We start from the raw sequence: 57671 nt of genomic DNA, 5'->3' as shown, positions 1-57671 counted from the left end.
GGTACTCGCCGGGACAGCAACACGCATACCGGCACGTTCGCGCGCGCTCGGCACCCGGCTTTGTCAGGGAGTGCACCAACGCTGCGGCGTGGCGCAGTGCAGGGTGAATACTCCGACACGGTCCGTGTTCACCTGAAAACACTCTCGAACCCGGGTAACCCTTCAAGAGGCATCCCGAACCTGGTCTGGATCAAAAAAGAAACAGTACCCACTCAGCCCAAAGCAGGAACGCTCATGGCCTCATCGTGCTCGAGTCCTCGAGCAGCCTGGGGATCCCGCTGCAGCCTTCTTCGCCGACTGATCGGTCACGCTGCCTCTCCTGCTCGGCAACGCGCCTGCAGCCCGCTCGGGATGTGCTCGAGCCGTTCTCACCGGCCGCCGGGAAACCGGTAGGACTGCATCCATCCAGCATGCTGAGCGGCTCTCACGCTTCGAGCGGCGTCAGAGCGAGGCGATCCAGTTCGGCCAAGACGTTAGCCATCTCGATCGCCACGAGCGCTGCTTCTGCTCCCTTGTTCCCCATCTTGGTTCCCGCACGCTCGACCGCCTGCTCGATGGTGTCGGTCGTCAGCACCCCGAAGACAACGGGGACATTGGTCTGCAACGCCACCTGCGCGATTCCCTTGGAAACCTCAGCCGCCACATAGTCGAAATGCGGCGTGGCTCCTCGGATGACGGCGCCCAAACAGATGACAGCATGATACCGGCGCGATTCGGCCAAACGCTTGGCGACGAGCGGAATCTCGAACGAACCGGGAACCCAGACGACCTCGATCGCTTGGGCCTCGACGTCATGACGCACCAGCGCATCGACCGCACCATGGAGCAATTGCCGCGAAATGAACTCGTTGAACCGACTGACGACGATGGCGAAACGTCGGCCGCGTCCGGTCAATTTCCCCTCGACCACACGGATCGCCTGACCATTGAGCGACATCATCGCGTGCCTCCTCCTGTTTCGTCTCCCACCGCCGCCAGTTCTTCCAGCAATACCAGGTGACCGAGCTTGTCGCGCTTGGTCCGCAAGTAGCGGTGATTGTGAACCGTCGGGGGCAGTTCCAGCGGTACTCGCTCGACGACTTCGAAACCGAGCTCCTCGAGTGCTGCGATTTTGCGGGGATTGTTCGTCAAAAGTCGCAAGCGTTCGATACCGAGATCGCGCAGGATGATCGCAGCCTCCCGATAATCGCGCAGATCGGCCGGGAAACCGAGGTGCAGGTTCGCCTCTACGGTATCCAATCCCATGTCCTGCAGGTGATACGCCCGCAACTTGTTGAGCAGACCGATTCCCCGCCCCTCTTGACGCAGATAGATGACGACGCCGCGTCCTGCTGCGGCGATGCGGGCCAGCGCTGCTTCCAACTGGGGACCACAATCGCAGCGCTCCGAACCGAAGACATCGCCGGTCAAACACTCCGAATGCAAGCGGACGAGCACCGGCTCGTCCCCACCGACATCCCCGTGCACGAGTGCCAGATCGATTTGGTCTCCGCCGAGTCGGCGATAAGCCCGTAGCTGGAACCGTCCGTAGCGCGTCGGCAGCGTCGTCTCAGCGACGCACTGCGCGGGACGCTCGTGAACCAGCCGATAGGCAATGAGATCAGCCACATGAACGAGCGGAATATCGTGTTCCGCAGCGAAACGCTCGAGTTCCGGCAAGCGCGCCATCGTCCCGTCGGCGCTCATGATCTCACAGACGACTGCGACTGGGTACAAACCTGCCAGTCGAGCCAAGTCGACCGACGCTTCGGTTTGACCGTCACGCTCGAGCACCCCTCCGGGCCGAGCACGCAGTGGGAACACATGGCCTGGCATCACGAAATCGGCCAGCGTCGCCGAAGGGTCAGCGAGCTTGCGGATCGTCACCGACCGATCGTATGCCGAGATGCCGGTTGCCACGCCCTCACGTGCCTCGACGGAGATCGTGAAGGCCGTTCCGAAGCGTGACCCGTTCGTTCCGGGCGGAACCATCAGGGGAAGACCCAAGCGATCCACCCACTCCGCTGCCATCGGCACGCAGATGAGTCCCCGCGCCTCGCGAGCCATGAAGTTGACCGCTTCCGGCGTACAGAACTGCGCTGCGATCGCGAGATCACCCTCGTTCTCCCGATCGGCATCGTCGACGATGATGACGAAACGTCCAGCACGAAAGGCCTCGATCGCCCTTTCGACTCGTGCGAAGCGTGTCACGACTCGACCTCCGTTCGCGGACTGACGAATCCAGCCCGGTGCAACGACTCGAGAGACAGAGCACCGCTCGCACCGCGCGCGAGAAACTGCTCGACATACTTGGCGACGATGTCCACCTCCAGATTGACCATCGCACCGGGTCGCTTCCGCGGCAACGTGATGTGCTCCTGCGTATAGGCAACCAGGGAAACCTCGAACTCGCTCGGGAACCGACGCTGCACGGTCAAACTCGCGCCATCGACCGCGATGAATCCTCGTTCGACGACGTACCGCATCGCCTCCGCTGGAGCAGCGATGCGGACGATGAGAGCCGAGCCATCCCGATACATGGTGACGATCCGGCCAACCGTGTCCACGTGACCTTGCACGTAATGTCCACCGAACCGACCACCGACCGGTAGCGCCCGCTCCAGATTGACGAGGTCACCGACCGCGATCCTGCCGAGCGTCGATCGGCGCACCGTCACCGGCTGCAACTCCACCTGGAAACTGTCCGGAGCGAGATCGGTCACGGTAAGACAGACGCCGTCGACCGCGATGCTGTCCCCGAGCCTGGTTCCCTCCACGACGGTGCAACAGCCGATACGCAAGCGAAGCCCACCACCGCTGACCGGTTGGATCGCGAGCACACGACCGATTTCCTCGACGATGCCGGTAAACATCATGCCCCCTCAGGCACCCAAATCGGACGCAATCGCCCCTCGATCACGAGATCGTCCCCCATCTGCCGGATACGAACGCCAATGAGTCGAGGAGCCTCTTCCATGCGTGCCACGCCCTCACCAGCAAACGGAACCGGTGCAGCGGCCCCACCGACCAACACTGGTGCGATGAACGCCACGACCGCATCGGCCAATCCCTGATCGAACAGACTGCCGAGGACTCGACCGCCCCCTTCGACGAGAACCCGGTTGATGCCTCGTTCCGCAAGTACCCGGAGTGCAGCAGCCAAATCGACGCGACCGCAACGGAGAGGAACGAACGCCAACTCGGCTCCTGACTTCCACAAAGCTGCGACCCGCTCCGGCGGTGCAGCCTCGGTGGTGATCACGAGCGTGCGTGCGGGCAGGCGACGGTCCAGCAAGCGAGCCGATGGTGGCGTTCGTGCTCGCGTATCGATCACCACCCGGAGCGGCGAGTGCGGTCCACCATCGCCGGCATCGCGCGGCTCGAGACGAGTCGTCAACTCCGGATCGTCAGCCAAGACCGTCTCGATCCCGACCAGAATGGCGTCGTGCCGATCCCGCAATTGGTGCGCGTAGCGGCGCGCCTCTGGACCGGTGATCCATTTCGAGTGACCGGTGCGGGTGGCGATGTGACCGTCGAGCGTCATCGCATACTTGAGCGTGACCTCTGGCAGCCCCTCGCGCAAGCGCTTCAGGTAGCCGGCATTCACCTCAGCTGCGGCTTCAGCCTCGATCCCGACCGTCACGTCGATCCCAGCCTGGCGCAGGATCGCGAACCCTCGTCCAGCCACTGCCGGGAAGGGGTCGAGAATAGCAGCGACGACACGCCGGATACCGGCGTGAACGATGGCATCGACACAGGGCGGCGTTCTTCCGTAGTGCGCACACGGCTCCAACGTGACGTAGAGCGTCGCCCCACGGGCTCGCTCCCCCGCTCGCTGGAGCGCCACGACTTCCGCATGCGGCCCTCCCGGCGGCTGAGTGCATCCCTCGCCGACCACTTCGCCGTCACGCACGATCACCGCACCCACTGCCGGGTTCGGAGCGACCCGCCCTTGCGCCCGTCGAGCGAGGGCGATCGCCCGCTGCATCCAGTACCGATCCGTGTCGAGTTCCCGCATCACCCTCGCCCATGACGAAGAACCCGGGTGGCAATGCCCCCGGGTTCAGGTTCGGTCGAAGCTCTTCGTTGACCGGTATCGACGACCGGAGCAACGACCTTCTCCCATCCGGACTATACCGTCGGCCCCGGAATTGGCGCTGTCGGCGCCTCACCGGATCCTGCGACCAATGGCCGCTCGCGGGCTTTACCGCCGGTCGGGAATTGGCGCTCCGTGCGCCTCACCCTGCCCCGAAGGTCTTGCACGAACCAGTCTACGCCATGCTCAGCTTGCTGTCAACTCAGCATTCACTGCACTTTTCGAGACCGGTCCTGCGCTGCCGGGCGAGAGCGATCCACGGTCCAAACGATCGAGCCACCGCTCAGCCCAACGAGCCGCCCAATAGCCGCACAGACCGTGAACGCCGCCCCCCGGTGGTGTCGCCGCACTGCACAAGAACACGGCTGGATCGGACGTCCGATACGGCGGCCACGGCCAAAAGGTCGGCCGTGTGAAGAGTTGATCGAGCGTCGGCCAACCGCCAGTCAGATCACCCCCGACCAGATTCGGGTTGGTGCGCTCGAGTTCGCGGGGCGTCCACGCTCGGCGAGCGACGATCCGCTCCCGAAAGCCCGGTGCGAAACGCTCCACTTGCTGTTCGATCGCCTGTGTCGCGTCACCCTCCCATGCCGGCGGCACGTGGCAGTACGCCCAAACGACGTCGAAATCTTGAGACACGCGACTCGGATCAGCGCGAGCGGGCTGCACGAGGATCGCGAACGGTTGCGGTGGCATGCGTCCACCGGCCACTGCCTCCAAAGCTGCCGCGATCTCCTCCCAGCGTCCACCGAGATGGACAGTGGCCGCGAGCGTACACTCTGGTGCGCGCCACGGGATTGTCCCGCGAATCACCCAGTCGATCTTGAACACACCCGGTCCCGGGCGGAAGCGCGCGAGTTGCCAGCGATAGGCTGAAGTGAAGCGTGCGCCGGCGATCCGGAGAACCATCCGCGGACTGACGTCCAGGATAAGGGCGCGAGACGGTGGGAGATCTTCGAGTCGCTCCACTGGCACACCATACCGTACCGAGCCACCGAGCTGTTCGAGTTCACGCACCAGCGCTTCCGCCAAACGCTCCGTACCCCCCGCGAGCAGCGGCCAGCCGACGAGGTGCCCGCACCCGGCGAGAATCGCCCCGAACGCCGCGGAGGGTGGTCGACCGAGTGGCAACGTGCTATGCGCCGCGAGACCAGCGAACAATGCCCGTGCTCGTTCCCCAGCGAAGTGCTCGATCACTGTCCGCGCCGAGCGTACTCCTTCCCGCGCGAAGCGCAGGATTTCCGCGAGCCGCAGACCAGTTCCCGGAAAACGCACCACACCTGGAAGGGGGGAGAGGAGTGCCGCGAGCAACGCCGATCCGCTCGCGAGCCACGGCCTCATCAGTGCTCGATATCTGGCCGCATCCGGACCCAACTGCGCAGCGGTCCGCTCGAGATCACGCCAGAGCAGTACCGCTGTTCCGTCATCGAACGGATGGGCCAGCGCAGCCGGTGACCAGCGCCAGGGGAGGCGGTCGATCACCCCAATGCTTCGAAAGAACGGCGATGCGTGCGCCAGCGGCAAGACGGACGCGCAATGGTCGTGGAGACAGCCGGGAACGATGCTCCGATCGGTACGTAGCCCCCAACCAGACCGTTGCGCCCGCTCTAGCACCAGAACGCGGCGACCATTCCGGGCCAAGGCCAGAGCCGCTCCCAATCCGTTCGGCCCGGCCCCAACGACGACTGCGTCCCAGGCTTCGCGCACGCTCGCTCGCTTTCCAGCCTCAGGCAGAGCTTTCCTCTTCCCCTTCAGCTTGGGCTCGCGCGACCGATTCCACCATCGCGACGAAAGCCGCCTCCGGTCGAGCTCCCTCGAATTCCAGCGACTCGTCGATCACGACCTTGGGAACAGCGAAGACACGATACCGCTGAGCGATGTGCGGAAACTCGCTCACCTCGATCACGTCCGCGGTCACCTTCTCGCTCTCGATCGCCATCATGTGCGCCAACCTGGCGACACCTGGGCAGTATGGACACGTAGGAGTCACGAAGACCTTGATGTGAACCGGCTGTGCGAGTTTGGCGAGTGTCTCCCGGCTCAATGGGGAGAGCTCGGTCGTTCCCCGCGAGACATCGATGATGTCCTCGATCAGCGTCGCGAACTCGTAGCCAGCCGGTACCCCGATGAAGCGGAGCGTCCCCTTGTTCTGCCCCTTCAGAATGATCGCCGGGATCTCTTCGACACCCGCCTCCCGTGCTTTCGCTGCTTCCTGCAAGAGGTCGTACATTTCCAGCGTGATCTTTTCGGACAGTGCAGCGACCTCTTCGAGGAGTTGGTTCGTCTCGCGGCAGGTCGCACACTCGTAGCCCGGAATACGGATCTGGGTCACGCGCTGCGTGAAAAGCTGGATAAGTACCGGGTCTCGCAGTCGTTCGGCGAAGACATTACGCAAGTACTCCTGATCGGCTGGCGAAAGAATCGGCATCGACTACCCCTTTCCAGTACGGAGTGACCCTGTGCGAAGCGTAACCGATGGTCACTGCTCGTGCCAGGCCGATGGATCAGGCGATGATCTGAGGCCATTCGCCAGCGCACCCCGCCCTCGTCCATGGACCATACGCGGTGCGCCTCGATGGTCCTCAGTCCCACGAGCCCGCTACACCTCGATGACTCGACCGCATCGGGAGACATCTCGTTTCTACGCTGGTTTAGGTATCGTTCCCCATCAACGACGAGCTCGAGGCCCGCTTCCGACCACCGAGGCATGAGGCTCTTCGCCGTACTCGGCTCGCGTCGTCGACCTTCGCCTCGCGGGAAGGCACAACGCTGAAACTGGGAGTTCGCTTCGAGCCCGACTCAGGGTGAAAACGACCGATTTCCGCGAGGACCATCGCTGCGCGGGAAGTCGAACGCGGCACAGGGAGAGGCCAGCAGGCAACTGGTCGCTATGCTAGCATGGCGTGTGGGAGACCAGTATGGGACGCTTGCTCATCGGAACCTCGTCCTGGACCGATCACGAAGGCTTCTATCCCGCAGGCATCGACCCCCGCGAGCGCCTGCGTTTCTACGCACGCTATTTCCCGATCGTCGAGGTGAACTCGACCTATTACGCGATTCCCTCGCGTCGCGTCGTCCAAGGTTGGGTCGAACGCACCCCACCCGGATTCGTCTTCGACGTCAAGCCACCTCGGCAGTTGACCGCTACTCCGGAGCAGCCGGGCGGAGAGGCACCGGTTCCCGACGCAGATATCGCGCACCGCTTTCTCGATGCCATCGAGCCGTTAATCACCGCGGGAAAACTCGGCGCGATCACTTTCCAGTTTCCTCCCTCCTATCGCAACACGGAAGAGCATCGCGAGTACCTACGGCTTCTTCCCGAACTCTTCCCGAAGCTCCCGCTGTCCGTTGAATTCCGCCGCCGCGATTGGTTGGACGCTCGCCATGCGCAAGCCACGCTCGAACTCCTCCGCGAGACGGGTCTCAGCTATACGATGGTCGACGAACCGCAAGTCGGGATCGGCTGTGTTCCCCCCATCTACGCGGTCACGAATCCTCGTCTCGCAGTGGTTCGCTTCCACGGGCGCAACGCGGAGACCTGGTACCGGTTCACCGGCAAGACCGGCGAGCGTTTCAACTGGGAGTACCGCCGGGAAGAACTCGAAGAGTGGCGTCCCAAGCTGCTCCGGGCTGCGGCCGAAGCACAGGAGGTTCACGTCTTTTTCAATACCAACTACGGAAACCAGGGACCACGCAACGCGGTACTCCTGATGGATCTCCTCGGCATCGAGCATCCGCCGCTGCCGGGGATCGGCTGAATGTCAGCGCACCTGCAGGCGATACTGCAGAAGGAAGTTCCAGAGCGCATCGGCAGCTGCGGAGGGCGTTCGGCCAGCCCGGCGCACCAGCGACCACCAGCGCCGAACCGGAAATCCCTGGACATCCAGCACGATGAGCCGCCCAGTTTCCACCTCGAGCCCGATCGCATCGCGTGGCATGACCGCGATACCGAGATCAGCTGCCACCGCTTGCTTGATCGCACCGTTGCTGCGCAGTTCCATCGCCACACGAAGGGAAAGTCCCGCTTCGGCGAAGATCCGTTCCATGTCCGCGCGCGTGCCCGACCCGATCTCGCGTACGAGAAACGGCTCGCGCGCGATCTCATCGAGCGGGATCTGGTGACGACGAGCGAGGTGATGGCGAGGAGAAGCGATCACGACCAGCTCGTTGGGCAGAAATTGCTCGATCTCCAGGTCTTGCGGGTCCTCGATGAGTCCCATGATAGCCACATCGGCATCGCCTGCCAACAAACGTTGCTGAACAGCGAACCGGTTGAGCACATCGAGCGAGAGCTCGACCCCGGGATAGGCCCGATGGAACGCACCGAGTGCCTTCGGCACCACATAGATGCCGGCGGTGGTACTAGCGGCGACCCGCACCTGCCCACGTTGCGCACAGCGTAGCTCGTGCACAGCCGCTAGCGCCTCGTCCAGAAGATCCAACAGTCGCTCGGCATAGGGGAGAAGCTGTCGCCCCGCTTCGGTCAGCTCCACACCGCGACCGGTGCGCTGAAACAAGGGAACGCCCAGCACCTGTTCGAGCGACTTGATCTGTGCAGAGACAGCCGGTTGACTGATGACCAGGTCTTCGGCAGCACGCGAAAAACTCCGATGCCGTGCCACGGATCGGAACACCTGGAGCTGCCGGAGACTCACATCCATATAGCTTCCTCCTATACCGCTCATCACAAAGTACTATTGGTAATTATATGCCAATATCGCTATGCTGTGAAGCAGGAGAGCCGAATCGTCGGCGAACGACCGATGCGGGAGGTACCTATGCCTCGGTTGTCGCGTCAGTGGGTCATGACTCGCCAGTACACCGCTCAGTCCCTCATCACGCTCGCAAAAGCTCCCCTCACCGTAGTATCGCGCTGATCCGCTCGGGCACAGCGAGACCCCGCGTGCGCGAGAACCACCACCCCTTCGCCCAGCGTGGATCGCTCGCGACACGCTCAGCATCGTCGGCTCGTCAGTCACGAGACCAGTGAAGGGAGGATTCATTATGTGGTCGCTACCGCAAACTGTGACTGATCCGAACGAACTCCGCGAAACGCCACTCCTTCCCCCTGGGTATCGCGTTCCCGCCTCGCGCTGGATGCACCCGAGCACGCGGCTACGTCAGCTCCTCGAAACCCTCCCTTACGTGTTCGCCCCTGGTGTCTATGACCCTCACGGCGCGCAACTCGTCATGTACTACGGGTTTCCAGCTGTCTACTTCAGCGGCTATTCCTTCGCGATCGGCCACCTGGGCACAACGGATATGGATCTGTATTCCAGCGTGGAGATCGCCGATGCTGCACGCCGCATCGTCGCCGGGCTCCGCAAGTTCCAGCTCACGATGGCCGTCGGCGATCCGGAGAAGGGCCTACCCCCGAAGCATCTCCATATTCCACCGGTCGTCGCTGACATGGACACCGGGTACGGCAATATCTTCAACGTCCAGCGCACCACCGAGCTCTATGTGACCGCGGGCGTCGCTGGCGCCCATATCGAGGATCAGGTGATGCCGAAGCGCTGCGGCCACATCGCCGGCAAGGCGCTTATCCCAGCACAAGAAATGGTCGGTAAGCTGAAGATGATGCGGGCAGTGGCCGACGATCTCGGGAATCCCGATTTCGTCATCATCGCGCGCACCGATGCCGTTTCCGCCGTCGATGCGCCGGAAGCCAAGCGCGGTCTGCCCTTAGCGATCGAGCGCGCCCTGCGCTACCTCGACAGTGGAGTCCCCGATCTGGTTTGGTGCGAGTTCCCGACCTCGGAGCGAGGGCCACTCGAGACGTTCGTCGAGGAAGTCCGCAAGCGCTTCCCGGATGCTCGGTTCGCCTTCAACTGGTCGAGCTCGTTCAAGTGGTTCACTGACCCGAATCCGATCAGCTTCCGCGAACTCGGTGAGATGGGCGTGCGGTTCATCTTCATCACGCTGGCGGCGCAACACGCGATGGGACTCGGCTTCAGCGAGCTGCTCCAGGATCTGGCAGCACGCCAGGAGCGAGCCTACATCGACCTGCAAAAGCGCGAGTGGGCCGAAGGCACCGACTTCCCCACCCGGAGCCACCACTTCTTCTCCGGTGTTCCCTACCACCACCTCTTGGGGCAGGTTTACGACGCGCCTCGGCTGGGAACGCAATTCGAAGAGGAGTTGCCGGAAGAAGCAGTCGTCTGAGTCGGTCTCCTGCCGGGATGCAGGGTTTCCTGACTCTGTATCCCGGCTTTTCTTCGTTACACTAGGGGCGACACTGTGGTGCCATCATCGGGTGAGGGAGGTCTTGCTATGAATGACGTGCGGATCGTGGGACGCATGACTGCGGAGTTCGCCGAGATCCTCACCGAACCAGCTCTCGAGTTCGTCGCCAGTCTCCATCGAGAGTTCAACGTCCGCCGCAAGCAGCTGCTCGAACGACGAGCCGAACGCCAACGGGCGATCGATGCCGGCCACTTTCCCGATTTTCTCCCCGAAACTGCTCACATTCGTCAAAGCGAGTGGCGGGTTGCGCCCGCTCCCCCTGATCTGGAGGATCGGCGCGTCGAGATTACCGGGCCAGTCGATCGCAAGATGATGATCAACGCCCTCAACTCCGGTGCGCGCGTCTTCATGGCGGACTTCGAAGATGCACTCTCGCCGACTTGGGAAAATGTGGTGCAAGGCCAGATCAATCTCCGCGATGCCGTCCGGCGAACCATCAGTTTCGAGAGCCCGGACGGCAGAGTCTATCGTCTCGCCGACAAGACGGCGACGCTCGTCGTCCGCCCACGCGGCTGGCATCTCGTCGAACGTCATGTCCTGGTCGATGGAGAGCCGATCTCGGCGAGTCTCTTCGACTTCGGTCTGTACTTTTTCCACAATGCTCAGGAGCTGCTCGCCAGGAACACTGGGCCATACTTCTACTTGCCCAAACTGGAGAGTCACCTGGAAGCGCGCCTCTGGAACGACGTCTTCAACTTCGCCCAGGATCGTCTCGGCATTCCGCGGGGAACGATTCGAGCGACCGTCCTCATCGAGACGATCTTAGCTGCCTTCGAGATGGATGAGATCCTCTGGGAATTGCGTGACCATGCTGCTGGACTCAATGCTGGCCGGTGGGACTACATCTTCAGTGTCATCAAGAAGTTCCGCCGGCACCGAGAGTTCCTCCTCCCTGATCGGGCACAGGTCACGATGACCGTGCCCTTCATGCGAGCGTACACCGAACTCTTGGTGCGGACGTGTCACCGCCGTGGTGCACACGCCATCGGCGGAATGGCTGCCTTCATCCCCAGCCGACGCGATCCCCAAGTCAACGAGATCGCCTTAGCGAAGGTTCGCGAGGACAAGGAACGGGAAGCCACCGACGGCTTCGACGGCACGTGGGTCGCGCACCCCGACCTCGTCCCCGTCGCGCTGGAAGTCTTCGATCGCGTCCTGGGCGAGCGGCCCCATCAGAAGCATCGCCTTCGCGAGGACGTGCAGGTGACGGCGCGCGACTTACTGGATGTGCGTGTCCCGGGAGGACGGATTACCGAGGGAGGACTCCGGAACAACGTCAGTGTCGCGCTGCAGTACCTCGACAGCTGGCTGCGTGGCCAAGGCGCCGCAGCCATCTTCAATCTGATGGAGGATACGGCGACTGCCGAAATCGCGCGCGCGCAGCTCTGGCAGTGGCGCGTCCATTGCGCTCAACTCGACGATGGTCGACCCGTCACGGCCGAGTTGTACGCCCAGATCCGTGACGAGGAACTCTCCAAGCTCGGCGGCGAGGGAACCGGTCGGCTCAAGGAAGCACGCGAGATCCTCGATCGACTGGTGCTCGAGGACGAGTTCACCGACTTTCTCACCTACCTGGCGTACGAGTACATCGATTGAACGGCAGTCACCCGAAACCGAAGGAGGGTGAGAGCGAAGGAGCTCGTTCGACGAACTCCTTCGCTCTCGTGCAGTGTCACGCTATCAGGAACTGCTGCGGGTCTCACCGCGCCGAGACTGGAACGCGCATGCCATCGGAATCGGACGGCAAAACGCGACGCTCCAGTCAGGAGTGGAAACCGATGCGGTCACTACCGGTCTCCGCTGCGCTCGTGTCACGCAACTCGAGCAGCTCGGTCGGGAACTCGCCCCTCACCTCGATCTGCTCGAGGAGCCTCAGGATTAGCCGCCAATACCGTTGCCGCCCGGGGACCAGATCGGCGAGCGATACGGCTTCCCCTGAACGAGTGGGTTCGACTCCCGATTCGCTCGACCACAGAACCAGTGCTTCCACGGATAGTCGCTCCTGCTCGAGTAATTCGAGTAGACCGCGAACCGAAACAGCGAGCAATGCTGCGACTTCACGTGGATCAGGTTCGACGGCCACGAGCGGCTCGTGACGGAGCCACAGATACAGGTACTGAACTTCCCGATCGCAGACGTTCGCCTGCGTCGCTTCTGACCAGCGTGTTCCGAGCCACTGGACACTGCTCGGTTCGAAGGCGCAGCCCAACTCCTCGCGCACCTCGCGCGCGATCGCGGCGAGCACGCTCGGAGCGAGGGGTCGACCAGGAACGAACTCGCCCGCCTGGAAATGACCACCGACGCTCACGTCGACACGCCCCGGCATGGTGTCCTTGGTGAGACTCCGACGCTGGAGGAGCACGCGGAGGCCATCCGGGGACGACCACGCGATCCAGAGGTGGAAAGCCGGATGCCAGAGCCCGTTTCGGTGAACCAGCCAGCGAGCCGCCGTTTCACCAGTCAGTTCTCCGTTCGAGGTCAGGATGTCGAAGATCTCGTTTTGCGGATCGGTCGTCTCTCGCCCGTACTGCATCGATGGCACACTCCAAGGCTGTATTCAGCCGCTGCGATGGTACTCTGTGCAGCGCGCGAAAGGAGGAACGATGGAAGCGAAGCCGCCGATCGATCTGACCGATTTCCAACGCGTCGATTTGCGCATCGGCCGAATCGTGGGCGTGGAGGACTTCCCGGAGGCGCGCAGACCATCGTATAAGCTCACGATCGATTTCGGACCGCTCGGGCTCAAACGTTCCTCGGCGGCCATCCGGCCTTGGTACGAGCCAGCTGACCTCATCGGTCGGCTCGTGGTCGCTGTCGTGAATCTCCCAGTCCGGCGGGTCGCGGGATTCCCCTCGGAAGTGCTGGTGCTGGGCGCTATCCAGCCGGACGGTCGCGTCATATTGCTCCAGCCGGACCATCCGACTGACCCAGGCAACCCGATCGCGTAGTTGATGACCGCCCCTCGCTCTCGAGGACTGCGCGTCCAGCCCGGCCCAGTGGGCGAGCGGGTAAAGGTCGTCGGAACGAGAACCCAGCTGGTGTGGTATAAATTAGAGCGATGGATTGAAACCATTGTTTGGCAAGTTCGGACAAGATTGGAGCGCTTTGATGAAGCAGGCACCACGCACACGTTGGCTCGGCCTCGCCTCGCTCGCCCTCGGTCTTGCCATGATCATCGTCGACGCTACCATCGTCAACGTCGCCATCCCCAGTATCATCGACGATCTGGGCATTCAGTTGACTGATGCCGAATGGGTCAATACTGTCTACTCGCTCGTCTTCGCAGCCCTCCTCGTAACGGTCGGTCGTTTCGGTGATCTTTTCGGACGCAAAAGGATCTACCTTGGCGGACTGGCCCTCTTCGTCGGCGCGAGTCTCCTGTGCGCGAGCGCCCCGACGGGAAGTCTCCTGATCGCTGCTCGCGCGCTGCAAGGTGTTGGCGCAGCCTGCATTCTCCCCTCGACGCTCTCGAGCGTCAACGCGATGTTCCGCGGTCGTGAGCGCGCGATCGCCTTCGGGATCTGGGGCTCAGTGATCGGCGGTATGGCAGCGCTCGGCCCGTTGGTGGGTGGCTGGTTGACCACCGACTTTTCGTGGCGTTGGGCATTTTACATCAACTTGCCGATCGGTCTTCTCGCGGGCACCGTTGCGTTCCTCACCGTGCCGGAGACGCGTGATCCCTCGGCCTCGCGGGGAATCGATCCGGTGGGGATCGTGACGAGTGCGATCGGCTTTGCAGCTCTCGTCTTCGGCCTGATCGAAGGCCAGCGTTACGGCTGGTGGCGCCCAACGGAGACCTTCCGGATCGGCTCATGGGAATGGCCTCTCGCCTCGCTGTCGCCCGTGCCGCTGGCGTTGGTCGTCGCAGCGGTTCTCCTCCCCTTCTTCGCTCTTTACGAACTGCGCCGCGTCGCAGCGAAACGTCCGGTCCTCCTCGACCTTCGCTTGTTTCGGTATCGCTCGTTCCGCTGGGGAAATGTCGCCGCCCTGATCGTGAGCCTCGGCGAGTTCGGGATCATCTTCGTTCTCCCGCTCTACCTTCAAGGCGTTCTCGGGTACACCGCTCTCCAGACCGGCCTGGTTCTTTTGGCCACGGCCATCGGCGCCTTCCTCGGTGGACCAGCGGCAGCCAACCTGGCCCAACGATTCGGCGCTCGCCAAGTTGTCCGCGCTGGCATGCTGCTCGAGGCAGCCGGTCTCGTGCTCCTCACCCCCTTCCTGACTCCTGACACGACTGGTTGGCGACTCGCTCCAGCACTGTTTCTCTACGGCCTTGGGGTCGGACTCGCGACTGCCCAACTCACGTCCGTCATTCTCGCCGAGATACCGACCGCACAGTCCGGGCAAGCGTCCGGAACACAAAGCACCACGCGCCAGGTCGGTGCGGCGCTGGGCATCGCTATCCTGGGTGCAGTTCTCGCAGCCGGCTTAGTCAATGGAACCGAAGCACGCCTCACCGAGCAGCTCGGCCTACCTGCACAGCAGGCAGCACAACTCGCGCGTGCCACCAAGCAGTCAGCCGGGCAGATCCTCGTGCAGTTGCGGGCACAACCCGGGAGTCAGGAGATCGTGCGGGCGATCGAGGACGCCTTCACCGACGCCGCCCGGCGCACCGCTTTCGTCGCTGCTGCGTTCATCGCGGTGGGGCTCGTGGCCAGCTGGCTCATCCCCGATATCCGCCCAGAGCGCGGACCGACTGCGGTGAGCGAGCCAGCAACTGCCGAGTCTCGCCCGACAGTTTGAGAGGCTCAGCGAGCGAATGAAACGAGAACCAAGAGCACGAGGCCCAGTGCAACGCGGTAAAGGATGAAGATCCCTGTACTGAACCGCTGCAGAAAGCGCAGCAGGAAAGCGATGGCGAGAAAGCCGGTGATCGCTGCGCTGATAACACCCGCAAAAAAGACGATTCGTTCTTCGGCAGGGAGACCAGTCCGCATGAGTTCCAGCATCTCGAGCAATCCTGCCCCAGCGATCGCCGGAATGCCCAGGATGAAGGAAAACCGCGCCGCTGCCGGGCGCGTGAAACCGAGAAAGAGGCTCGCGGTGATAGTACTGCCAGAGCGGGAAACACCTGGGAGGAGGGCCAACGCTTGGGCAAGGCCAACGACCACCCCATCCCGTAGGCCGAGTTCGTGGAGCGCCCGACGTCGACTCCCGGCGCGTTCAGCCAACCAGAGAAAAACGCCGAGCACGATCAGGAGAACACTCGTCAGCATAATCGCCGTATCGCCTCCGCCACCGGAATGAAAGTACCGATCGATGACATCATTGAGGAAGAAGCCTGCGACACCTGCTGGAACCGATCCGATGATCACAGCCCAGCCCAAGCGCGAGGCAGGTTCCTCGAGTAGACGGAGCCGGATGATCCCCGCGAGCCATCCTCGACCGATCTGGATCAAGTCACGCCAGAAGTAGGCCAGAACTCCCGACAGCGTCCCGAGGTGTAGCGCCACGTTGAAGGCCAGTCCCGGTTCAGGCCAATCGAAGAGCCATGGTACCACGATGAGGTGCGCGGAACTACTGATAGGGAGGAACTCGGTCATTCCTTGAACGATCCCGAGAACGATCGCCTGCCAAACGTTCATAAACGCGCTACTTCCTCCGATTCAGCTCGCCGAATCGCGACCCAATCCAGCTGGAGCTTCGACCAATAGAGCAAACCGAGCAGCGTAATGGGGAAATAGAGTGCGGCGTGCAACACGATCGCGTAGGAGAAGGCGATCGCTCGAGGGACGTCGGCTAAACCAGCGAGGACGAGCAGGACACCCGCCTCGAACGGTCCAACGTAGCCAGGCGACGAGGGGATCAAGGTGGCCAGGTTGGCGACTGCAGTGGTCAGAAGGACGAGCGCGACAGAGAGGTCGAGTCCGAATGCACGGGCGACCGCCGCATACATAGTAGCCTCAGCCACCCAAGCGAGAACGGAGAGCCCGGCTACACGTGTCAGCGCGGCACTGTTGCGGAACACGGCAACGCCCTGAAATCCCGATTCGACCAAACGCTCGGCCCGCTGGCGCACTCCTCGAGGTGCCAAACGCACGATCCAATACAGGAATCGGACTACTCTTCCCGAGCGAGCGCTCACCACCAATAGACCGAATGTCGGGACAAAGATCACTGTAGCGACGAACGCTACGTGACGCAGGGGCGAGTTCAGCGCTACCACCGATGTCGCCGCCAGGATGAACACGAGCATCGTCAGACCATCCAGCAGGCGCTCGAGTACGATCGTCGCTAACGTCGCTGTCTTGCTCACACCGAACTGACGGCTGACTGCATAGGCTCTCACCACCTCACCGGTCCGAAACGGCAGAACATTATTCGCCATGTAGCCGACGGCCACGGCCGGAAAGAGCTGCCGCCAAGTCAACCGCCGAACCGGCGCAAGCAGTGTGGCCCAACGGAATGCCCGTATCACCACACCGCAAAAATAGACTGCGATCGCCGGGAGAAGCCACCAGTAATCAGCGGCCCGGAGTGCTGCTCCGAGAGCCGGAAAATCTTGTCCCCGGAGGGCCAGGCCGAGAAAGACGAGACTGACGATGATGCCGAGTACGACTCGCCGCACGTTCGCGCCTTTTCTCTCACGGCGCCTGCGCGCCGGACGTGCAGTATAGCAGCCTTGCCTTTCGCCGATGACACCCGAGAGCACTGCACGCGAGGTTTTCCTCTCTCGCCTCGAAGACGAGCACTGCCAGGATGCCCCGAACCGGCATCTAAGACCAGAACGATTCGTTTCGAGCCAGGCGAAGCGAAAAATGGCCGAGCAACGAGCCCTGCTGGCGAGAGGAAGCACTCGCCTTGCCACGCTGTCGAAGGCCTGAGTCTCGACTTCACCCTCCGGCGGGACGATCCGATCCCCCAGCAGCCCAAGACCGCGCGACCAGTTCTCGCGCTACCCTTGCTCACTCTCCGATGGCGAAATACTTGAACGCCTCGGCCAACAGCATCTCCTCGCTGCCGGGCCAGCCGCGTCGCCGGGCCTCCGCCGCCGTGTCCTGCGCCCAGAGCCGCAGCATCGGCTCGGGATCCCAGTCTCCCAGCTGACTCCGGTGCGCTTTCAGGGCCGCGAGCTTCTGTTCGAAGAACGGCGTGATGTCCACGAAGACATCCGGTTCCCGTGCACCGGCCAAATAGACATGCGAGACGATGTGCGGCTCCAAACCTTCCGCGGCCAACTCCGGAAACGTCAGGCGATCACGCGCACTCGGATACACTGCCGCCAAGGTCGCTTCCCCGACCGCGATGTGATCCGGATGCTGAATGTACGACTGTCCAAAGTACCGTGTGGTCGGGTCTTGGCAGATGACCGCACTGGGACGGAACCGCCGGATCAGGCGAACGATGTCCCGGCGCAGCCCGAGATCGGGGATTACTTCGGCATCGCGGTAACGCAAAAATTCGACATGCTCCACCCCGAGAATCCGCGCTGCCTCACGCTGTTCCGCTTCACGGAGCGCAGCCAGGCGCTCCGGAGTCATGGTCGGATCGTTGCTTCCTTTGTCTCCGCTCGTCACCACGGCATAGATGATCTGGCTACCCTCGCTGGCCCAACGCGCCACGGTCCCAGCGCAGATGAACTCGGCGTCATCGGGATGCGCCATAACGACGAGTACGCTCTCGGGTCGCTCCGGTACCCGCACCACTCCGATCTCCCTTCACTGCTTCATCATGTCCGGGTATCGCTCCATCGGCCACAGCGGCCGAGCAGGTTCCTGCCCCTCCATCCCTGTCTCCAGCCACTCGAGGTATCGCCGCGCACTTTGCCGGAACGGTCCCCAATCCATCCCCAGACAGTCCGTTGGATACTGTTCCATCCGTGCGAGCCCGCGCGCCAACACTGCTCGTGCTCCGACTCGATTCCCACGCTGGGCATGATACAGTCCGACCACCACTTGAATGAGTCCCCGGTAGAACTCGCGCAGCGAGCCCTCGGTCGCCCGCCAGACATGCTCCAGCATCTCGTGACAGCCGAAGAGGTCTCCCGCTTGGTAGAGCTCGCCGGCGACTCGCCATGCGTCCGGTGACGGTCGGCGGCGGACGTTCTCGTCTGGTTCCGTCACGGACAGCCCTCACCTTCGTTCGAGCGGCATGACCGATCCTGCTGGAGCAGATACTCCCACGCAGCGAGGAGCTGCGTATCCGATCGAATTTGCTCGGCAGTCAATGTCTCGCCACGCCGAGGGACGATCGCGGCATCTTCGGAGCCAGGAACGACCGCGATATCCGGTTCGATGCCATTGCGCCAAATCACCCGACCATTCGGGGTCACCCACACTTGTTTTCCGATGAGCAGAGCCGATCCATCCTGGAGGCGGAAATTGACGAGCACGGTTCCCGTCCCGAAAGTCCGCTCGCCGACGATGGCCGCACGTCGATGATCCTGCAAAGCTGCAGCGACTATTTCGGCTGCGGAAGCCGTTTCCCGATCCACGAGGACGACGAGCGGCAGTGCCACGGGCCGTGCGTCCGGCTTCGTGCGGTAGACCGTTTCGTTCCCATTGCGATCGCGCGGGCGCAGCACGACTGTATCCGGTGGCAGGAAGAGGCCGGCCAAATCCACCGCTTGGTCGACCAAGCCACCCGGATTGCCCCGCAGGTCGAGAATCACCCCGCGTACACCGGCTGCTGTCAACTCGCTGAGTCCCTGCCGGGCATCTTCTGCGGTTCCGGCCGCGAAGGAACTCACCCGCAGGAGACCGACTCGTTCGGGAAGCACCGCCCAGCGAACGCCGGAGAAGCGCACCTTCGACCGTACGAGCCTGACTTCGATGGGAGAAGGCTCGCCAACCCGCTGCAGCACCAGCGTGACCACCGTGCCTTCCGGCCCGCGGACGTGTTGCACCACACCATTCAGACCGAGTTCGGAAACCGGGATTCCGTCGACTGCCAGCAACACGTCTCCCGGCTGGATTCCAGCGCGAGCAGCTGGTGAATTCGCGAAGACATCACGCACGACGATCGTGTTGTCTCGCTCGGTGATCTCGATCCCGACACCCGAATACTCGCCAGAGAGTCGTTCGCCGTGCTGAACCAGTTCCTCCGCCGTGAGATACCGCGTATGTCCATCGTCGCCGACCGCATCGGCCAGCCCACGCAAGGCACCGGCAAGCAAGCGCCGATCGTCGAGAGCCGCCGGATCGACGTAATGCTCGTGCAGGAGCGACCATGCCTCACTGAAAACCGCCACTGGAGTCGGAATCGCTGCCGCCGTTGCCGTCGGCGCGCCCGGTTGTTGCCACTCTTGCCCGATCGAAAATCCTGCCAAGAACAGCGCCAGCGAGAGGAGGACCCACGGCCCTTGCGAGACCCTACTGTTTTTCTTGTTTTTCTTGGGCGTCGTTTCCGTTCGCACCGTTCGCCTCCCGCTCGAGGGCACACTCGTCAGCGGTAAGCATAGTCCTCCCGAGTCACGCGGAGGCTGCCCACTCGTCAGTCGCGTTCGCGGCGTTCGGCTCGCAAGAGATCGAGCGTTTCCACGGCGTGTCGCAGATGCGGGATGACGATGCTCCCACCCACCATCAACGCGACTTGCATCGCATCGTAGAGTTCGGCATCCGACCAGCCGAGCGCGACACAGCGGTCGAGGTGATAATCGACGCAGTCGTTGCACCGCAGGACGAGCGAAGCGACCAGACCGAGGAGTTCCTTGGTCCGTGCATCCAACGCCCCGTCTCGGTAGGTCGCACTGTCCAGTGCGAAAAAGCGGCTGATTTCCCGATGGCCGATCTCGCTAATGCGCTCGTTCATCCGCGCCCGATAGGCGCGGAACTGTTCGAGGCGATTCTGCTCGGTCATCGTCCCGTCTCCTCTCTCAGCCCGCATCTTTCTTGGTGGCACGAGCGTACCAGCCGCGCGTGGACAACGATTTGAGGAGAAAACCCCACATCGCCACCGCAGGGGATCGATTGGCCTGTCCGGAAACAGGGTGTCGACGCGCATAGACTCTCATTGGAGGTACGTCCTCGGAAGAAGAGGCTCGACCCCGCGCCACAAGCGTGCACCCTCTTCCCTACTCTTGCTCTCGTGGCCGTATCGTTCATGTCGCATGTAGTCTCACCTACGATCCCGAACGATTCACCGTTCGGGTCGTCTCACGATGAGAACGAAGCATGCGGAGAACGCTCGCGCGGTCGACCGAGCGATCCACTTTTCTCGGCGCCAGCGCACGAGAACACTGAACCTGGACCGATCACGCTCACCAGCCAACGGAGCGAGGCGATGGCAATACTCTCATCGAGGCACGAATGCGAACATCGTGCCGAGCGCTCGCTTCTCGATCCAGCCAGGCGGAACAATTCACACGGTCTTCACTGCCTCCACCAACCGCTTCAGCGTCTCCTTCGCATCGCCGAAGAGCATGCGCGTCTGCGGCATGTGAAACAGCTCGTTCTCCACTCCAGCAAATCCTGGACGCATGCTCCGCTTGAGCACGATCACATTCTTGGCCTGATCGGCATTGAGGATCGGCATGCCGTAGAGCGGACTGGACGGATCGGTGCGAGCAGCCGGATTGACCACGTCGTTCGCCCCGACCACGAGCGCAACATCGGCTCGTTGGAACTCCTCGTTGATCTGCTCCATCTCGTACAACTTGTCGTAGGGGATATTCGCCTCCGCCAACAAGACGTTCATGTGACCAGGCATCCGACCAGCCACTGGATGGATGGCGAACTTGACCTCGACACCACGCTTCTCCAGCTCATTGGCAAGTTCCGCCAACTCGTGCTGCGCCTGCGCCACCGCGAGTCCGTAGCCGGGCACGATGATCACCAAATTGGCGTAGGCAAGCAGCACAGCGGTATCCTCGACCGTCGTCTCGCGGATCGGCTTCGCCTCGGCTACTGCAACACCGGCCGCTCGCGCCCGATAGGCACCGAACAGCACGTTGGCCAACGATCGGTTCATGGCACGGCTCATCAGGATGGTCAAAAGCGAGCCCGAGGCTCCGACCAATGCACCAGCAACCACGAGGATCTGGTTCTCTAGCACGAACCCAGCCGCCGCAGCCGCCAGACCGGTCAGCGAGTTCAAAACAGAGATGACGACGGGCATGTCGGCGCCACCGACCGGTAAGACCAGCAGGATGCCGAAGAGCAACGCCAGTCCGAACATGATCCACACACTGGCCGACGAACCGGCGAACCCCAGCAACCAGGTCCACATCGCCACGATTCCTGCGACGACAGCGATATTCAATGGAATTTGCAAGGGGAAGCGCACCGGGCGACCGGTCATCAATTCCTGCAACTTGAGAAAGGCGATCACACTTCCGGTAAAAGCCACCGAACCGACCGTCGTCCCGAAGGCGACCGACACACGCTCCCCCGCAGTGACCACTCCACTTGCGACGAAGCGATCGAACTCGGCGACGGCTACGAGTGCCGCAGTCGCGCCTCCCATTCCGTTGAAGAGCGCGACCATCTGCGGCATCGCCGTCATGGGAACGACGCGCGCCAGGTAGATCGACCCCGCAGCACCGACGACAGTCCCGATCAGCATGACGGCGATATTGGCCGGCCGCCAATGAATGTGCGGATCGAGCAGTGTGACAGCCACCGCCACGAGCAGCCCCACCGCAACGAATTGGTTACCGGAACGCGCCGTGCGCGGGGAACTCAGTCGCTTGAGACCGAGGATGATGACGACTGCACAGGCGAGATAGACCAGATCGATGACAGCATCACGCAGGTTCTCGATCACCGCTGCCCCACCACTTCCTTCTCAGGCGTCTTCGCCGTTAGTCGCTCCCCCGCCTGGTGAGTAGCTGGCTCCTTCTTCTTGAACATCTCCAGCATCCGGTCTGTCACGACGATGCCGCCGAACAAGTTTCCGGCACCGAAAAGACAACCGAGAAATCCCAGAAGCAAGGTCAACGGGTTGTCGGCTGTCCCAGCCACCAGAATCCCGCCGAGCAAGACGATTCCGTGAATCGCGTTCGTTCCGGACATGAGCGGTGTGTGCAGAAGCGTCGGAACCCGCGAGATCACCTCGAAACCGAGAAAGATGGTCAAGACGAGAACATAAACATAGAGCCCGAGCAGGAGTTCTTGGTTCACCGTACTTCCTCCTTGATCTCCTTCAGTCGCTCGAGCGTCGGACCGTGCAAGATCGTCCCGTCCTTCGTGAGAACGACACCGCGCGTGATCTCGTCCTCCAGATTCCAGACGAACTCGCCCTTCGGCGCAAGGTGCTCGAGCAACGTCGCCACATTGCGGGCGTACATTTGGCTGGCCGTATAGGCCATCTCGCTCGGGAGATTCAGTGGCCCCATGATCGTGACGCCATAGCGGACAACCGTCTCTCCCGGCACCGTGAGCTCACAATTCCCACCCATCTCAGCCGCGAGATCGACGATGACCGAGCGCGGTCGCATCTCGCGAACCGTCGTCTCTCGGATCAAAAGAGGAGCCCGCCGACCCGGGACGAGAGCAGTCGTGATGACGACATCAGCTTCCAAGCAATGGCGATGAATCAACTCCTGTTCCCGCCGCAGATGCTCCTCTGCAAGTTCCTTGGCGTAACCGCCGACTTCCTCGGTCGTGACATCCAGTTCGAGAAACTTGGCACCCAGGCTCTCGACTTGCTCCTTCACCACCGGTCGTGTATCGAAGGCCTCTACCAGCGCACCGAGCCGGCGTGCCGTCGCGATCGCCTGCAATCCCGCAACGCCAGCACCCAGCACCAGGACCTTGGCCGGACGGATCGTTCCCGCCGCCGTCATCATCAAAGGGAAAAACTTGGGAAGCTCATTCGCAGCCAAAAGCACGGCCTTGTATCCAGCGACCGTACTCATCGAAGACAACGCATCCATCGGCTGTGCCCGGGTAATCCGCGGAATCGTGTCCATGCTGACCGCAACCACGCCACGTTCCGCCAGAACCGCAACGAGTTCAGGCGCGATGAGCGGTTGCAGAAACGCGATGATCACGTGACCCGGTTGCAACAACTCGATCTCTTCCGGTAACGGACGCTGCACCTTGATGATGACCGAAGCGCGCCGGTAGAGATCGCCCGGCTCAGCAACGATCTCCGCTCCCGCCTGCCGATACTCCTCGTCCGGGAAGCCGGCAGCCAAGCCAGCTTCCTGCTCGACGATGACGCGGAAACCGCGTTTCCGGTACCGTGCAACTGTCTCCGGAGTCGCCGCTACCCGTCGCTCGCGGGGCGCACGCTCACGGGGAACACCGATTACCAGTTCGGAACCGCTCGCTGCCTGCTGCACCACCGCCGCCCTTTCATGGAGCATGCTCTGCTCGTTCCGCCACCGTTTGCTATCCGCCGACTTTCACTCCGAGAGCCCAACGTCGATCGGCGTGTCACCGTAACTCTAGTCATGGGCTTCACGAGCAGTCAAGCAATTCTCGGACGAACACTCGCGACGCCTTGGCGTCGCGCAACGGATCCGCCCTGATACGACAGGGCCGATGCGCATGCCATGCCGCAGTCATGTACCAGTACCAGCGTCGATTGACTCGAAACGGGATCGCATTGCTTTCACCGCTTGCGCATCCACCGGTCCAGCACGCATACTCCGGTCCGCCTCGGAAACCGACACGTCTGGCACGAGTGGCGCGAACGAAAGGAGAACCGTGGGGATGAGCGAGTGGGTCTGGGCACTCGTCCGCTGGGTTCATCTCGTGGCCATGGCCTTGTGGCTCGGGGGACAACTTTTCCTCTTCCTCGTTGTGCGCCCAGTGTTGCGGTCACAGCTCGATCGTCCGACGCAGACCCAACTCACCGCTGCCTTCGGTCGACGCTATTCTCCGCTCGCATGGATCAGCTTGATCGTCGCGATCCTGACCGGCTTTGCGATCGGCGAGCATCGCGGCGTAGCCTGGAGCGCTCTCCTGTCGTTCCGCAGCACGTATGGGACACTTCTCACGACGAAAATGACGCTCGTCGGACTGATTCTCCTGTTGACCCTTTTTCATGGGCGATCGATCGGTCCGCGGCTCACCGAACTCGCCGGCTCAGCTGACCTCCGTGATCGTCAACGCTACCGCCAACTGCTCGCTCTTTCTGTCCTGATCTCGGCCGCGAATCTCCTGCTCACGCTTCTGGTCGTTTTGCTCTCAGCGCGCCTAGTCGCTTAGCCCCACGGTGCAGGGACGATGCGCAGCATCATCCCGTCGAAGTATCCCCAGGACCGCAGGAACTCCTCCCATCCGAAGGAGCGATATTGACCATCGCCCGGATCGACGACGTAGACCCGCTCTTGGTCGTAGCCGTAGACGACGACGGCATGTTCCTGCGGAACCAGGACGAACTGTTCGCCCTCGAACTCGCCGATCGAGCGAGGCTGGACCGATGCCAGATTGGTCATCCACACGACTACCGGACGCCCCAAGGAGAGTTCCTCCTGAAGAACACGGGCATCTCCACGTGCGTACACCGCCTGCGCTCGGAAGCCGTATCGTTCCAGAATGGGGACGAACGGCTCCGCATAGACCCCATAGTCATCGGTGCCCCCGAAGGTACCGCTCATGTTCCCTCGAAAGCCCCGATGGGGGTTCGGGTGCGAGGGAAGGTTTTCGATGAAAACCCTTTCGGAAACGGGCTTGCCCCAATAGGCCGTGACCATGCTCACCGCGGCTGCTTCGCAGCTCAGCGGCAACGACTGCCGGTAGGCAGGCACACCCGCGAGACGTACTCCATCACCTCGTTCGCGCGGTGGGATCACCAATGTCTGCCCCGCCAGGAGACGATCCGGGTCGGTGATGCCGTTCGCTTTCACGAGCGTCGACAGTGGTACACCGAAGCGCACCGCGAGCGCACTGAGCGTGTCTCCCGGCTGAACGATGTATCGTCGCGCGATGCTGGACACAGTGGTATCCGTGGCCGTCTCAGGCATCCTCGGAATGACGAGTATCTGCCCGACCAAGATGCGATTCGGATCCGGGAGCCGGTTCGCTTGCCTGATCGACTCGACCGAAATGCCGTAACGTTGCGCGATGCTCGTCAGTGTCTCTCCCGGCCCCACGCGATGAACGCGCTCGCTGACCGACAGGGTCACCGGAATGCGCAGCACCGCCCCTGCGAGAATACGATCTGGATTCGACAGTTCGTTCGCGCGTACGAGCTCCGGTACCGATACGCCATAGCGAGCGGCGATCTGGCTCAGCGTCTCGCCAGGTTGAACGACGTGCAGGGTCGTTGCTCCGACCCGCTCCGCGGCGAGCGCGGCGAGGATCCCGAGTCCAGCCAGCCAGCGCCCACGCCCTGTCCAGGCTCGTGGCGGAGCGGAACGCCCGAACCGCACGAGCGGCTCAGGATCCTCGGCAGGAGCCAGTTCGAGTTGTAATCGGCGCCGCCACCTCTCGCGTTCTACATAACGCTCCACCAGGCCCACGGTCACCGCTCTCCCCTTTCCGCGACGGTGAACGGACACTGTGTACGTACACTATAGCGCAGGGCGCGCGAGGGAGCAAGAGAGACCTCCTGGTCCCCACGCAGCAAAAGCTGCGGCATCGTGCGGCTCGACATCGGATGAGACTGGTTTTCGGAAGATCCGGCCGCATCGCGGCCCGCAGCAGAACAGCGAGACGAGCCGGCTGTTCCGCGTCCCCCAAGTCAGCACGTGACGGTCATGCCCTGTCGCACGCACTGCAAACTGGGGCTCCCGTTGGGTCGATCGTGCCGACCTCATTTGAGGAGCCGCGATCGCCTCGGACCAGGAGAGCCGGAACGCTGCCCCGCCGCAGTCGGTGAACCCAGAAAATCTCCTGCTCGCCGCCGCACCGCGATGAACGGCGGTCCCGCAACCGCACTCGTTCATCTTTTGGGAGTCTCGCTCACCGTTCGCGAGCGCTCGAGCAGGCGAATGCCGGCCTCGCTGCCGACGACGACGAGATCCGCCATGTCCAAAAACAGTCCGTGGTCGACGACACCTGGGAGCATCTTGACCGTTCGGTCGAGCCACGCTGGATCGGCGATCGCACCGAACGCGACATCGAGAATGAGATTCCCGTTGTCGGAGCGAAACGGATGCCCCGTCGGACGGCAGCGCAGTGTCGGTTGACCCCCCAAATCCTCGAGCCACCGAGCGCACCAACGCCAGCCGAAGGGCACCACCTCGACCGGGAGCGGGCAACGCGCGCCCAGAGCTGCGACGAGCTTCGAGTCATCGACGACGATCACCAGGCGGCGAGCCAGGCGGGCGACCAACTTCTCGCGAACGAGCGCTCCGCCTCGCCCCTTGAGGAGACCGAGCGAGCGTTCCTCGACCTCGTCAGCACCGTCGATCGCCAGATCGATGCGATCGACCGAATCCGGATCGCGGAGTTCGATGCCTACCCGGCGAGCCAGGGCTGCCGTCCGTCGCGAGGTCGCGACCCCGATCAGCCGAAGCCCATCCTGCAGTCGCTCGCCGAGCGCACGCACCGCCAGCTCTGCAGTGGAACCGGAGCCGAGACCGACGATCATGCCGTCCTCGACGAGCGAGGCCGCAAAGCGTGCCGCTCGCTCTTTGGCGCGCTCGGTTCTCACGGTCAGATCCGTTCGGTGAGTTCGAGGGCAGCGGCCACGATGCGCTCGCTCGTCAACCCGTAGGCCCGCAACAAGTCGTCCGGGGCACCCGATTCGGCATAGCGATCATCCAGATCCACGAATCGCATCGGACACGGTTGAATCTGACCGACCACCATGGCGACGACGCTCCCCAGTCCCCCATAGTGCAGGTGCTCCTCGGCAACCACGATGCCGCGCGTCTCGCGCGCAGCGGCGATGACCGCATCGACATCGAGCGGGCGCACCGTAGCCATGTCGAGGACGCGCGCCTGTACACCGCGCGCAGCGAGTTCCTCCGCCGCATCGAGCGCGATCGCCACCATGAGCCCATTGGCGACGATCGTCACGTCGTTTCCTTCGCGCAGACGGAAGGCACGACCGATCACGAAGTCGACTGGTGGCTCGTAGATGACCGGCACGGGCGGTCGGCCCAAGCGCAGGTAGGTCGGCCCCTCCCATTCCAGCATCGCCCGCGTCGCAGCGCGCGTCGCATGCTCGTCAGCTGGCACCAAGACGGCCACGCCCGGCAGGGAGAGCGCCAGCGCGACATCTTCGATCCCCATCTGCGATGGCCCGTCCTCACCGATGCTGATACCCGCGTGACTTCCGACGAGCTTGACGTTGAGGCGTGGAAAGGCAACTCCCATGCGGATTTGATCGAACGCATTGCACAAGAGGAAACACGCGAAGCTCGCCGCGACCACGCGCTTTCCGCTGGCAGCCAGCCCAGAGGCCACCCCGATCAAGTTCGATTCCGCAATGCCGACATTGAAGAACCGCTCGGGAAACGCCTGGGCGAAATACTCGGTTCTCGTCGAGTTGCTCACATCACCGTCGACCACGACGAGATCAGGATAGACGCTCCCGAGATCACGCAGAGCTTCTCCAAAGGCATCCCGGGTCGCCTTTCCCATGCGTAAGCCAGCCCGCGTCCCGATGTTCATGCCAGTTCCTCCAGTGCTCGCTCCAGACGATCACGCGGTACTGCACGCCCATGCCAGGTAAAGTCCCGCTCGAGGAACGACACACCCTTCCCCTTCACGGTGTGCGCGATGACGCAAACCGGACCGTCTCGATAGGCGCGGGCGAACCGCAACACCTCGTGCACTGCTTCGAGATCGTGCCCGTTTACCTCTTCGACATGCCAGCCGAAGGCTCGCCATTTCATCGCATATTGGCGGGGGTCCGTGACCGCGGCCACCGGTCCAGTCTGTTGATAACCGTTGTGATCGACGATCGCCACCAGGTTCGAGACGCGCCAGTGGGCGGCCGCCATCGCTGCTTCCCAGACTTGGCCCTCTTCGATTTCCCCATCGCCGAGGAGCACGAACACGTGGTAGTCCCGACCATCCAGTCGTGCCGCCAGTGCATGCCCGAGTCCGATCGAAAGCCCCTGACCCAAACTGCCCGTCGAGGCCTCTACTCCCGGTAGGCGGCGCATGTTGGGATGCCCTTCCAGCGGGCTTCCCAGCTGGCGCAGGGTCCTCAAAAGATCCTTTGCGAAATAACCAGCTTCGGCGAGGACCGCGTACAGGATCGGCGCGGCATGCCCCTTGGAGAGAATGAAGCGGTCACGATCGGGCCAATCGGGCCGAGCTGGATCGTAACGCAGCAGACCACCGAAATAGAGAGCCACCATGATCTCGACGGCCGAAAGCGAGCTCGTCGGGTGCCCCGAACCCGCCTCGGTCGTCATGATCAAGACGGTACGGCGGAGTTGGTGTGCCAAACTCTCCAGCTGCTCGAGTCGTTCGGGCGTCAGTCGCATCTCGATTGCTGTCACTGTCTACCCCCTGCTCCCCGCAACCCGACACGGTCACGATTGTAGCCCGAACAGTCCATGGCGAATCCCGACCGAGCCCCCTGTCTCTGCTTGCTTCGCGTATGCTCGAGAACGCAGCGAATACTGAAGGCTCGTCCTTGGGTCCGCTGTTTGACATGCATAACGCCGAGACAGCGACAAAACGCCGCCACACGACCGATCCTCATCAGTCGGGAGTCACTTCCGTGACTTCCTCCCTCGTCCCGCTTGCCAGTCGTTTACGCATTTGCTAGAGTGGGCCTGACGCGAGTGATTGCGTCCGGACGCGGAGGCTCTGAAAATGCGCGAACGAACGCGACCCCTGCTCTGTTTCCTGTGCGCAGTGCTCCTCCTGACCCTTCTCCCCATGCCATCGGTGCGTGCCGCGAGCACGCTGACTGTCGGTGAGCCCGCCACGGTGATGGGAACACACGGTGACGGTCTCAACCTCCGCGAAGGGCCTGGCTACGACTTTCGGGTGATCGTCGTGATGCCGGAGGGCGCCACTGTTCGCGTGATCGGTGGGCCGCAGCGCGACGCTCGCGGCAATCTATGGTGGAACGTCCAGTGGGGTGAGAGATACGGGTGGGCGTTAGCGGATTACCTCGCACCAGCCGCTGACTGGAAGCTCCCGCCGAGCAGTCTCCAGCAGCAAGCCACGTTCCGCATCTACGCCCATAGCCTCGGCTTAGTGGGAGAGCGCACGGCGAACGGGCACATTATCCAACCCAATGACTTTTTCGTCACGCTTCCCTGTACCTGTGCACTCAGCTCGCGTGGTGGGCACGAGTTCCAGGTCCTCGTCGAATACAAGGGGCGGAGCTTGGTGCTCCCGGTGTGGGACGTCGGCCCATGGAACGTGGATGACGACTTCTGGAACCCACCCGATGTACGCCGTTGGAAAGGCCTGCCACAAGGCATCCCCGCTGCTCAGGCCGCGTATTTCCACGGGTACAACGGCGGCAAAGACGGTTGGGGTCGCACCGTCAGGAGCCCGGCCGCGATGGATATCGCCGACGGCGCCTTTGCCGCCCTCGGCATGACCCAATCCGACTGGGTCACCGTCACGTTCCTCTGGCTGGTCGAGGATCCGCCGTCGCCCCTCCCTGCTCCGCCACAAGGTTACGAGGAGATCGTCACCGTTCGCCCCGGTGAGCGCCCGCCGATCGATCCTGCAGATCCTGGTGACCCGTCTCGCTACGTCTACATGCCGGAAACGGGACACAACATCCCCGTCTTTCTCTACGCGGCCTGGCAGCAGGGAGGAGGCTGGCAGCGCTACGGGTTACCGATCAGCGAGTTCTTCCGCGAGGTCGGCATCGATGGTACCGTCCGATTCGTCCAGTATTTCGAACGCGCTGTGCTTCACTACCACCCAGCCTCGGGCGACGTGAGCGAACTTCCGGTCGGTTATTACGCCTCTGCGCCCTTCCATGCTTGGCAGCCGGTCGACCCGTTCCCCGACTCGACGGAACGGCTCTACTTTCGAGAAACGCGTCACTCGTTGAGCAACGGCTTCAAAGCGTATTGGTCTGCCAACGGGGGACGAGCGGTCTTCGGTCTGCCGATCACTGAAGAATTCCGGGTAGATCTTCCTGATGGTCGCTGGTATATCGCCCAACTGTTCGAGCGAGCGCGGCTGGAGTGGTGGCCGGACCGTGTCGGCCAACCAGACGAGATCACGCGTGGACGGATCGTTGCCGAAATCATCGCGACCCAGTGGCCCTAGCCGGGCGAAACGAGCACGGTGACGCGCAGCTCTTGCTCGCTTCCGTGCACGTCAGATATGCTGTCTGTCGAGTCTCGCGTCCCGGGCACTGTGACGATCGTCGATTGAGCCGAATCGACTCTTGAGGGCCCGGGCGGACGACGCCGGACCAAACGGCGTCGCCCGGGCTCGTTCGTTCATCATCGGCGGGGGCACGATGCGCCGAGGAGTACTTCTCCTCGTCATCGCGGGAGCAGTCAGCTTCATCGCCTGGTCCTTGCGGGATCCGGAGGTGATTGCTGGCACCCTCGAGCGCTTGTCTCCCCGTGTAGTGCTGGCTCTCTTGCTTCTGCTCAGCGCGAACGAGGCGATCAAAGCCGTTCGTTGGGCCTGGTATCTCCGGGTAGCGCAGCTTCCCCTTCGCTTCCGCGATAGCATCACCAGCTATCTGGCTGCTCAAACCGCGAGCGCCCTTCCTGGTGGTTCGATCCTCTCCGCCCGCCTCGCCGAAGAGCACGCAGAGGGTCGTATCGGCTTACGTCATACTGCTCCCCCACTCATTGCACAGGGTCTCGGAGACGTCTTCGCTGTCGCTCTCCTGGCGCTCGTCGGGATCGCTGCTTCCCCCCAGCCGAACGCGCAGCTCGTGGCACCGGTTGCAGCACTGACCCTCGCGTTCCTCCTGGTCGCGACCGCCCGCTCCGAGCGAGCTGGCACCGCCCTCGTCGACGTACTGCAACGCTGGCGCCTCACGCGACGACTCGTTCCACTCGAGGAAGACGCTCGTCGCACACTGGTCACCCTGCTGAATGGTCGTGCCCTCATTCCAGGAACCGTGACCAGTATCGCCTCCTCGCTATGTGCGGTCGCGATCCTGATCATGCTGGCCAATGCGTTGACGGTGCGTGGACTCGCACCGCTGGAGGGACTCTACGTGCACGGGATGTCGATGCTCGCGCACCTTCTCCTACCCGTTCCGAACGGCTTCGGCACGACGGAGATCAGTCTGGTCGGTCTCCTCAACTGGATCGGCATCGGATTCGGACGGGCGACTGCGATCGCCATCACCTATCGCGCTCTCGGGATCGGGTTCCGCACGTCGATCGGACTGGCCGTCCTGCTGCTTCGCTACCATCATCTCGTCCAACTGCGCTCACCGGCACGACCGGTCCCGACGACGCTACTCGACGTCGCATCGGAAGCCAGTGACTAGCACCCTTGTCTCGACGGTGGACAAACGGCGATCCGGTTGACGCTTTCCGTTGAGTGGCCCGCTGCGATGGGTTCATCGGAAGCGAGGCCGAATCCGTCCAACTGGTCACGCTTGTCGCCGCACATGGCAAGCGCATACAGTTGCGCCCGAAGTGTGGACAACGAGCGGAGCGAAACCGATGCGCCCCCTGCTCGTCGTGCTTCATGACCGCCCGCTGCAAAGTCTGCGTGCAGCCGCACGTTTCTGGGAGATCGCTCCCACCGAGAGCGCCGCGGAACTCACTGGTCTCCTCTATCCCATCCTTACAGACGCATGGCAGGTGGCGTTGGCACTGGAACGGCTGGGCGAACTCGCCGACGCTGCCGGTCGCATCCTCGCGGAGCGACGTCTTGCGCTCACCCCCAACGAGATCGCGCGAGCGCTCGGCCGAGACGAGGGAGCGACGATCGCGGTCCTCCGCCAACTCTACGTGGCCGGTCTACTGGCCAGCGAGCCATCCGGTGAGGGACCCCGCGTGTTCCTGCCCAACGAGGTCGCTCGCGTGATTCAGCGGCTGGAGCACGAGCGATCCGATCCGATCGGGCCGGATAGCCCCCTCCCCGCACTCTTCGCTCAGCTCACCGACCATGAGTTGCTCGAACTGGCTGAGCGATACGGCCTGGCGGTCATCCCCTCCGTCACCAGTCGAGATCAGGCTGTCGGGTACCTCGTCTCCCGGCTCGCCGACCCAACGGTTCTCCAACGTGTCTGCCGCGGGCTTTCGCCGCGTGCTCAGCAGCTGCTGACCCATCTCGAGAGTCGGCGTGCACCACTCCCCCTGAGTGAGCTCGTGCGCGATCGTCGCTGGACATTCGGCGAACTCCGTCGCGCCGTCATCGAACTTGCCCGCTGCGGACTGATTTGGCGGACAGGCGAGGGCAGTACGCGCTGTCTCATGGTTCTCCCGGCGTTGATCCTCGGTACGTCCTCCACACCGACTCTACAGCCGATCGACGCTGTCTCGGTCACCACTCAGGCTCCCTCCCACGCAGCGGTCCTCGACCTCCTGCTTCTCTTCGCGTGCTTGTTGCGCTCCGGAACAGCATGGCCGCGCGACAGCCGCCCCTCCCGGCCACTCGCAGCGGCGATCGCACACCAGCACTGGTTCTGGGAGGATGCACGCGACCCGCTCGTCTACTTGACCTTCCTTCGCCGATGTGCAGGATCGCTCGGCTTGCTCACGCCGCGAGGGGAACTCGCGCGTCCCCGTCTTGCAGCGTGGCTCGGTGCCTCGTTCGCGGAGCAACAGCGACGACTGTTTCGAGTCTGGAGCGCGACGGTCGACCCACGCGATCGGGAATTGCTGACCGCTTTGATCCGGCAACTCCGTTCCCTCCGGGTCGGTGCGTGGTACGAATGGAACGAAGTGGTTCGCGAAAGTCTCGCCGGCAGCACGGCATTCGAGCGAGAGGAAACGCACCTGCAAGAGTTGGAGTGGTTCGGCATCGTGCAGCGTGGGCGGACGCCTGCCGGCAGCCGAGCGATCCGCCTCACGCCCTGGGGAAGCTGGACACTGGGGATCCTGCGTTCCGCTCCCCACATCGACACACGCGCGCTCTTAGAGACCGAGAATGGTCTCAAACTCGAGCTCTCCACTCTCACCCCCCAAATCACATGGATCGCCTCGCTTCTGGGTACGCTCCAATCTTCTCGTCCTGTCCCGACGTGGCTTCTTGCAGCGCGCACGCTCCAGGACTTCGTCCGAATGGAACTCCGTTCAGGATGGTTCGCGCTCTCCCTCGCTGATCTTCCCGCCGCAGTCATCCAGCTCCTGGAACGCGCGCTCGGATCACCGCTCCCTGCCAGCTGGCGAGAGACCTTCCGCGCTTGGCTCGCGCACAGCAGACCGGCAATCGTTCGCCCGGCACTCGCGGTGCGCTTCACGAGCACGAGCGATCGTGACCAGGCCCGCGCGCTTCTCGAGAAAGTCGTCGAGTCGATCGACCCTCTCGACGACTTGACACTTCTCGTTTGGCTTCCCGAACCGAGGGCTCGCAGTGCCATCGAGACAGTGCTCCGAAAAGGCGGCTTCCTCGTCGAATTGCAGGATCCTGCCGGTACCAATCGTCCCACAAAGCGCTGAGCACCCCCGACACGCCACTTCATGACTGAGGGATTCCCGATGCACGCTCCTGCGCTGCACGCTCGGCTCTGATGAAGACGAGTGCTTGTGCAACTGCAGCGCTCGCATCACCAGCGACCACGTTGGCGAGCGAGCGTCCCTGCTCGTCGAACGCGACACAGGCGAATTCTCCACTCGAATAATCGATCACGAAGGACGCGCATTCCTTCGCCAGCTCCGCAAGAAGCCGCTCCAGGCTCGGAACCAGTATCTGTTCCTCGCCAGCAGCACGCTGCAGGCTCGTCACGAGTGTCACCGCGTGCGGATGCCCCTCCCGGTTCACGAGCCAGTCTCCGGGCTCCGGTTGGAGCCGTTTGCCGAGCCAGCGCGCGTACCGGACACAGATCGCAACGTACGCCTCGGATGGTCTCGTCATGCCACTAGCCTCCTCTCGAAACACAACAACCGTCGATGACTCCAAACTTCACCCTTGACACAGGATGCCGCGGCGAGCATCCTACGAGTGGGTTGTGAAGGCGCTCACAGACGGAGCGCCTTCGGTGCGAGTCCGCTGAGGCACCCTCGTCGCCTAGCGGTGCACGGGAAGGAATGGACCGAGAGCCTTGCTCGGGAAAGCGGAGGAGGCGAGATGACCCCAGCCGTCGTGACAGCGGAACAATGGCAACAGATTCAACAAACCCTCATATGGTTCTGGACCTTTCTCGGCTGCATCGTCGTGTTCGCTGCCAACCTGCTCGTCGCGTATGCGATCATTCCCTCCCTCGTCTCGACACGCGATCTCCCCGCGAAGGTAGCAGCGATTCGTCCTGTCCTCTTTGCGCTCGCCGCGATCTTTCTCGTTGCTGCTCTCTTCGCCTTCGTGAACATCGTCAACGGAATTCAAGTCCTCTACGAGATTTGGCCACAGCGCTGGATTTGAGCCCAGGCAGAACCGGCCTGGTCGACCGCGAGTCGAGCTCGAGTCGAGCTGAAGAATGGAGTCAGTGAGATGCGGTACTTCCGGTTGATCTTGTTCGTCTTGATCGTGCTCGTGGTCATGGCTATTCCGCTTGCTCTCGTGCTCGCGCGGAGTTACTTCCTCGCCCCCACCGCACAGCCAGTCAAGGCTCAGCCGATCCAGTTCCCGCATACGGTACATGTCCAAGCGCTCGGCATGGAGTGCACGTACTGTCACCAGCATGCGACGACGTCCGCCCACGCGGGGCTGCCCGCCCTCGAGCTCTGTATGCAATGCCACAAAATTATCCCGGCCCAGGGCCGTCCAGAGCTGGAAAAACTCGTTGCCGCCTTCCAACAGAACCAGCCGATTCTCTGGAACAAGGTCCACCAACTCCCCGACCACTCGCACTTCGTTCACTCGGTCCACTTGAGCTTCGGCTTCCAGTGTTCGACCTGCCACGGTGATGTCGGCGCCATGGGCAAGCCCGGAGTGAAGCAGGTCCGGGATCTCCGCATGGGTGACTGCATTACCTGCCATCAGCAGAACGGCGCACGGATCGACTGCTCCGTGTGCCACTACTGATGCGAACAGACGGCTCGACGACGATGTGGGGAGGCTGACGTTGGAGAAGAGCATGCGGCGAAGAGATTTCCTCAAGGTGGCCGCAACCTCAGCAACCGGTGCTGTCTTGTTCGCGGGATGCGGTCGCATCGGTGACGGGGTACCAGAGAGCGAGTTCAAGATCGCCCAGCCTGTCTTCCACCCCAACGACTGGCTCCACCGAGACGCCTGGTTTGCCACCGCTGCGCCGCCGGAGCAAGGCGGCTACGGGCTCATCGTCCGCGTTTTCGAGGGGCGGGCCAAGAAAGTCGATGGGAACCCAGAATTCCCTGGCATCCATGGCAAGAGCGACGCCCGTGCCCAAGCGCTGGTCCAGGAGCTTTACCACCCCGACCGTCTCAGCGGTGCCCGCCGAGCCACCGCTCGCGGAAGCGGCCAATTCGAGGCTATCCCCTGGGATTCGGCTCTCCAAGAAGTGGCGCAGATTCTCCGCGAGTCGGGTGGCGAGCGTGCCGTCCTCATCACCGGTCGGCTGAGCGCATCGCAAGCCGCGATTGTCGCAGCTTTCCGGAAAGTCACTGGAATTCGTCACGCCGTTCTGGAACCGGACGAGTTCGTGGTACTTCGCACCGCCATTCGGCAGCTCTTCGGACTACGTACGCTGCCGATTCCTGACCTGGCCAACGCACGCTTCCTGCTCAACTTCAGCGCTGACTTCTTGCACGGCTGGATCGCCCCCGTCGCGATGGCGCACGCCTATGGCGAGTTTCGGCAAGGTAGACTCGGCCAACGTGGCCTGTATTATCACGTCGGTCCCCGTCTCTCGGCGACAGCCGCGAATGCTGACCGGTGGTTCCCCATCATTCCGGGCGCAGAGGGGCTGGTTGCACTCGCGATCGCTCAGGTCCTCTTGACCGAGGGGAAAGTCCCACAAGATCGCTTCGGTCCCTACTTGACTGCGCTCGGTCTCGACGCGACCCGACTCGCTTCTGACTACGCTCCCGATCAAGTCGCCCCGGCCACTGGTCTTGCAGCCGAACAGATCCGCGAACTCGCCCACACACTCGTCGACCACCAGCCGGCCGTGGTCATCGCTGGAACGAGTGCCGCGGCCGCCACCAATGGGCTTTTCAACCTGGTAGCGACGTTCGGCCTCAATTGGGTCGTGGGCTCCGTGAATCAGCCCGGCGGCCTCATCCTCAATCCTGAGCCACCACTCTTAGACCTGCGCGTGCCCGACGATGCCGTCCTTTCGCTTCGCCAGTGGACCGAACTCTTCGAGCAGATTCGCGCCGGCTCGATCAGCACCGTCCTTCTCTACCGCGCCAATCCAGTGTATTCCTTACCCGGTAGCAGTGGCGCGCACGAGGCTCTCCAGGCTGCCAAGCATGTCGTCAGCTTCTCGCCGTTCCTCGACGAGTCGACGACTCTTGCGGACCTGGTGTTGCCCGACCAGGCCTGGCTCGAGCAATGGGGCTTGACCGTGCCGGATCCTGGCCCCGGCTTCGCAGCCGTTGCCATCCAACAGCCGGTCGTTACTCCCTTCCTGGACGCGCGGGCATTCGGTGATGTTCTCCTCGAACTGCTGCGCCTGCTGGGTCAAGAGGCACCGTGGAGGACGCAGGAAGAAACCACGAAGGCGCTTGCTGTCCAACTCCGAACATTCGCGCCCGGTGGCATCCCGGCAACCAACGACAAGGAGTTTTTGGTCGCCTTGCAAGCGCGCGGTGGTTGGTGGGACGAGCAGAGTCGGGGGACGAGCAGTGCACCGTCGGTGGCCGCAGTGCAGCCCCGCCAGCCGGTTTTCGTCGGTGACGAGAACCAGTTCCCCTACGTCCTGCACCCTTACCCATTGCCGTCGCTCGGCTACGGAGAACTCGCCCACCTACCCTGGCTGCAGGGACTGCCGGAACCGATCAGCACCAACGTTTGGCAGACGTGGATCGAAGTGAGTCAAGCGACGGCGGACGAGCTCGATCTCCGTACCGGTGATGTCGTGCGCGTGCTCACACCCCAAGGAGATGTGGAATTACCGGTCTATGTCAACCCGGCATCACAGCCTGGCGTGATCGCTATTCCCTTCGGTCAGGGACACACGGCGTACACGCGGTACGCGGTGGCACGCGGAGTCAATCCGGTGACACTCGTCGCGCCGGAAACCGATGCGGATGTCGGCACCTTCGCCTGGGCAGCCACGCGCTGCCGCATCGAGAAGACCGGGCGCCGGGCTCGCCTGGCTCGCTTCGAGGGTATGGTGCCAGCCTTCCAGCTGGAGGAGTTCCCGATCGTCCGCGTGATGGCACCCAAGGCCTGAGCCGGAGGGATCAGGGAGAGGAAAAGGACGGGACGCATGCCACGTTGGGGAATGGTGATCGATCTTGACCGCTGTATCGGGTGCGGCGCTTGCGTCGTCGCGTGCCAAGCGGAGAACAACGTTCCGATCAATACCGAGGACGTCTATCATCAGCGCCGCGCCATCGCCTGGATTCGACTCGAGCGGTATTGGGAGGGCGAGTACCCGAACATCAAGGCACGCTACATTCCGGTACCATGCATGCAGTGCACTTATGCCCCTTGTGAACCGGTCTGTCCGGTGTATGCGACCTACCACACGAACGAAGGCATCAATATGCAGGTCTACAATCGCTGTATCGGCACTCGCTATTGTGCGGTCAACTGCCACTGGCACGTCCGCTTCTTCAACTTCTGGGAGCCGAAGTGGCCCGACTCGCTCAAGAACCAGCTCAATCCAGACGTCACGGTCCGCAGTCGTGGCGTCATGGAAAAGTGCAACTTCTGCGTCCATCGCATCGTCAAGGCTGAGCAGAAGGCGAAGACCGAAAAGCGGTCCCTGCGCACCGACGAGGTCACGACTGCGTGTGCTCAGGCGTGTCCGACCAACGCCATCGTTTTCGGCGATCTGGACGATCCCAACAGCGCGGTAAGCAAGGTGCTCGCCCAGGCTGAACAGGAAGGACGCGTCTACCGATTGTTGGAAGATCTCGGTACCGATCCCATGGTCTATTACCTGAAGAAGATCGATCTCGAAGCTGCTGCTGAGCACGCAGCAACGCACTGAGCGCTGTTGAGCGAACGGGGTGAGGGGATATGGCGACACACGGTCACGCACACGGTCATGAACTCCAACGCACCTGGGAACTCGCACCGGCGGACGTACTCGGATCGGCGCTGCGCTGGCTGCGCAGTACCGCTGCAGTTCTGAGGCGACCACTCGTCATCGCAGCGCTACTCTTCGCGATCGGTATCGTGGCGATCGTCGCCTTCCCGCTACGCCAAGGCTTTGCCGATCGTCAGGCCTGGACATACGTGGCAGCCGCCTTCCTCTACCTCATGTCCACAGCCGCAGCCGCCCCCGCTCTCTCAACCGCCCTGCGCGTGGCACGCAGCCATTGGCGTCGACCGGTCAATCGTGCAGCGGAAATCTGGGCGGTCACACTGGTCATCCCCTTCCTGCTCTACCTCTTGCTCCTGCCAACCTTTCCTGGCACCGAAGACCGCTTGTCGATCTGGTTCGGCTGGCCGCTCTCGCCCTGGCTGTGGGGGGCGATTCTCCTCCTGACCCTGACGGGAGCCGGCTATCTTTTCGCCTGGTTCAGTAGCTTGCCGGATCTCGCGATCGTCCGGGAGCACGGTGAACCAGCGCAACGCGGCTTAGCGGCTCGGCTGAGCCGTGGGTGGATCGGCTCCCATCGTCAGTGGCGCATCTACGAGAAGGTCGTGAACAACATCGGTGTCCTCTACGTCCTCATCTATGTCCCAGTGATGACCGTCCTGTCATCGGACTTCATCATCGCGCTGATTCCCGGTTACTTCACTGCTGTGTTTCCTGCCTATTTCACGATCACATCGTTCCAAGCGGGGATCGCACTGACCATCGTGACCATGGCCGTTCTCCGTCGCTGGGGTGGACAAGCTGACTACCTCGGCCGCGAGCAGTTCTGGGCGCTCGGCAAGATGCTCCTCGCCTTCTCCTTGCTCTGGTTCTATTTCTGGTGGTCGGAGTTCATCATCTTCTGGTACGGGCGCACGCCCCGTGAAATCGACATTCTCCGGTTGCTGATGTTCGAGACCTATCTGTGGCCGTTCGCTCTCTCCTTTGCGATGAATTTTGCGCTGCCCCTCCTCATCTTGATGTGGAACCCGGTTCGCCGCAGCATCGCGGGGCCAACTGTCGTTGCCGCGATCGTTCTCATCGGCAATCTCATCGATCGTATTCGCCTCACCTCCGCAGCCTTCTCCCAACCGGACAGCGCTCTCCTCGGACACGCTCACGAACTTCACGAGGTTCCCGCAGCATATATCCCGGGCATCGGTGACATCCTCATCCTCATCGGTATGCTCGCTGGTGCGCTCGCACTCGTTCTGTGGGCCGCACGCTATCTGCCCTTCCCGTCGGTCGCTGAAGTCGTCGGCGGACTGTGGCTGCGTGTCCACCAGCCGTTCAAGCACGCGCGACTTATCGTGATCGGGAAGACGGAGTGAGACGGATCGGTCGATCGGACACGGAAACGAGGCTGGAGGAGAGCGATGCAAGAACGACATCGGCTCGGTGAAGAGGAAATCACGCGGGAACTCTTGCGTCCGCTCGTGACGACGCCGCCCATGATGTGGGTCGGGTTCATCGGACTGGGCGCCGTTCTCGCCATCTTCGTGTTCGCGGTGAGCTGGATGCTCTACTGGGGTCTCGGCGTCACCGGACTGCAGCGCCTCAACATGTGGGGCTTCATGATCGTCAACTTCGTCTTCTGGATCGGTATCAGTCACGCCGGCGTCATGATCTCCGCAATCCTCCGCCTCACCCAGGCCGAGTGGCGGCGCCCGGTTACACGCGCGGCGGAGGTGATGACCATCTTCAGCCTCATGACCGCCATGTTGCATCCAGTCATCCACACCGGCCGCCCGTGGCGCACGCTTTACTGGGTCTTCCCCTACGACTTTTGGCGCAACCTCTGGCCGGACGTCCGCGGTCCACTCGTCTGGGACCCCAGCGCGATTCTCACCTACCTCACGGGGAGCACCCTCTTCCTGTACACGACGATGATTCCGGACATGGCGCTGGCGCGCGACCGCACGACCGGCTGGCGACGTGTCCTTTACACGATTCTCGCGCTCGGCTGGCGCGGGAACGAGCGGCAGTGGAAGATGCAAACCATTGCTGGTTTCCTCCTCTCCGGCCTGATCCTCCCTGTCTTCGTCTCGGTCCACTCGATCGTTTCCTGGGACTTCGCAGTGTCACTCGTTCCGACCTGGCACGCGACTGTCTTCGCACCGTACTTCGTGATCGGAGCCATCCACTCCGGTGTCTCGGCAGTGGTGACGCTCATGGCCCTGATGCGCTGGCTCTTCCGCTTCGAGAACTACATTCGACTCGAGCACTTCGACGCGATCGGTCGACTCCTGATCGCCGTCGGCACTGGATGGCTCTGGTTCTTCCTGCTCGATATCTTCTTCGCTATCTACCCGCAGGAAGCGCGTGAGCTCGAAATCATGCAGTTCCGTCTCTTCGAGTGGCCCTTCAACGTCTTGACAGCACTGATTTTCATCTTCGGGTATTTCATCCCGGTCCCGATCTGGGTGTTCCAACGTTTCCGCCGCAACGTCAAGATCATGTTCTGGACTTCGATCTTGGTGAACGTGGGCATGTGGGCCGAGCGCTACTGGCTCGTCAAGCCAGGACTCATGCGCAAGTACGAGTGGACGTTCGATTGGAACTGGTACCGGCCGTCCATCGTGGAAATCAGCATCGTCCTCGGTTCCTTCGCGCTCGTCGGTTTCCTCCTGTTGGTCTTCTCCAAGATCTTCCCGCCGATTTCCGTCTGGGAGGAGAAGGAGGGCCAGCACTTCGCTCAGCAGCTACGAGTCGGTAAGCGTGTCGTCAACGCGATCGTGCGGGAGTTTTAGTCGGGCAGGTAGGCAAGGGAAGGCGAGGCGACGATGGCGATCCGTGAAGTTCTCGGACTCTACCGCGATCTCGACTCGGCTGTTGCTGCAGCTGATGCGCTGCGCGATGCAGGTTTCAGCCGTAACGAGTTCGAAGTACTCTCCAATGCGCCGTATCCCGAAGGGACCTTCGGCGAAGAATCGGGAATTCACCGGCTCTTCGTCTTCCCCCTGATCGGGGCTGCCTGTGGCTTCGCTGCTGGCCTCCTCATCACTGGCGGCACGCAGCTTTCCTACCCGCTCCTCACCGGAGGCAAGCCACTGCTTTCGATACCGCCGATGATCATCATCATGTACGAGGGCACCATGCTGGGTGCTCTGATCTTCACCGTACTCGGCGTCCTCTTCGAGTCTCGGCTTCCCTGGATCGGTCGCGCGCTCTACGACCCACGCATCACCCAGGGCTACATCGGCATTCTCGTTCGCACAGCACCGGAACGCGAAGCCCGCGCGATCGAAGCGCTCCGCACAGCGAATCCCGAAGACATTCTGACCGAGAGCGGGAACGCCGGACGTCAACCGGCGCGGAGCTAGCGGAGACGAAGGGGATGCGGAGAATGGCACGAAGTTCTATCCGCTCGACAACTGCACGTCGCCTCGTGCTCGGTTTCCTCGCCGGCACAGCGCTGGCGTTGCTCGGAGGCGCATGCGTCTCGTCGAACACCTACCCGATCGACTTCTTCAGCGAAATGCACTACCAGAAGTCGTTCCGTGCGCAGGAGCCTCCGCGCCTGGATGTTCCAGCTGGCGTCGTCCCCATCACAGGAGGCGAACCACAGTACACGCTCGAAGAAGCGCGCAACCTTCGAAATCCCCTGGCCAACGATCCACAGGCTGCGGCAAGCGGGCAGCAACTCTACGCAGCCAACTGTGTCTCCTGCCACGGTCCCCAGGGTGAAGGCAACGGCCCCATGTCGGCGTATTGGCGGGCCGTACAAGGCAGCGTTCCGCCGACCAATCTTAAGGATCCCGCTGTCGTCGCTCGTACCGATGGAGAACTCTTCTGGATCTTGACCTACGGCTATACGTCGCCCGAAAACCAGGTGCAGTACCCACATAACATCACCAATATGCCCGCGTTCGGTAAGCTCCTCACCCCAGAGCAACGGTGGGCGCTCGTGAGCTACATTCGCGAACTCCAGAAGCAGTAGTCGCGTCGTCTTTGCGCAGTACGCCGAGCACCTGGCCGTTGGCCGGGTGCTCTTTTCGCTGGCAGATAGTCGTGATCGTCTCTCGACAGCGGATTGATACCTGTCGTGTGCTTCTCTCCGCATGTCGAGTGGGAGAGTATTCGCCGACAGGCAACGGACAGCCGCACTGAGCAACTCGTCGTCACGAAAGCCCATCCGCGCTGACACCGCGCTGCGCTGCACGACCCTGTATGCTTCGTGGCACCTCCGTGTCCTTCGCTCGATCGACGGCGAATCTGGGCTTGCACATCTTCGCACGATGCGTCACGATGGTTTTAGGCGGGATGGATCGTGCGAGATACCGAGGAGGCATCATGGCAGGACCTCAGTACGATGCGATCGTCATCGGATCCGGGCACAACGGTCTGATCGCAGCCGGCTACCTGGCCAAAGCTGGTAAGCGGGTGCTCGTTCTCGAACGACGTCCGATCATCGGTGGAGCGACCGTCACCGAGGAACATTTCCCTGGTTACCGTCTATCCACTTGCTCCTATGTATGCAGCCTGCTTCTTCCCGAAGTAGTCCGCGACCTGGAGATGCCGAAGTACGGTTACGAGGTCCGTCCCTTCGATCCACAATATTTCGTTCCTTTCCCGGATGGGCGTTACCTCATGGTCTTTCTCGACGAACGACGGACCCACGAAGAATTAGCCAAGTTCTCTCGACGCGATGCGGAACGATGGCATGACTACTGGGCCATGTGGAACCGCATGATCGCTCGCTTCCGGCCATTCATTCTGCGTCCAGCACCGACGCTCACCGAACTCGAACGAGCATTCGACGGGCCGGACGGGCTGGAGGATCTCCGCACACTGCTCCTCAAGAGCATCGCTGAAGTGTTGGACACGTTTTTCGAGAGCGAGGAAATCAAGGCTCCCCTCTGTACTGGTGGTGTGATCGGTGTGAACCTCGGCCCCAAGTCACCTGGCAGTGCCTATGTGAAGTTTCATCATCTCTTGGGGAATCTCAACGGTCACCAAGGTGCGTGGGGCTTCGTCCGCGGCGGGATGGGCAGCATCGCCGAAGCGCTCGCCGGCTTCTGCCGCGATCACGGCGTGACGATCCTCACGAATGCTGAAGTCGCTGAGATCGACGTCAGCGACGGAGCGGCCCGTGGTGCCCGGCTTTCCGACGGACGACGCTTCTCAGCGCGCGTCATCCTCTCCAATGCCGACCCCCAGCGAACCTTCCTCCGAATGGTCCCAGCGAACGCTCTGCCGGCTTCCTTCCGCGACGCGATCGCACGCATGAAAGTCAAAGGCTCGGTCGTCAAGGTACTCCTGGGATTGAACCAGCTGCCGAACTTCCGCTGTTTGCCCGGAACCGAGATCGGCCCCCAGCACACCGGTGGGATCGTCATCAACCCCTCGATCGACTACCTCGAACGAGCTTGGGAAGACTGCAAGCACGGCCGACCATCTGCTCGACCGTTCATGGACTGCTACATCCAGTCAGCGACCGAGGACGGTCTCGCCCCGCCCGGCAAGCACGTCATGTCCCTGTACGTCCAATACGCACCGTACGACCTGGCTGAAGGCACCTGGGAGGAACGCAAAGACGAGATCGGTCGCACCATCATCGATACGCTCGCCGAATATGCGCCCAACATCTGGGATGCGATCGAGTACATGAGCGTCCTCGGCCCGCGCGATATCGAAGATGTCATCGGCATCACCGGCGGAAACATCTTTCATGGCGAGATCACGCCTGATCAGATGTTCGTCTTCCGCCCGGCCCCCGGCTTCTCCGGTTACGAATCTCCTATCGAGCGACTCTACCTCTGTGGCTCGGGAGCCTGGCCAGGTGGAGCAGTTTTCGGAGCCCCCGGACGCAACTGTGCACTGCAAGTCTTGACCGATCTGGAGCGTCGTGGAGATTGAGCACCTCTACGAGGCTCAGCCGATTTCGGGTGGTGTGGGGGCAATCCCCACACCACCTGTCACGCTGCATCCGCCACAGCGGGCACGACTTCACGGGCGAACAGTGCCAGTGCTTCGGTATCATCGAGGTCGAACGTCTGCAGCATGATCCGCTGCACGCCGATACGCGCCCGCGTTCGGATCTGTTCGACCACTTCTTCCGGTGATCCCACCAGCCAGTTGCGTCGTCGCGCTTCCGCGAGGATCGCCTCTGGCGGCCGATCGCTCCACTGCGGGAACCAGACCGCGAGCCTACGTGCCCGCTCCAAAAGTTCCGTCTGATCGCGCCCGATGATGTGCGCCACCATCCACGAACAGACGATCGAGTCAGGATCGCGACCCTGTTCGCGACAATATTCCCGCAAGAGCTCGATCTTCCGCTGGTGATCGACGAGATCGACGTTGGTGACATTCCACTCGTTCGCATACCGCGCTGCCAGCCGAAGCGTCCGGTGCTCACCCCGACCACCGATCACGATCGGCACGCGATTCCCTTGTCGGGGTCGTGGACGAAGCTGGGCACGCTCCAACCGGAAATACTGCCCCTCGTACGAAACCTCTTCGCCGGTCCAGAGAAGCTGGATCACTTGCAACGCTTCCGCCAAGCGATCCAAGCGCTCGCGGACCGACAAGAGCGGGAAGCCGAACCCCTGATGTTCACGCTCGTACCATCCTGCTCCGAGACCCAGAACGTATCGCCCGCCGGACACATGATCGAGCGCGACCGCATGCTGAGCGAGTTCGACCGGATGACGAAAGCTCACCGGTGAGACCAACTGCCCGAAGGTGATCCGCTGGCTCCGCAGTGCGACCACCGTCAGCGATGGCCATAAGGCCAGTGTCTCCCGCTCGGGAACACCCAGCACGGAAAAGAGATGGTCCGATCGCCAGAGCGACTCGAAGCCCAGTCGCTCGGCCAGTTCGATCAGCCGCAGCCAACGCTGCCACGTGACGTCTTCCTGTCCCTCGATCATCAGTCCGATCTGCATCGAACCCCTCACAGCCCCGGGAACGGTAACCCGAGTCCGCCCGCCAGCGCACCCATCTTGGTCGTCACGGCCTCCTCCACGCGTCGCAGCGCATCGTTGACTGCCGCGGCAACGAGGTCCTCCAACATCTCGGTATCCCCGGCCTCGACCAGCGTCGGATCGATCGAGACCCGTCGCACGTGACGCAACCCGTCCAGCTCGACGCGCACCGCACCACCCCCAGCCGAGCCTTCGACGACCAACTCCGCAAGTTCTGCCTGCATTTTCGCCAACTGCTCTTGGACTTGCTTCAAGAGACGCATGTTCGGCTGCACCACTTTCCTCCTAACTTCACGCACTCTCGCTGATTCGCTCGCGCGTCATGTCCCAGCACCTGCCCCAGCCAGTTGCAGCTTTCGACGCCCCAGCCGTTCCAACATCGCGCGCGCGTTCGCCAGCGACTCCGGGGTAACCGGTATTCCATCGAGCATCGCGGCCAATTCCTCGAGGCGCGCTTCCCCTTCCAACTCATGCACCGCCGTCTCCGTCAGCCCGTTCACCACAGTCTTCGTGATCTTGTAATGCCGATCGGCGAACGCTGCGATCTGCGGCAGGTGACTGATCACGATGACCTGATGCGCTCGGGAGAGCTGCCAAAGTCGCTCCCCGACGACCTGCGCACTCCGACTCCCGATCCCGACATCGACCTCGTCGAACACGAGGGTCGGAGTCTCATCGACCTCCGAAAGGATCGACTTCAGTGCGAGCATCAGGCGAGCCATTTCCCCACCGGAGGCGACCCGCGCCAGCGGCCGCAATTCCTGGCCCGGATTGGGGGCGATCAAGAACTCGATCCGATCCCATCCTGTCTCGCCACAGCCTGCGGCGCGCTCTTGCTCGTTGCCAGTTTCGTCGGGCTGATCGAACGCGACCGCGAAGGAACCTTGTCCCAACCGGAGATCCCGCATCGCTGCACTCATCGCCTGCTCGAGCACCCGTGCGGCTGCACGGCGCCGAGCACTCAATTCGCGCGCCAGCTCGACCACGGCCCGAGCGAGCGTGTCCGCCCGTCTCTCGAGCTCGGCGATCGTCTCTTCACCAGTTTCCAATGCAGCCAGTTCACGCAGAGCCTCTTCGGCATATGCCAGGATCTCCTCGACCGTCGCCCCATATTTCCGCTTGAGCCGTCTCAGGAGATCGAGCCGCTCTTCGATGACCGTCAAGCGGCCTGGATCGGCCTCGACGCTTTCCGCATAGGTGCGCGCGGTCCGCACTACCTCTTCGACCGTATACAGCGCCTCGCGGAGCTGATCGGCCAATCCCCTTTGCTCGGGATCCAAACGCCCGAGTTCTTCCAGGCGCAGTACCGCGCGACGCAACGCATCGAGGGGCGCGAACTCGTCACCATCGAGGCTCGACGCCACCTCGGCTGCCAGCGACGCCAACCGCTCTGCATTCTGCAAGCGGTTTCGCTCCAGCACCAGCTCCTCTTCCTCGCCGACACGCAAGCGGGCACGAGCGATCTCGTCGACCTGATACCGCAGAAGATCGCGTCGCTGCTCGCGTTCCCTCGTTCGCGTCCGCAGTTGCTCTAGTTCCCGGCGAACAGCACGCAGCTCGCGCACGAGCCGTGCCAACTCGTTGCGGAGCGGGAGCACACCAGCGAAACGATCCAAGAGTTCGAGCTGCCGGTCAGCACGGAGCAAGGAGAGATGATCGCTCTGACCGTGAATATCCATCAGTCTCGCTCCGAGCGCCGCGAGGACACTCGCCGGGATCGCCTGTCCGTTCACGCGCGCGACGCTGCGTCCACTGGCCTGAATCTCTCGCGAAACAATCAGCTGTCCATCCTCCAGGTCGATCCCATGGCCCGAGAGCAAAGCCTGCAAGTCGGTTGCCTGCTCTCGCCCACTGAGATCGAAAATCGCTTCGACCCAGGCACGAGGAGCTCCATTCCTGACTAGATCACTCGAGGCACGGGCACCGAGCACGAGGCCAAGCGCATCGATCAGGATCGATTTCCCCGCACCAGTCTCGCCGGTCAATGCCGTCAGTCCGGGGCCGAAATCCAACTGTACCTCACGGATGATCGCTATGTTGCGAATCGTCAGCTGGAGCAGCATCGTCGTCTCGTTCCACGGCAACCCCAAGGGCCGACTCGAGGACTCTCTCCAAATTGTACGGCATGGCTGCAGTACCGCTCTTGCTAAACTGAGCGACAGCGAACGATGGACGCGAGGGGGAGGTACCGCGAGTGGTGAAGGAGATGACGCGCGACACGTGGCGGATCGCGCTCGCACAGATCGATCCGACAGTCGGTGACTTCTCGGGAAACGTCCGCCTCATCCGCGAGCGCGCCCGGGAAGCGGCCCAAGTCGGTGCCCATATCGTCGCCTTTCCCGAACTCGCCATCACCGGCTACCCACCAGAAGATCTGCTGCTCAAGGTCAGTTTCATCGACGCAGCTCGCCGCGCGCTTCATCTCCTCCTCGACGCCGTACCGGATCGCGTCCTCATCGTCGGCCTACCATGGGTCGAGAGCGGCATCCTCTATAACGGGGCCGCTCTCCTGGCCCGTGGCGAGATCGTGGCCGTTGTCCCCAAACACCATCTCCCGACCTATGGTGTCTTTGACGAGGATCGCTACTTCGCACGTGGAAGTCACACGTTTCGGTTTCTCTGGGGCAATCTTCGGTTCGGTGTCACTATCTGCGAAGATATTTGGTACCCGATCGGACCCGCCAGCAGCCTGGCTACCCGCGGGATCGACTTGCTCGTCAACATCAATGGTTCGCCGTACCATCGCGGGAAGTGGCTGCAGCGACAGGTGATGCTCCAGACCCGTGCCACCGATGCCGGCTGCTATTTGGCTTACGTCAACATGGTCGGTGGGCAGGACGAGCTGGTCTTCGACGGCAACAGCATCGTGCTCGACCCCAACGGGACGATCCTCGCTCGCGGCGCATCCTTCGAAGAGGACCTCATCGTCGTCGACCTTCCGATCACGCGCGTGCTCGCGAGCTGGCTGCACGACCCGCGCCGACGCTGGCTCGCCCGAGCAGAGGCGCAACCAGCGCTGCCGGTGGCCGATCGCGAGATTCCCCTACCCGTGCCTGGCGATCAGCTCCCACCCTTGCCGGAGAGCGTCCAGCGGCCACGCACGCCTCTGGAGGGCGTCGCGGAAGTCTACCAGGCTCTCGTCACCGGTGTTCGCGGCTATGTACGCAAAACCGGATTCCGCAGTGCTGTGATCGGGTTGTCTGGAGGGATCGATTCGTCCCTGACAGCATGCATCGCCGCAGACGCTCTCGGTCCGGAGAATGTCACCGGCCTCTCGATGCCCAGCCGATACTCCTCGCGCCACAGCATCGAGGATGCCGAAGCGCTGGCCCGAAACCTCGGTATTCGCTTTCTGATCGTACCGATCGATCCGATTCATCGCGTCTTCCGCGACGTGCTGGCACCGCTCGGTAATCAGTCAGAGGAGCCGGATGTGGCAGACGAAAATCTGCAGGCGCGCATCCGCGGCACGATTCTCATGACGTATTCCAATCGCTTCGGTCCGATCGTGCTCACCACTGGGAACAAGTCCGAAATGGCCTGTGGCTATGCGACGCTTTACGGAGATATGGCAGGGGGCTTCGCCGTCCTCAAAGATGTCCCGAAACTCCTCGTCTACCAACTCGCGCGCTATCGCAACAGCATCTCGCCGGTCATTCCCGAACGTGTCTTCGTCAAGCCACCGTCTGCGGAACTTCGTCCGAACCAGAAGGACGTCGATACGCTCCCGCCCTTCGAAATTCTCGATCCACTCCTGGAGCTCTACGTCGAGCAGGATCTCAGCCGAGAGGAATTGATCCGGCATGGATTCGATCCTGAAATCGTCGACCGCGTCATCATGATGGTCGATCGCGCCGAATACAAGCGTCGACAAGCGGCACCAGGCGTCAAGCTGACGCCGCGTGCCTTCGGACGCGATCGCCGCTTACCCATTGCCAACTGGTTCCATGGCTGACATCACGTTGTCGCGCGACCGGCCATCCTGGTACAGTTGCGCTACGCAACGCATCGTGATCGTTCTCACGAGTTTCGAACGGAGACGGGGGGCGAGAGGGCGTGCGCAACGGACCAGTTCCGGACATCGTCGTCCGGCGCTTGCCGCTCTACTTGCGAACGCTGCGGCAACTCCAACGAGCGGGGTACCGCACGGTCTCCTCCGAGGAACTGGCTCAGGTGCTCGGCGTCACCGCTGCGCAGATCCGACGTGACCTCTCGTATTTCGGTCGCTTCGGCAAGCAAGGTTACGGCTATCCGGTGGCCGCACTCATTCGCGAGTTGGAGGGTGTCCTTCACCTCGATCGTCTCTGGAACGTGGCACTCGTCGGTTACGGCAAACTCGGCCAAGCCATCGCGCACTACGGCGAGTTCGAACCCAATGGTTTCCGCATCACGGCGATCTTCGCTAAGAGCCCCGAGCATATCGGACAGATCGCCAACGGTGTCGTCGTCCTACCGGCGACCGAAATCGAGCGGGTGGTCCGCGAGCAAGGCATCCGTATCGGCATCATCGCCGTACCGCCCGAGGCAGCGCAAGAAGTGGCCGAGAAGCTCGTGGCTGGCGGAGTGCGCGCGATTCTCAACTATGCGCCGACCGTACTCCACGTCCCGCCAGAAGTCACCGTACGAGAAATCGATCCCATCAGCGCTCTCCAAAGCATGACCTTCTACCTCGATGATCGTCCTAGCGTTGCGGGAAACGGGCAGGGTGAGCAGTCGTTCGCTGACGTCATGGAACGATCCCCCGTAGAGAAACGTCCGGCAGCACACTGATCAAGGACACCAGCAGCAAGAGATCACCGACGAAGAGCACAGCGACGATCGCGAGTGGTAACGTGATACCGATGCCCTCCAGGTACTGATCCACACCAGCAATCTGGCTGATCAGAAGAAGGTACGCCGCCCAACCGAACGCAAGTAGGATGCTCCCCAGCAGCAAGACCGGCGTCATACCGAGTTCACGCCAAACTATGACTGCCAGATTCATGAGCAGGAGTACGATGCCGGGAAACACTAGGATGCCGACTGCTGTCCAGAGAAGGCGAACGCTGTCCGACGAGACCCAACCATCGGCTGGTCGACGGACGCGCGGCCAATCCTGCTCGAGATAGTCCTCGGTCAACTCGATCGTCACGAGGAGCAGCGCACTCACCAGGACCAGCAGCCACAGCCACAGGTCGAACGACACGCACGGCCTCCCGCCTGCCTCTCCGGGCTACCCTACCCGTTCACCCCTCCCCGGCATGGGCGCCTCGCTCGAACCCTAGCATGATCTCGCCCAGCGAGCAATCGTACCGACCCGTACCCCTCAGTAGTGCCCGACGCTGTTCTTCTACCGAGGGACAACCAGCGGGCGAGCAGCCGTGGCAACCATCCAGCCGACCAGACACACGGTCGGCCGGGCTCGACGCGAACCAGCGACTGATCCTGGGTTGGGGAGACCACGCGCGAGAGAGCGATCGGAAGAAGTCATCCCAGACAATGGGCGCACGCACGCACCGACCGACAGCCGGTCGGAACTGCTGCGAGAGGGCCAGGTCTCAAAAACCTCGCCCTGCAGCCCGCGCACGGGCGAGCGTACTCTCAGCCATCCGCACGCTCGCTGCGTCGATCATCGTCGACCCCACCGCCAGTGCCCCACGACGCTGACGTTCAGCCTCGTGATACGCCTTGAGCACCTCTTTCGCCCACGCGATCTCCGCGTCGGTCGGCGTGAAGACCTCGTTGACGATCGAGATCTGTGCCGGATGAATGCACCACTTGCCGTCGTACCCCAGCGCGCGTGCTCGGCGGGCTGCTCGCCGTAGTCCCTCGTTGTCACGATAATCCGCATACGGTCCGTCGATAGCACGGAGCCCGTAGGCTCGAGCGGCTACCAGCAGTTGGTGCATGGGATAATGAAGCCGGGGCGCCCCGTAGGCAGCGTCCCACTCGTCCTCCATACCGATCGCACTCATCGGCATGCCGACCGAGGCCGCATAGTCGCCCGGACCGAAGACGAGCGCGCGGAGGCGCTCGCATGCGCCTGCGATACTCCCAGCGTGGAGGATGCCGCTCGCCGTCTCCAGCTGTACCTCCAGCTGCACACGATGCCCGATTCCACCCGCTGCCTCGAGTTGATCGAGCAAGCTATCGATCGTATGGACGTGTTCTGGTCGATCGACTTTCGGGACGATGATGAGATCGATCCGATGACCAGCTCCTTCGAGCAGTTCCAGGAGATCGCGATAACAATATGGCGAATCGAGAGCATTGATCCGCACGGCACGCGGTCGGCCGCGCCAATCCAACTCGTTCACGGCGCGAACGACGTTGCGCCGTGCTTCTGCTTTCGCAGTCTCAGCGACCGAATCCTCGAGATCCAAGAAGACCAGATCAGCATCGGACCGCAAGGCCTTCTCGAACAGCTCAGGCCGCCCGCCCGGCACCGAGAGAACGCTCCGTTCCGGGTGCATGACCCTACTTCCCCCTTCCGCTCACTCCCAAAGCGCAGAATAACAGCTCCTGACCCGAGTCGTGCAGATCCGGCCGATGGAGCGACCGATGCGCGATCGTCTCCGGCGAAACGCTGCAACCATCGATCGTCTCAGGCGTCGTTCCGACGACATCCCATCTCCGCAATCGTGCATGGATGAATGGAAACCCGCACTGCGGTGTGCCGGACGACCATTGCTCCACAAGGTACACTCCGGAGAGGGTGCCGCGATGGATCACTGGGTAAAGCTCGCCAGCGATTTTGCCGATCGTGTCGTCGGGATGACCGGCCAAAAACTCGATTTCTCGCTCGCGTCGCTGGCGGTTCTCGATGATCTCCTCGACGAGTGGCTCCATCTCTCCCGCGTCTATGGGAGCGAACGCCCAGACGATCTCTCGAACCTCGAGTTTCCCCTGGTCGCCTATGTGGGAGAGACCTTCCGCCGCGCCTACGGTGGAACGTGGATCGAGCGCCCCACTGGCCCAGTGCTGCGCATCGCGCAGACGATCGAGTTGGATCTGCGCCCTCTGGTGCAGGCTATTCTCGCCCAGCAGCACCCGCCCGCTTTCGCTCGCCTCGCCGCGGCGCTCGATCGCGAACTGGAGGAGCGACTCGGAGAGTGACCCCATGCGCATCATCGGCATCGATTTCAGTGCGGCACGCGACGCGAGTCGCAAAATCTGGCTCGCTTTTGGAAACGCTGACAACGACCAGCTCCACATCGAGACGCTCGCACCGATCGAAACGCTTGCCGATCGGCGACTCGCGAATGCCTCTGCTGTCCTCACTCGGATCATCGCCGCCAGCGGACCCTCGATCGTCGCCTGCGATGCATGCTTCGGACTTCCGCTGCCCTCCAGCACTGCCCCCTGGCGCACCTGGCTACTCAGCTACCCCAGCCGTTTTGCGGACGCCGAGCAGCTGCGGCAGGCAGGAAGGGATGCACGCGGGAGGGAACGAAAGCGCTTGACCGATCGCGTCGCTCGCGCCCCCTTCGCACCGACCAATCTGCGTATCTATCGGCAGACGCACAGCTGGCTGCGCGATGTCCTTCATCCACTCGTCGTTGCTGACGCTATCGCCGTCGCCCCCTTCGAACGATGGCGAGAGGACCGTCCGTTTCTGTTCGAAGTTTGTCCCAGCGTGTCCCTTCGCGAACTCGGCTTACCCAATCGTCGATACAAGGGCACCGATCTCCATCGACGGCAGTGTCGGCGCGACATCCTCACGGGACTCACTCGGCTCGGGCTCGATCTGCCGAGCCCCCTCGCGAGCCTTGCACTGGACGATCCGGGCGGCGATGCTCTGGACGCCCTCGTCGCCGCGATCACTGCGTGGTGGGTCGTGCGGGAGGAACTGCTCGGCTGCCCGCTTCCAGAGGAAGCCTTCGTCGAGGGGTGGATTTACTACCCGGTCCACGTTTCCAAAGCGAACTGTCGGTAGACTGCAAGCAACTGCTCGCCGATCCGGTCCCAGTCATACGACCGCTCGACCAATCGACGAGCCTCTGCGGCCAGCGCCGCACGGTGGTGGGACGAAGAGAGAAGGTCGACCACTGCGGACCCGAAGGACGCCGCATCGTCCGCGACCAGGACATGACGACCCGGCTCAGCATCGATCCCTTCGAGACCCAGGCTGGTCGTCACGACGGGACGACCAGCCGCGAACGCTTCCAGGATCTTGAGACGCGTCCCACTGCCCGCCCGGAGCGGCACGACAACGACACTCGCTCGGGCGAGCCAGGGCGTCACAACTGGTACAGTACCGATGAGACGGACTCCGTCGATCGCTGACAGCACCCCAAGAGCGGATGGGGGGTCGTAGCCGACGATACTGAAACGCGCCGAAGGAATGCGCGCACGGATCGCTGGCCAGACCTCGCGAACGAACCAGAGTACGCCTTCGACGTTCGGCCAGTAGCGGAGATTGCCCACGAAGACGATGTGATCGGGTTCAGCGGCATCGAAGGGGAGAAAGGGCATCTGCCTCACATCCACCCCGTTCGGGATCACCGCGACACGCCGAGCACCGCATCGACGCATTTCTTCCGCTTCGACCCGCGAGACCGCAAGACAGAGCGATGCCCGCCGCCAAGCTGTGATCTCCTCTCGCCGCACGCGCTGGCACTCGCGACGCATCCAGAGACCGCGCAACCATCCGGAACGCTGGCTGATCCGCTCCAGCACCCGATGCTCGATATTGTGCCCATCGATGACGAGAGGCAAGGATCGTGGCAGGGGCAGCAAGCCGAGAGGACTGTATTCGACCTGAACAATGTCGAAACGCTGCCAGTCCAGGCGCCGGAGTTCGTCGAGCAAAGGACCCGCCAGCATCCAGTAGAGAGCCGATCGTGAGGAAACGAGCGATCGTGACTGCCACAGCCGCTTTGCTCTCGTCGGTCCTTCACCGATCACCCAGCCAACGGAAACTGGTATCACGGCGATCGGAGCGAGCGCTCTTCGCGCTTCCTCTGGATCGAGTCGCGCGGGCTTGCTCGCGAGCAGCGTCACGTCGTGTTCACGAGCCAAGGCACGGAGGAGCTGCGCGATGCGGATCGCGCCTCCTGAGTGATTCGGATAAGGCAACACTGGTGACACGACGAGAATCCGCACGCCCGCTCCCCGCACACCACGAGGCTGCGAAGAACGATTCTACCTGTCCTCGGACTGACGACCCTCGGTTTGCGCGGGGCGTATACTCACGTTCCGAACGGAATCGGCAAGGAGTTTTCGCCGTGTCAGCACAGTCCAGTCCGCTGTGGCCATTACTCGAGAGAGCGCTCGCGCAGCTCCATCCCGGGCGCAAGGTGCGTCTCGTCCGCATGTCGGCGCAGCCCCATGTACACCGCGGCTTTTGGCGTGTGGAGGCTCACCTTTCGCCGACGCACGAACAGCTGGCTTTCGCTGTCTTGGTACTCGACCGCGAGGGTACCGAATTTACTGCGCCCGAGCGCTATGCCGCTGCGGCTGCAACGACTCTGCCAGCACCAGTCCTGCTGGCAACAGCCGCGGATCCCTATCGACTCGTCTTGCTCTTTCAAGTACCACAAGGCACCAATTTCGATGACGAGTTGCGACGAGCCGCTGCTCCCTGGCGAGTGAGCGCTGCCGCAGTCAGTCTCGCACGGTTTTTCGCGCGATTGCACTCGACACCGACGCATGCATTCGAGCCCATCACCACGCTGCAACCTGCATCACCAACCGACGAACAGCGCCTCAGCCAACTCGCAGCGATGGCTCGCGACTTCGACGACCCGCTACGGAGTTCGGTGGAGCGTGCACTGGATTGGATCGATCAGGAACTCGATCACTCGCCAGCCCTGGTACCTACCGTCGGCTGCCTGCGATTGCCCACGCTCTACGAGGATTCCGGTGAGATCGCAACGGCTTTTTGTTGGGAACACCTTGCCCGACGTCCAGCCGCAGTCGACCTCGCGTGCCTGCTGCCGGAGCTCCGCTTTCTGCCACCAGAGGAGCGAGCGCGCTTCCTCACTGTCTTTCTCGCTGCCTACGCCGATGTGGCCCCCGTTGCCATCGATGATGTCGCACCGCGCGCACTCCTTGACCTGATCGAGCGAGTCCTCATCGCACAGTCTGCTCGCGCTTCCACTGCCACCTCCTTCCGAAACCAGTCTCCCGGCCAGGAAACCGTGACATTGATCGACCACGCGATGCGAGCAGCACGCGATGGGTTACCGTCACTCGCCCTGTTGTGAATTAGACCGCAACCAACTCCTCGATCGTTTCCCTGAGCATCCGAACTCGCCGAACGATGCTGGCGAGCGTGGTTGGATCGATCGATTGCCGACCATCGACCAGGGCTGCCTCAGGCGCCGTGTGAACCTCCACGATGATCCCGTGCGCCCCAGCAGCGATAGCTGCCAACGACATCGGTGGAACCAGCTCTCGCAGTCCCGTTCCATGGCTCGGATCGACGATGATCGGCAAGTGACTCAGTTGCCGTACGAGCGGGACCGCATTCAGGTCGAGCATGAAGCGAGTTGCTGGTTCGAAACTGCGGACCCCCCGCTCACACAACACGACCTGATCGTTACCACCGGCCAGAAGATACTCAGCTGCCAAGAGCCACTCTTCGATCGTCGCCGCAAAGCCACGCTTGAGGAGTACGGGTTTCCCGGTCGCCGCAACTTTCCTCAGGAGGGCGAAGTTCATCATGTTCCGGCTACCGATCTGCAGCATATCGGCATACCGAGCGACCAACTCGACCAGTTCGGTATCCAAGACTTCCGTGACGATCGGGAGACCTGTCTTTTCGCGGGCTTCAGCGAGGAGTTCCAGTCCGCGCTCCCCGAGACCTTGGAAACTGTACGGAGACGTGCGAGGTTTGAAGGCACCACCGCGGAGCATCGAGCCACCAGCCTCCCGGACAGCCTCTGCGATCCGAAAGAGTTGGTCGCGATTTTCCACAGTACAGGGGCCAGCGATGATCACCGGCTGCTTCGCACCGATCTCCACCGGTCCGACACGCACCACGGTGCCTTCGGGACGAGACGAGCGGGCAGCCAAACAGTACGGTTGGTCCGGTCGAAGCAGCCTTTCCACCGCTGGATGGCGAAGCAACTCTTGTTCGACTTCCGCTGGTACCGCCCGCCCGTTGACACTTAGAACCGGGGTTCCACCGAGCGCGAGCAGCGTCACGTCCAATCCTGCACGACGTAAGGCGGCGGCAAGAGCTTCGCTTTCCTGTTCATCCGTCCCAGGGCGCAAGCGGACGATCATTACTCGATCCTCCCTTCCCATCGGTGTCCTCGCTCCAAAACGAAACGGGCAGAGGTGTCACCTCTGCCCGCCGGCGTCGCTGGCTTGTGGGCTACGGGTTCAGCGCTTCAGCACCCGGCACCCCGCCAGCAACGCCGGCGAGGTAAAGTAGTACGCGAACCAAACCTGGTGCCGAAGCGAAACGCCACCCATAGCAAGAGTCACTATAGCCACTCGACAGGTTCCTGTCAATCACCTCGCCAGTCAGTGCTGCTGGCTACGCTTCCCCGCCACCACCGTTCCCCAGAGAAGAACCGACAACTGGTACGGGTTCGCTCTTTGCAAGTCAGCACCATGGCGCCGTTCCAGCGCGAAACCTATCCAAAACCCTCTCCACTCAATCGAATACCAATACCCCCCGCAGCAGCCTACCCTCCCCGAGATCGAGGAACGCTCGATTGATCTCCTCGAAGCGATAGCGCTTCGTCACGAGCTCGTCCAGCTTCAGTTTTCCGTCCTTGAACAGTTCCAAAAGTCGAGGGATATCCACCCGCGGCACGTTATGCCCGAAGATGGTTCCAACGATCTCTTTCGCGAGCAACATGAAGTCGTACGGAGTGATGTTCATGCGATCCATCCGGCGATCCGACGCGCCGACGATGACCGTTCGCCCCGCTTTGCGCGTCGCCCGCACACCCTGCCCGATGATGTCCGCCGTCACCAGGGAAACCGTCAACAAGACCGCGTCGGCTCCCACGCCATGCGTGATATCGAGTACCCGCTGCACGGGATCCTCTCGGGATGCATTGATCGTGTGGGTCGCGCCGAATTCCCTGGCCTTCTCGAGTTTCCAGTCCACCAGATCGATGGCGATGACCTTCTCGGCACCCGCCAGAGCTGCTCCTTGCACGGCATTCATCCCCACCCCGCCCGTCCCGAAGATGGCCACCGTCTCCCCGGGCCGCACGCGTGCCCGGTTGACGGCCGCACCCCAGCCGGTGGGCACCGCACAGCCGACCAAGCAGGCGCGATCGAGCGGGAGATCGGGATCGATCTCGATCACCGAATCGACGGGACAGACGGTGTACTCGCTGAAGGCCGAGACGAGTGCGAATTGCGCAATGTCTTGCCCGTCCTTGTGGAAACGGAAGGTCCCATCGAGCTGGGCGCCTTGAGTCAGCAGAATACCGCGATCGCAGAGCGCTGCC

General features: G+C 62.5%; 53 protein-coding genes and 1 riboswitch. Of the genes, 23 read left to right on the top strand and 30 right to left on the bottom strand.

All coding sequences use genetic code 11. From position 1 onward, the window contains the following. Positions 1–424: 424 nt before the first annotated feature. The 6 genes from ribH to pdo all read right to left on the bottom strand — a co-directional run bounded on the left by ribH (position 425) and on the right by pdo (position 6503). A complete protein-coding gene (gene ribH, locus ACWIVK_RS07420) occupies positions 425–940 on the bottom strand; it encodes a 6,7-dimethyl-8-ribityllumazine synthase (protein WP_448576008.1) in 516 nt (171 codons plus the stop codon). After that, complete coding sequence (locus tag ACWIVK_RS07415) at positions 937–2190, bottom strand: bifunctional 3,4-dihydroxy-2-butanone-4-phosphate synthase/GTP cyclohydrolase II (protein ID WP_448576007.1); 1254 nt, start codon at positions 2188–2190, stop codon at positions 937–939. Before ACWIVK_RS07415 ends, ribH begins: the two co-directional genes overlap by 4 nt. Beyond that, complete coding sequence (locus ACWIVK_RS07410) at positions 2187–2852, bottom strand: riboflavin synthase (protein WP_448576006.1); 666 nt, start codon at positions 2850–2852, stop codon at positions 2187–2189. The genes ACWIVK_RS07415 and ACWIVK_RS07410 overlap by 4 nt, the downstream gene beginning before the upstream one ends. Then, the gene (ribD, locus tag ACWIVK_RS07405) at positions 2852–3997 is read right to left on the bottom strand and encodes a bifunctional diaminohydroxyphosphoribosylaminopyrimidine deaminase/5-amino-6-(5-phosphoribosylamino)uracil reductase RibD (RefSeq protein WP_448576005.1); all 1146 of its coding nucleotides are present in this window, start codon (positions 3995–3997) and stop codon (positions 2852–2854) included. Before ribD ends, ACWIVK_RS07410 begins: the two co-directional genes overlap by 1 nt. A 92-nt stretch (positions 3998–4089) precedes the next feature. After that, positions 4090–4239, bottom strand: a riboswitch (FMN riboswitch). 22 nt (positions 4240–4261) lie between these two features. Then, positions 4262–5782: a phytoene desaturase family protein gene (locus tag ACWIVK_RS07400; RefSeq protein WP_448576004.1), complete on the bottom strand. Its 1521-nt coding sequence runs from the start codon at positions 5780–5782 to the stop codon at positions 4262–4264. 19 nt (positions 5783–5801) lie between these two features. Beyond that, entirely contained in the window at positions 5802–6503 is a 702-nt protein-coding gene (pdo, locus tag ACWIVK_RS07395; protein WP_448576003.1) for a protein disulfide oxidoreductase, read from the bottom strand. A gap of 490 nt (positions 6504–6993) precedes the next feature. Here pdo and ACWIVK_RS07390 point away from each other — a divergent pair, with 490 nt between their 5' ends. Beyond that, on the top strand, positions 6994–7833 hold the full coding sequence (locus ACWIVK_RS07390) for a DUF72 domain-containing protein (protein ID WP_448576002.1): 840 nt from the start codon (positions 6994–6996) through the stop codon (positions 7831–7833). A 3-nt stretch (positions 7834–7836) separates the two neighbouring features. Here the strand turns inward: ACWIVK_RS07390 and ACWIVK_RS07385 are convergent, their stop codons facing one another. Next, positions 7837–8736: a LysR family transcriptional regulator gene (locus ACWIVK_RS07385; RefSeq protein WP_448576001.1), complete on the bottom strand. Its 900-nt coding sequence runs from the start codon at positions 8734–8736 to the stop codon at positions 7837–7839. A gap of 343 nt (positions 8737–9079) precedes the next feature. Here ACWIVK_RS07385 and ACWIVK_RS07380 point away from each other — a divergent pair, with 343 nt between their 5' ends. Both ACWIVK_RS07380 and aceB read left to right on the top strand, forming a co-directional pair. Continuing rightward, complete coding sequence (locus ACWIVK_RS07380) at positions 9080–10240, top strand: isocitrate lyase/PEP mutase family protein (RefSeq protein ID WP_448576000.1); 1161 nt, start codon at positions 9080–9082, stop codon at positions 10238–10240. Positions 10241–10348: 108 nt separating this feature from the next. Next, positions 10349–11917, top strand: a complete 1569-nt coding sequence (gene aceB, locus ACWIVK_RS07375) for a malate synthase A (RefSeq protein WP_448575999.1) — start codon at positions 10349–10351, stop codon at positions 11915–11917. A gap of 166 nt (positions 11918–12083) precedes the next feature. Here aceB and ACWIVK_RS07370 read toward each other — a convergent pair whose 3' ends face one another. Further along, a complete protein-coding gene (locus ACWIVK_RS07370; protein ID WP_448575998.1) occupies positions 12084–12854 on the bottom strand; it encodes an NUDIX hydrolase in 771 nt (256 codons plus the stop codon). A gap of 70 nt (positions 12855–12924) precedes the next feature. Between ACWIVK_RS07370 and ACWIVK_RS07365 the strand changes: the two genes are divergently transcribed. Together ACWIVK_RS07365 and ACWIVK_RS07360 are read left to right on the top strand one after the other, a co-directional pair. Further along, complete coding sequence (locus tag ACWIVK_RS07365) at positions 12925–13269, top strand: tRNA-binding protein (protein ID WP_448575997.1); 345 nt, start codon at positions 12925–12927, stop codon at positions 13267–13269. 160 nt (positions 13270–13429) lie between these two features. Next, positions 13430–15064, top strand: coding sequence for an MFS transporter (locus tag ACWIVK_RS07360; protein ID WP_448575996.1), 1635 nt, complete (start codon positions 13430–13432; stop codon positions 15062–15064). Between the two features lie 5 nt (positions 15065–15069). Here ACWIVK_RS07360 and uppP read toward each other — a convergent pair whose 3' ends face one another. The 9 genes from uppP to ACWIVK_RS07315 form a co-directional block, all read right to left on the bottom strand. Continuing rightward, positions 15070–15906 (bottom strand): undecaprenyl-diphosphatase UppP, encoded by an 837-nt coding sequence (uppP, locus tag ACWIVK_RS07355; protein WP_448575995.1) that lies wholly within the window; start codon positions 15904–15906, stop codon positions 15070–15072. Next, complete coding sequence (locus ACWIVK_RS07350; RefSeq protein ID WP_448575994.1) at positions 15903–16889, bottom strand: lysylphosphatidylglycerol synthase transmembrane domain-containing protein; 987 nt, start codon at positions 16887–16889, stop codon at positions 15903–15905. Before ACWIVK_RS07350 ends, uppP begins: the two co-directional genes overlap by 4 nt. A 337-nt stretch (positions 16890–17226) precedes the next feature. Then, positions 17227–17967 carry a PIG-L deacetylase family protein gene (locus ACWIVK_RS07345; RefSeq protein ID WP_448575993.1) on the bottom strand — a complete coding sequence of 247 codons (741 nt, stop codon included), beginning with the start codon at positions 17965–17967 and terminating at the stop codon, positions 17227–17229. A gap of 12 nt (positions 17968–17979) precedes the next feature. Beyond that, a complete protein-coding gene (locus tag ACWIVK_RS07340; RefSeq protein ID WP_448575992.1) occupies positions 17980–18384 on the bottom strand; it encodes a DUF309 domain-containing protein in 405 nt (134 codons plus the stop codon). After that, positions 18381–19676, bottom strand: a complete 1296-nt coding sequence (locus ACWIVK_RS07335) for a S41 family peptidase (RefSeq protein ID WP_448575991.1) — start codon at positions 19674–19676, stop codon at positions 18381–18383. The genes ACWIVK_RS07340 and ACWIVK_RS07335 overlap by 4 nt, the downstream gene beginning before the upstream one ends. A gap of 77 nt (positions 19677–19753) precedes the next feature. Then, complete coding sequence (locus tag ACWIVK_RS07330) at positions 19754–20119, bottom strand: carboxymuconolactone decarboxylase family protein (RefSeq protein ID WP_448575990.1); 366 nt, start codon at positions 20117–20119, stop codon at positions 19754–19756. Between the two features lie 501 nt (positions 20120–20620). Continuing rightward, positions 20621–22021 (bottom strand): NAD(P)(+) transhydrogenase (Re/Si-specific) subunit beta, encoded by a 1401-nt coding sequence (locus tag ACWIVK_RS07325; RefSeq protein ID WP_448576014.1) that lies wholly within the window; start codon positions 22019–22021, stop codon positions 20621–20623. Next, the gene (locus ACWIVK_RS07320) at positions 22021–22380 is read right to left on the bottom strand and encodes an NAD(P) transhydrogenase subunit alpha (protein ID WP_448575989.1); all 360 of its coding nucleotides are present in this window, start codon (positions 22378–22380) and stop codon (positions 22021–22023) included. Before ACWIVK_RS07320 ends, ACWIVK_RS07325 begins: the two co-directional genes overlap by 1 nt. After that, positions 22377–23570 carry a Re/Si-specific NAD(P)(+) transhydrogenase subunit alpha gene (locus ACWIVK_RS07315; protein WP_448575988.1) on the bottom strand — a complete coding sequence of 398 codons (1194 nt, stop codon included), beginning with the start codon at positions 23568–23570 and terminating at the stop codon, positions 22377–22379. Before ACWIVK_RS07315 ends, ACWIVK_RS07320 begins: the two co-directional genes overlap by 4 nt. A gap of 349 nt (positions 23571–23919) precedes the next feature. Here ACWIVK_RS07315 and ACWIVK_RS07310 point away from each other — a divergent pair, with 349 nt between their 5' ends. Beyond that, complete coding sequence (locus ACWIVK_RS07310) at positions 23920–24417, top strand: DUF4149 domain-containing protein (RefSeq protein ID WP_448575987.1); 498 nt, start codon at positions 23920–23922, stop codon at positions 24415–24417. Here ACWIVK_RS07310 and ACWIVK_RS07305 read toward each other — a convergent pair. The 4 genes from ACWIVK_RS07305 to ACWIVK_RS07290 form a co-directional block, all read right to left on the bottom strand. Further along, on the bottom strand, positions 24414–25679 hold the full coding sequence (locus tag ACWIVK_RS07305; RefSeq protein WP_448575986.1) for a LysM peptidoglycan-binding domain-containing protein: 1266 nt from the start codon (positions 25677–25679) through the stop codon (positions 24414–24416). The two genes, ACWIVK_RS07310 and ACWIVK_RS07305, sit on opposite strands and share 4 nt — an antisense overlap. A 416-nt stretch (positions 25680–26095) precedes the next feature. Beyond that, a complete protein-coding gene (gene rpiA, locus ACWIVK_RS07300; protein ID WP_448575985.1) occupies positions 26096–26809 on the bottom strand; it encodes a ribose-5-phosphate isomerase RpiA in 714 nt (237 codons plus the stop codon). A gap of 2 nt (positions 26810–26811) precedes the next feature. After that, positions 26812–27774, bottom strand: a complete 963-nt coding sequence (locus ACWIVK_RS07295) for a transketolase family protein (RefSeq protein ID WP_448575984.1) — start codon at positions 27772–27774, stop codon at positions 26812–26814. Further along, on the bottom strand, positions 27771–28598 hold the full coding sequence (locus tag ACWIVK_RS07290) for a transketolase (protein WP_448576013.1): 828 nt from the start codon (positions 28596–28598) through the stop codon (positions 27771–27773). Before ACWIVK_RS07290 ends, ACWIVK_RS07295 begins: the two co-directional genes overlap by 4 nt. Before the next feature lie 334 nt (positions 28599–28932). Between ACWIVK_RS07290 and ACWIVK_RS07285 the strand changes: the two genes are divergently transcribed. The 3 genes from ACWIVK_RS07285 (at position 28933) to ACWIVK_RS07275 (ending at position 33674) form a co-directional block, all read left to right on the top strand. Beyond that, positions 28933–30360: an SH3 domain-containing protein gene (locus tag ACWIVK_RS07285; RefSeq protein ID WP_448575983.1), complete on the top strand. Its 1428-nt coding sequence runs from the start codon at positions 28933–28935 to the stop codon at positions 30358–30360. Between the two features lie 196 nt (positions 30361–30556). Next, entirely contained in the window at positions 30557–31552 is a 996-nt protein-coding gene (locus ACWIVK_RS07280) for a lysylphosphatidylglycerol synthase transmembrane domain-containing protein (protein ID WP_448575982.1), read from the top strand. A gap of 178 nt (positions 31553–31730) precedes the next feature. Next, a complete protein-coding gene (locus tag ACWIVK_RS07275; protein ID WP_448575981.1) occupies positions 31731–33674 on the top strand; it encodes a hypothetical protein in 1944 nt (647 codons plus the stop codon). Between the two features lie 19 nt (positions 33675–33693). Here ACWIVK_RS07275 and ACWIVK_RS07270 read toward each other — a convergent pair whose 3' ends face one another. Beyond that, positions 33694–34089 (bottom strand): hypothetical protein, encoded by a 396-nt coding sequence (locus ACWIVK_RS07270; protein ID WP_448575980.1) that lies wholly within the window; start codon positions 34087–34089, stop codon positions 33694–33696. A gap of 213 nt (positions 34090–34302) precedes the next feature. Between ACWIVK_RS07270 and ACWIVK_RS07265 the strand changes: the two genes are divergently transcribed. The 9 genes from ACWIVK_RS07265 (at position 34303) to ACWIVK_RS07225 (ending at position 44206) form a co-directional block, all read left to right on the top strand. After that, positions 34303–34593: a hypothetical protein gene (locus tag ACWIVK_RS07265; RefSeq protein WP_448575979.1), complete on the top strand. Its 291-nt coding sequence runs from the start codon at positions 34303–34305 to the stop codon at positions 34591–34593. 69 nt (positions 34594–34662) lie between these two features. Further along, complete coding sequence (locus ACWIVK_RS07260; protein ID WP_448575978.1) at positions 34663–35196, top strand: cytochrome c3 family protein; 534 nt, start codon at positions 34663–34665, stop codon at positions 35194–35196. 52 nt (positions 35197–35248) lie between these two features. After that, positions 35249–37489 (top strand): molybdopterin-containing oxidoreductase family protein, encoded by a 2241-nt coding sequence (locus ACWIVK_RS07255; RefSeq protein WP_448575977.1) that lies wholly within the window; start codon positions 35249–35251, stop codon positions 37487–37489. 36 nt (positions 37490–37525) lie between these two features. After that, complete coding sequence (locus tag ACWIVK_RS07250) at positions 37526–38254, top strand: 4Fe-4S dicluster domain-containing protein (protein ID WP_448575976.1); 729 nt, start codon at positions 37526–37528, stop codon at positions 38252–38254. A gap of 29 nt (positions 38255–38283) precedes the next feature. After that, positions 38284–39678 (top strand): hypothetical protein, encoded by a 1395-nt coding sequence (locus ACWIVK_RS07245; protein ID WP_448575975.1) that lies wholly within the window; start codon positions 38284–38286, stop codon positions 39676–39678. A gap of 45 nt (positions 39679–39723) precedes the next feature. Then, on the top strand, positions 39724–41097 hold the full coding sequence (nrfD, locus tag ACWIVK_RS07240; RefSeq protein WP_448575974.1) for an NrfD/PsrC family molybdoenzyme membrane anchor subunit: 1374 nt from the start codon (positions 39724–39726) through the stop codon (positions 41095–41097). A 33-nt stretch (positions 41098–41130) separates the two neighbouring features. After that, the gene (locus tag ACWIVK_RS07235; RefSeq protein WP_448575973.1) at positions 41131–41670 is read left to right on the top strand and encodes a DUF3341 domain-containing protein; all 540 of its coding nucleotides are present in this window, start codon (positions 41131–41133) and stop codon (positions 41668–41670) included. Positions 41671–41693: 23 nt separating this feature from the next. Then, positions 41694–42287, top strand: a complete 594-nt coding sequence (locus ACWIVK_RS07230; RefSeq protein ID WP_448575972.1) for a c-type cytochrome — start codon at positions 41694–41696, stop codon at positions 42285–42287. Positions 42288–42640: 353 nt separating this feature from the next. After that, positions 42641–44206 (top strand): phytoene desaturase family protein, encoded by a 1566-nt coding sequence (locus ACWIVK_RS07225; protein WP_448575971.1) that lies wholly within the window; start codon positions 42641–42643, stop codon positions 44204–44206. A 59-nt stretch (positions 44207–44265) separates the two neighbouring features. Here ACWIVK_RS07225 and ACWIVK_RS07220 read toward each other — a convergent pair whose 3' ends face one another. The 3 genes from ACWIVK_RS07220 to recN are packed head-to-tail and all read right to left on the bottom strand — an operon-like array spanning position 44266 to position 47336. Further along, positions 44266–45234: a TIGR03560 family F420-dependent LLM class oxidoreductase gene (locus ACWIVK_RS07220; protein ID WP_448575970.1), complete on the bottom strand. Its 969-nt coding sequence runs from the start codon at positions 45232–45234 to the stop codon at positions 44266–44268. Positions 45235–45242: 8 nt separating this feature from the next. Next, positions 45243–45536 (bottom strand): YbaB/EbfC family nucleoid-associated protein, encoded by a 294-nt coding sequence (locus tag ACWIVK_RS07215; RefSeq protein ID WP_448576012.1) that lies wholly within the window; start codon positions 45534–45536, stop codon positions 45243–45245. 57 nt (positions 45537–45593) lie between these two features. Then, entirely contained in the window at positions 45594–47336 is a 1743-nt protein-coding gene (recN, locus tag ACWIVK_RS07210; RefSeq protein ID WP_448575969.1) for a DNA repair protein RecN, read from the bottom strand. A gap of 143 nt (positions 47337–47479) precedes the next feature. On the opposite strand from recN, the gene ACWIVK_RS07205 reads away from it, so the two are divergent. Then, positions 47480–49228 carry an NAD+ synthase gene (locus tag ACWIVK_RS07205; RefSeq protein WP_448575968.1) on the top strand — a complete coding sequence of 583 codons (1749 nt, stop codon included), beginning with the start codon at positions 47480–47482 and terminating at the stop codon, positions 49226–49228. A gap of 101 nt (positions 49229–49329) precedes the next feature. Next, the gene (locus ACWIVK_RS07200) at positions 49330–50043 is read left to right on the top strand and encodes a redox-sensing transcriptional repressor Rex (protein WP_448575967.1); all 714 of its coding nucleotides are present in this window, start codon (positions 49330–49332) and stop codon (positions 50041–50043) included. Here ACWIVK_RS07200 and ACWIVK_RS07195 read toward each other — a convergent pair. Together ACWIVK_RS07195 and ACWIVK_RS07190 are read right to left on the bottom strand one after the other, a co-directional pair. Then, positions 50000–50458, bottom strand: a complete 459-nt coding sequence (locus ACWIVK_RS07195; protein ID WP_448575966.1) for a hypothetical protein — start codon at positions 50456–50458, stop codon at positions 50000–50002. The two genes, ACWIVK_RS07200 and ACWIVK_RS07195, sit on opposite strands and share 44 nt — an antisense overlap. A 352-nt stretch (positions 50459–50810) precedes the next feature. Next, positions 50811–51725, bottom strand: a complete 915-nt coding sequence (locus ACWIVK_RS07190) for an HpcH/HpaI aldolase/citrate lyase family protein (RefSeq protein ID WP_448575965.1) — start codon at positions 51723–51725, stop codon at positions 50811–50813. A gap of 250 nt (positions 51726–51975) precedes the next feature. Between ACWIVK_RS07190 and ACWIVK_RS07185 the strand changes: the two genes are divergently transcribed. Together ACWIVK_RS07185 and ACWIVK_RS07180 are read left to right on the top strand one after the other, a co-directional pair. Then, positions 51976–52368 (top strand): hypothetical protein, encoded by a 393-nt coding sequence (locus tag ACWIVK_RS07185; RefSeq protein WP_448575964.1) that lies wholly within the window; start codon positions 51976–51978, stop codon positions 52366–52368. A gap of 4 nt (positions 52369–52372) precedes the next feature. Continuing rightward, complete coding sequence (locus tag ACWIVK_RS07180; protein ID WP_448575963.1) at positions 52373–53188, top strand: DUF429 domain-containing protein; 816 nt, start codon at positions 52373–52375, stop codon at positions 53186–53188. Here ACWIVK_RS07180 and ACWIVK_RS07175 read toward each other — a convergent pair. Beyond that, positions 53152–54357 carry a glycosyltransferase gene (locus ACWIVK_RS07175; protein ID WP_448575962.1) on the bottom strand — a complete coding sequence of 402 codons (1206 nt, stop codon included), beginning with the start codon at positions 54355–54357 and terminating at the stop codon, positions 53152–53154. The genes ACWIVK_RS07180 and ACWIVK_RS07175 overlap by 37 nt on opposite strands. A 122-nt stretch (positions 54358–54479) precedes the next feature. On the opposite strand from ACWIVK_RS07175, the gene ACWIVK_RS07170 reads away from it, so the two are divergent. Beyond that, positions 54480–55460 carry a hypothetical protein gene (locus ACWIVK_RS07170; RefSeq protein WP_448575961.1) on the top strand — a complete coding sequence of 327 codons (981 nt, stop codon included), beginning with the start codon at positions 54480–54482 and terminating at the stop codon, positions 55458–55460. Between the two features lies 1 nt (position 55461). On the opposite strand, the gene aroF is transcribed toward ACWIVK_RS07170, so the two are convergent. Beyond that, complete coding sequence (aroF, locus tag ACWIVK_RS07165) at positions 55462–56484, bottom strand: 3-deoxy-7-phosphoheptulonate synthase (protein WP_448575960.1); 1023 nt, start codon at positions 56482–56484, stop codon at positions 55462–55464. 376 nt (positions 56485–56860) lie between these two features. Further along, positions 56861–57671 (bottom strand): zinc-binding dehydrogenase (locus tag ACWIVK_RS07160; RefSeq protein ID WP_448575959.1); only part of this gene is annotated, 811 nt, incomplete at its 5' end.

It is taken from the genome of Thermomicrobium sp., from assembly GCF_053493975.1.
This window is presented reverse-complemented; position numbering and strand designations above follow the sequence as displayed.

Bases quoted from the DNA above. Each gene is read 5' to 3' on its own strand.
- ACWIVK_RS07235 (WP_448575973.1), top strand. From the start codon at position 41,131: ATGGCGATCCGTGAAGTTCTCGGACTCTACCGCGATCTCGACTCGGCT.
- ribH (WP_448576008.1), bottom strand. From the start codon at position 940: ATGATGTCGCTCAATGGTCAGGCGATCCGTGTGGTCGAGGGGAAATTG.
- ACWIVK_RS07380 (WP_448576000.1), top strand. From the start codon at position 9,080: ATGTGGTCGCTACCGCAAACTGTGACTGATCCGAACGAACTCCGCGAA.
- ACWIVK_RS07285 (WP_448575983.1), top strand. From the start codon at position 28,933: ATGCGCGAACGAACGCGACCCCTGCTCTGTTTCCTGTGCGCAGTGCTC.
- ACWIVK_RS07265 (WP_448575979.1), top strand. From the start codon at position 34,303: ATGACCCCAGCCGTCGTGACAGCGGAACAATGGCAACAGATTCAACAA.
- ACWIVK_RS07255 (WP_448575977.1), top strand. From the start codon at position 35,249: ATGCGGCGAAGAGATTTCCTCAAGGTGGCCGCAACCTCAGCAACCGGT.
- aroF (WP_448575960.1), bottom strand. From the start codon at position 56,484: ATGATCGTCCGCTTGCGCCCTGGGACGGATGAACAGGAAAGCGAAGCT.
- ACWIVK_RS07225 (WP_448575971.1), top strand. From the start codon at position 42,641: ATGGCAGGACCTCAGTACGATGCGATCGTCATCGGATCCGGGCACAAC.
- ACWIVK_RS07390 (WP_448576002.1), top strand. From the start codon at position 6,994: ATGGGACGCTTGCTCATCGGAACCTCGTCCTGGACCGATCACGAAGGC.
- ACWIVK_RS07290 (WP_448576013.1), bottom strand. From the start codon at position 28,598: ATGCGACTGACGCCCGAACGACTCGAGCAGCTGGAGAGTTTGGCACAC.
- ACWIVK_RS07280 (WP_448575982.1), top strand. From the start codon at position 30,557: ATGCGCCGAGGAGTACTTCTCCTCGTCATCGCGGGAGCAGTCAGCTTC.
- recN (WP_448575969.1), bottom strand. From the start codon at position 47,336: ATGCTGCTCCAGCTGACGATTCGCAACATAGCGATCATCCGTGAGGTA.
- ACWIVK_RS07205 (WP_448575968.1), top strand. From the start codon at position 47,480: ATGACGCGCGACACGTGGCGGATCGCGCTCGCACAGATCGATCCGACA.
- ACWIVK_RS07360 (WP_448575996.1), top strand. From the start codon at position 13,430: ATGAAGCAGGCACCACGCACACGTTGGCTCGGCCTCGCCTCGCTCGCC.
- ACWIVK_RS07410 (WP_448576006.1), bottom strand. From the start codon at position 2,852: ATGTTTACCGGCATCGTCGAGGAAATCGGTCGTGTGCTCGCGATCCAA.
- ACWIVK_RS07230 (WP_448575972.1), top strand. From the start codon at position 41,694: ATGGCACGAAGTTCTATCCGCTCGACAACTGCACGTCGCCTCGTGCTC.
- ACWIVK_RS07295 (WP_448575984.1), bottom strand. From the start codon at position 27,774: ATGAACATCGGGACGCGGGCTGGCTTACGCATGGGAAAGGCGACCCGG.
- ACWIVK_RS07185 (WP_448575964.1), top strand. From the start codon at position 51,976: ATGGATCACTGGGTAAAGCTCGCCAGCGATTTTGCCGATCGTGTCGTC.
- ACWIVK_RS07385 (WP_448576001.1), bottom strand. From the start codon at position 8,736: ATGGATGTGAGTCTCCGGCAGCTCCAGGTGTTCCGATCCGTGGCACGG.
- nrfD (WP_448575974.1), top strand. From the start codon at position 39,724: ATGCAAGAACGACATCGGCTCGGTGAAGAGGAAATCACGCGGGAACTC.
- aceB (WP_448575999.1), top strand. From the start codon at position 10,349: ATGAATGACGTGCGGATCGTGGGACGCATGACTGCGGAGTTCGCCGAG.
- ACWIVK_RS07330 (WP_448575990.1), bottom strand. From the start codon at position 20,119: ATGACCGAGCAGAATCGCCTCGAACAGTTCCGCGCCTATCGGGCGCGG.
- ACWIVK_RS07275 (WP_448575981.1), top strand. From the start codon at position 31,731: ATGCGCCCCCTGCTCGTCGTGCTTCATGACCGCCCGCTGCAAAGTCTG.
- ACWIVK_RS07370 (WP_448575998.1), bottom strand. From the start codon at position 12,854: ATGCAGTACGGGCGAGAGACGACCGATCCGCAAAACGAGATCTTCGAC.
- ACWIVK_RS07245 (WP_448575975.1), top strand. From the start codon at position 38,284: ATGGCGACACACGGTCACGCACACGGTCATGAACTCCAACGCACCTGG.
- pdo (WP_448576003.1), bottom strand. From the start codon at position 6,503: ATGCCGATTCTTTCGCCAGCCGATCAGGAGTACTTGCGTAATGTCTTC.
- ACWIVK_RS07260 (WP_448575978.1), top strand. From the start codon at position 34,663: ATGCGGTACTTCCGGTTGATCTTGTTCGTCTTGATCGTGCTCGTGGTC.
- uppP (WP_448575995.1), bottom strand. From the start codon at position 15,906: ATGAACGTTTGGCAGGCGATCGTTCTCGGGATCGTTCAAGGAATGACC.
- ACWIVK_RS07250 (WP_448575976.1), top strand. From the start codon at position 37,526: ATGCCACGTTGGGGAATGGTGATCGATCTTGACCGCTGTATCGGGTGC.
- ACWIVK_RS07180 (WP_448575963.1), top strand. From the start codon at position 52,373: ATGCGCATCATCGGCATCGATTTCAGTGCGGCACGCGACGCGAGTCGC.
- ACWIVK_RS07190 (WP_448575965.1), bottom strand. From the start codon at position 51,725: ATGCACCCGGAACGGAGCGTTCTCTCGGTGCCGGGCGGGCGGCCTGAG.
- ACWIVK_RS07220 (WP_448575970.1), bottom strand. From the start codon at position 45,234: ATGCAGATCGGACTGATGATCGAGGGACAGGAAGACGTCACGTGGCAG.
- ACWIVK_RS07365 (WP_448575997.1), top strand. From the start codon at position 12,925: ATGGAAGCGAAGCCGCCGATCGATCTGACCGATTTCCAACGCGTCGAT.
- ACWIVK_RS07215 (WP_448576012.1), bottom strand. From the start codon at position 45,536: ATGCGTCTCTTGAAGCAAGTCCAAGAGCAGTTGGCGAAAATGCAGGCA.
- ACWIVK_RS07315 (WP_448575988.1), bottom strand. From the start codon at position 23,570: ATGCTCCATGAAAGGGCGGCGGTGGTGCAGCAGGCAGCGAGCGGTTCC.
- ACWIVK_RS07310 (WP_448575987.1), top strand. From the start codon at position 23,920: ATGAGCGAGTGGGTCTGGGCACTCGTCCGCTGGGTTCATCTCGTGGCC.
- ribD (WP_448576005.1), bottom strand. From the start codon at position 3,997: ATGCGGGAACTCGACACGGATCGGTACTGGATGCAGCGGGCGATCGCC.
- ACWIVK_RS07270 (WP_448575980.1), bottom strand. From the start codon at position 34,089: ATGACGAGACCATCCGAGGCGTACGTTGCGATCTGTGTCCGGTACGCG.